The sequence below is a fragment of the Sphingomonas sp. P3_C6 genome (genome assembly GCF_056402595.1).
Map to the genome: position 1 here is coordinate 57,672 of NZ_JBFUHB010000013.1, position 56,433 is coordinate 114,104.

General features: G+C 64.5%; 54 protein-coding genes and 1 tRNA gene (2 of these 55 running past the window's edge). 22 read left to right on the forward strand and 33 right to left on the reverse strand.

The window, feature by feature from the left end:
* Positions 1 to 1,486, forward strand: partial view of an RNA repair transcriptional activator RtcR gene (gene rtcR / locus AC1DT7_RS13905; RefSeq protein WP_478036629.1) — the 3' portion only. 110 nt of this gene lie to the left of the window's left edge; the window shows 1,486 of its 1,596 coding nt (coding positions 111–1,596); the start codon falls outside the window, past its left edge; its stop codon occupies positions 1,484 to 1,486.
* A 115-nt stretch (positions 1,487 to 1,601) separates the two neighbouring features.
* Here the strand turns inward: rtcR and AC1DT7_RS13910 are convergent, their stop codons facing one another.
* Together AC1DT7_RS13910 and AC1DT7_RS13915 are read right to left on the reverse strand one after the other, a co-directional pair.
* Positions 1,602 to 2,204: a hypothetical protein gene (locus AC1DT7_RS13910; RefSeq protein ID WP_478036630.1), complete on the reverse strand. Its 603-nt coding sequence runs from the start codon at positions 2,202 to 2,204 to the stop codon at positions 1,602 to 1,604.
* A 136-nt stretch (positions 2,205 to 2,340) separates the two neighbouring features.
* Positions 2,341 to 2,655, reverse strand: a complete 315-nt coding sequence (locus AC1DT7_RS13915; RefSeq protein ID WP_478036632.1) for a hypothetical protein — start codon at positions 2,653 to 2,655, stop codon at positions 2,341 to 2,343.
* Between the two features lie 29 nt (positions 2,656 to 2,684).
* Here AC1DT7_RS13915 and AC1DT7_RS13920 point away from each other — a divergent pair, with 29 nt between their 5' ends.
* The 3 genes from AC1DT7_RS13920 (at position 2,685) to AC1DT7_RS13930 (ending at position 4,393) form a co-directional block, all read left to right on the forward strand.
* Positions 2,685 to 3,617: a DUF3363 domain-containing protein gene (locus tag AC1DT7_RS13920; RefSeq protein WP_478036633.1), complete on the forward strand. Its 933-nt coding sequence runs from the start codon at positions 2,685 to 2,687 to the stop codon at positions 3,615 to 3,617.
* A 146-nt stretch (positions 3,618 to 3,763) separates the two neighbouring features.
* Positions 3,764 to 4,108: a hypothetical protein gene (locus AC1DT7_RS13925; RefSeq protein WP_478036635.1), complete on the forward strand. Its 345-nt coding sequence runs from the start codon at positions 3,764 to 3,766 to the stop codon at positions 4,106 to 4,108.
* Positions 4,109 to 4,183: 75 nt separating this feature from the next.
* Entirely contained in the window at positions 4,184 to 4,393 is a 210-nt protein-coding gene (locus AC1DT7_RS13930) for a helix-turn-helix domain-containing protein (RefSeq protein ID WP_478036636.1), read from the forward strand.
* Positions 4,394 to 4,814: 421 nt separating this feature from the next.
* Here the strand turns inward: AC1DT7_RS13930 and AC1DT7_RS13935 are convergent, their stop codons facing one another.
* From AC1DT7_RS13935 to AC1DT7_RS13945, 3 genes are all read right to left on the reverse strand, one after another.
* Positions 4,815 to 6,083, reverse strand: coding sequence for a DUF2264 domain-containing protein (locus AC1DT7_RS13935; protein ID WP_478036638.1), 1,269 nt, complete (start codon positions 6,081 to 6,083; stop codon positions 4,815 to 4,817).
* Between the two features lie 26 nt (positions 6,084 to 6,109).
* The gene (locus tag AC1DT7_RS13940; protein ID WP_478036639.1) at positions 6,110 to 7,045 is read right to left on the reverse strand and encodes a DUF4861 family protein; all 936 of its coding nucleotides are present in this window, start codon (positions 7,043 to 7,045) and stop codon (positions 6,110 to 6,112) included.
* A gap of 82 nt (positions 7,046 to 7,127) precedes the next feature.
* Positions 7,128 to 7,328 carry a hypothetical protein gene (locus AC1DT7_RS13945; RefSeq protein WP_478036640.1) on the reverse strand — a complete coding sequence of 67 codons (201 nt, stop codon included), beginning with the start codon at positions 7,326 to 7,328 and terminating at the stop codon, positions 7,128 to 7,130.
* Between the two features lie 85 nt (positions 7,329 to 7,413).
* Here AC1DT7_RS13945 and AC1DT7_RS13950 point away from each other — a divergent pair, with 85 nt between their 5' ends.
* The 5 genes from AC1DT7_RS13950 (at position 7,414) to AC1DT7_RS13970 (ending at position 14,193) form a co-directional block, all read left to right on the forward strand.
* Positions 7,414 to 8,196, forward strand: a complete 783-nt coding sequence (locus AC1DT7_RS13950; RefSeq protein WP_478036641.1) for a FadR/GntR family transcriptional regulator — start codon at positions 7,414 to 7,416, stop codon at positions 8,194 to 8,196.
* A 159-nt stretch (positions 8,197 to 8,355) separates the two neighbouring features.
* Positions 8,356 to 9,675, forward strand: a complete 1,320-nt coding sequence (locus tag AC1DT7_RS13955) for an MFS transporter (protein WP_478036642.1) — start codon at positions 8,356 to 8,358, stop codon at positions 9,673 to 9,675.
* Positions 9,672 to 10,820 (forward strand): glycoside hydrolase family 88/105 protein, encoded by a 1,149-nt coding sequence (locus tag AC1DT7_RS13960; protein WP_478036643.1) that lies wholly within the window; start codon positions 9,672 to 9,674, stop codon positions 10,818 to 10,820. Before AC1DT7_RS13955 ends, AC1DT7_RS13960 begins: the two co-directional genes overlap by 4 nt.
* Before the next feature lie 17 nt (positions 10,821 to 10,837).
* Positions 10,838 to 11,674 carry a 5-dehydro-4-deoxy-D-glucuronate isomerase gene (kduI, locus tag AC1DT7_RS13965; RefSeq protein WP_478036644.1) on the forward strand — a complete coding sequence of 279 codons (837 nt, stop codon included), beginning with the start codon at positions 10,838 to 10,840 and terminating at the stop codon, positions 11,672 to 11,674.
* Between the two features lie 254 nt (positions 11,675 to 11,928).
* Positions 11,929 to 14,193, forward strand: a complete 2,265-nt coding sequence (locus AC1DT7_RS13970) for a TonB-dependent receptor (RefSeq protein WP_478036645.1) — start codon at positions 11,929 to 11,931, stop codon at positions 14,191 to 14,193.
* Positions 14,194 to 14,400: 207 nt separating this feature from the next.
* Here the strand turns inward: AC1DT7_RS13970 and AC1DT7_RS13975 are convergent, their stop codons facing one another.
* Together AC1DT7_RS13975 and AC1DT7_RS13980 are read right to left on the reverse strand one after the other, a co-directional pair.
* Positions 14,401 to 17,082 (reverse strand): TonB-dependent receptor, encoded by a 2,682-nt coding sequence (locus AC1DT7_RS13975; protein ID WP_478036646.1) that lies wholly within the window; start codon positions 17,080 to 17,082, stop codon positions 14,401 to 14,403.
* Between the two features lie 436 nt (positions 17,083 to 17,518).
* A complete protein-coding gene (locus AC1DT7_RS13980) occupies positions 17,519 to 18,958 on the reverse strand; it encodes an alkaline phosphatase family protein (protein ID WP_478036647.1) in 1,440 nt (479 codons plus the stop codon).
* 167 nt (positions 18,959 to 19,125) lie between these two features.
* Between AC1DT7_RS13980 and AC1DT7_RS13985 the strand changes: the two genes are divergently transcribed.
* From AC1DT7_RS13985 to AC1DT7_RS14005, 5 genes are all read left to right on the forward strand, one after another.
* On the forward strand, positions 19,126 to 20,298 hold the full coding sequence (locus AC1DT7_RS13985) for a hypothetical protein (protein ID WP_478036648.1): 1,173 nt from the start codon (positions 19,126 to 19,128) through the stop codon (positions 20,296 to 20,298).
* Positions 20,299 to 20,444: 146 nt separating this feature from the next.
* Positions 20,445 to 21,047, forward strand: a complete 603-nt coding sequence (locus AC1DT7_RS13990; protein ID WP_478036649.1) for an RNA polymerase sigma factor — start codon at positions 20,445 to 20,447, stop codon at positions 21,045 to 21,047.
* Positions 21,016 to 22,023, forward strand: a complete 1,008-nt coding sequence (locus tag AC1DT7_RS13995; protein WP_478036650.1) for a FecR family protein — start codon at positions 21,016 to 21,018, stop codon at positions 22,021 to 22,023. Before AC1DT7_RS13990 ends, AC1DT7_RS13995 begins: the two co-directional genes overlap by 32 nt.
* A gap of 85 nt (positions 22,024 to 22,108) precedes the next feature.
* Positions 22,109 to 25,306 carry a TonB-dependent receptor gene (locus AC1DT7_RS14000; RefSeq protein WP_478036651.1) on the forward strand — a complete coding sequence of 1,066 codons (3,198 nt, stop codon included), beginning with the start codon at positions 22,109 to 22,111 and terminating at the stop codon, positions 25,304 to 25,306.
* A gap of 33 nt (positions 25,307 to 25,339) precedes the next feature.
* Complete coding sequence (locus AC1DT7_RS14005; RefSeq protein ID WP_478036652.1) at positions 25,340 to 26,959, forward strand: alkaline phosphatase D family protein; 1,620 nt, start codon at positions 25,340 to 25,342, stop codon at positions 26,957 to 26,959.
* Between the two features lie 416 nt (positions 26,960 to 27,375).
* Here the strand turns inward: AC1DT7_RS14005 and AC1DT7_RS14010 are convergent, their stop codons facing one another.
* From AC1DT7_RS14010 to hisG, 15 genes are all read right to left on the reverse strand, one after another.
* The gene (locus tag AC1DT7_RS14010; RefSeq protein ID WP_478036653.1) at positions 27,376 to 28,566 is read right to left on the reverse strand and encodes an IS91 family transposase; all 1,191 of its coding nucleotides are present in this window, start codon (positions 28,564 to 28,566) and stop codon (positions 27,376 to 27,378) included.
* Complete coding sequence (locus tag AC1DT7_RS14015; protein WP_478036654.1) at positions 28,488 to 29,477, reverse strand: tyrosine-type recombinase/integrase; 990 nt, start codon at positions 29,475 to 29,477, stop codon at positions 28,488 to 28,490. Before AC1DT7_RS14015 ends, AC1DT7_RS14010 begins: the two co-directional genes overlap by 79 nt.
* A gap of 133 nt (positions 29,478 to 29,610) precedes the next feature.
* Positions 29,611 to 30,024, reverse strand: coding sequence for a phage integrase central domain-containing protein (locus tag AC1DT7_RS14020; protein ID WP_478036689.1), 414 nt, complete (start codon positions 30,022 to 30,024; stop codon positions 29,611 to 29,613).
* Complete coding sequence (locus tag AC1DT7_RS14025; RefSeq protein ID WP_478036655.1) at positions 30,000 to 30,380, reverse strand: Arm DNA-binding domain-containing protein; 381 nt, start codon at positions 30,378 to 30,380, stop codon at positions 30,000 to 30,002. Before AC1DT7_RS14025 ends, AC1DT7_RS14020 begins: the two co-directional genes overlap by 25 nt.
* 160 nt (positions 30,381 to 30,540) lie before the next feature.
* Positions 30,541 to 30,616, reverse strand: a tRNA-Phe gene (locus tag AC1DT7_RS14030).
* A gap of 40 nt (positions 30,617 to 30,656) precedes the next feature.
* Positions 30,657 to 30,854, reverse strand: a complete 198-nt coding sequence (locus tag AC1DT7_RS14035; RefSeq protein ID WP_478036656.1) for a DNA gyrase inhibitor YacG — start codon at positions 30,852 to 30,854, stop codon at positions 30,657 to 30,659.
* A 2-nt stretch (positions 30,855 to 30,856) separates the two neighbouring features.
* Positions 30,857 to 31,828, reverse strand: a complete 972-nt coding sequence (locus tag AC1DT7_RS14040) for a ribonuclease (protein WP_478036657.1) — start codon at positions 31,826 to 31,828, stop codon at positions 30,857 to 30,859.
* Positions 31,821 to 32,390 (reverse strand): Maf family protein, encoded by a 570-nt coding sequence (locus AC1DT7_RS14045; RefSeq protein ID WP_478036658.1) that lies wholly within the window; start codon positions 32,388 to 32,390, stop codon positions 31,821 to 31,823. Before AC1DT7_RS14045 ends, AC1DT7_RS14040 begins: the two co-directional genes overlap by 8 nt.
* A gap of 56 nt (positions 32,391 to 32,446) precedes the next feature.
* A complete protein-coding gene (infA, locus tag AC1DT7_RS14050; protein ID WP_010162480.1) occupies positions 32,447 to 32,665 on the reverse strand; it encodes a translation initiation factor IF-1 in 219 nt (72 codons plus the stop codon).
* 111 nt (positions 32,666 to 32,776) lie between these two features.
* A complete protein-coding gene (locus AC1DT7_RS14055; protein WP_478036659.1) occupies positions 32,777 to 34,735 on the reverse strand; it encodes an alpha/beta hydrolase family protein in 1,959 nt (652 codons plus the stop codon).
* A gap of 185 nt (positions 34,736 to 34,920) precedes the next feature.
* On the reverse strand, positions 34,921 to 37,089 hold the full coding sequence (locus AC1DT7_RS14060) for a sodium-translocating pyrophosphatase (RefSeq protein WP_478036660.1): 2,169 nt from the start codon (positions 37,087 to 37,089) through the stop codon (positions 34,921 to 34,923).
* Between the two features lie 101 nt (positions 37,090 to 37,190).
* Positions 37,191 to 38,090, reverse strand: a complete 900-nt coding sequence (gene thiL / locus AC1DT7_RS14065) for a thiamine-phosphate kinase (protein ID WP_478036661.1) — start codon at positions 38,088 to 38,090, stop codon at positions 37,191 to 37,193.
* A 195-nt stretch (positions 38,091 to 38,285) separates the two neighbouring features.
* Complete coding sequence (gene nusB, locus AC1DT7_RS14070) at positions 38,286 to 38,741, reverse strand: transcription antitermination factor NusB (RefSeq protein WP_478036662.1); 456 nt, start codon at positions 38,739 to 38,741, stop codon at positions 38,286 to 38,288.
* Positions 38,738 to 40,048: a histidinol dehydrogenase gene (gene hisD / locus AC1DT7_RS14075; RefSeq protein ID WP_478036663.1), complete on the reverse strand. Its 1,311-nt coding sequence runs from the start codon at positions 40,046 to 40,048 to the stop codon at positions 38,738 to 38,740. The genes nusB and hisD overlap by 4 nt, the downstream gene beginning before the upstream one ends.
* Positions 40,049 to 40,258: 210 nt before the next feature.
* Positions 40,259 to 40,921, reverse strand: a complete 663-nt coding sequence (gene hisG / locus AC1DT7_RS14080) for an ATP phosphoribosyltransferase (RefSeq protein WP_478036664.1) — start codon at positions 40,919 to 40,921, stop codon at positions 40,259 to 40,261.
* Between the two features lie 69 nt (positions 40,922 to 40,990).
* Between hisG and AC1DT7_RS14085 the strand changes: the two genes are divergently transcribed.
* On the forward strand, positions 40,991 to 42,091 hold the full coding sequence (locus AC1DT7_RS14085) for a DUF2332 domain-containing protein (protein ID WP_478036665.1): 1,101 nt from the start codon (positions 40,991 to 40,993) through the stop codon (positions 42,089 to 42,091).
* Between the two features lie 49 nt (positions 42,092 to 42,140).
* Complete coding sequence (locus AC1DT7_RS14090; RefSeq protein WP_478036666.1) at positions 42,141 to 42,710, forward strand: NUDIX hydrolase; 570 nt, start codon at positions 42,141 to 42,143, stop codon at positions 42,708 to 42,710.
* 84 nt (positions 42,711 to 42,794) lie between these two features.
* Here the strand turns inward: AC1DT7_RS14090 and AC1DT7_RS14095 are convergent, their stop codons facing one another.
* The 5 genes from AC1DT7_RS14095 to AC1DT7_RS14115 form a co-directional block, all read right to left on the reverse strand.
* Positions 42,795 to 43,676 carry an alpha/beta fold hydrolase gene (locus AC1DT7_RS14095; protein WP_478036667.1) on the reverse strand — a complete coding sequence of 294 codons (882 nt, stop codon included), beginning with the start codon at positions 43,674 to 43,676 and terminating at the stop codon, positions 42,795 to 42,797.
* 122 nt (positions 43,677 to 43,798) lie between these two features.
* Positions 43,799 to 44,698, reverse strand: coding sequence for a pirin family protein (locus AC1DT7_RS14100; RefSeq protein ID WP_478036668.1), 900 nt, complete (start codon positions 44,696 to 44,698; stop codon positions 43,799 to 43,801).
* 13 nt (positions 44,699 to 44,711) lie between these two features.
* A complete protein-coding gene (locus AC1DT7_RS14105; RefSeq protein WP_478036669.1) occupies positions 44,712 to 45,155 on the reverse strand; it encodes an NUDIX hydrolase in 444 nt (147 codons plus the stop codon).
* On the reverse strand, positions 45,152 to 45,853 hold the full coding sequence (locus AC1DT7_RS14110) for a glutathione S-transferase (protein WP_478036670.1): 702 nt from the start codon (positions 45,851 to 45,853) through the stop codon (positions 45,152 to 45,154). The genes AC1DT7_RS14105 and AC1DT7_RS14110 overlap by 4 nt, the downstream gene beginning before the upstream one ends.
* 2 nt (positions 45,854 to 45,855) lie before the next feature.
* The gene (locus AC1DT7_RS14115; RefSeq protein WP_478036671.1) at positions 45,856 to 46,140 is read right to left on the reverse strand and encodes a BolA family protein; all 285 of its coding nucleotides are present in this window, start codon (positions 46,138 to 46,140) and stop codon (positions 45,856 to 45,858) included.
* 40 nt (positions 46,141 to 46,180) lie between these two features.
* On the opposite strand from AC1DT7_RS14115, the gene AC1DT7_RS14120 reads away from it, so the two are divergent.
* A complete protein-coding gene (locus AC1DT7_RS14120) occupies positions 46,181 to 46,789 on the forward strand; it encodes a J domain-containing protein (protein ID WP_478036672.1) in 609 nt (202 codons plus the stop codon).
* A 27-nt stretch (positions 46,790 to 46,816) separates the two neighbouring features.
* Here AC1DT7_RS14120 and AC1DT7_RS14125 read toward each other — a convergent pair whose 3' ends face one another.
* Genes AC1DT7_RS14125 through AC1DT7_RS14145 form a run of 5 tightly spaced genes read right to left on the reverse strand, consistent with a single transcriptional unit; the run spans position 46,817 to position 49,824 of the window.
* The gene (locus AC1DT7_RS14125) at positions 46,817 to 47,284 is read right to left on the reverse strand and encodes an SRPBCC family protein (protein WP_478036673.1); all 468 of its coding nucleotides are present in this window, start codon (positions 47,282 to 47,284) and stop codon (positions 46,817 to 46,819) included.
* Entirely contained in the window at positions 47,281 to 47,781 is a 501-nt protein-coding gene (locus tag AC1DT7_RS14130) for a VOC family protein (RefSeq protein ID WP_478036674.1), read from the reverse strand. The genes AC1DT7_RS14125 and AC1DT7_RS14130 overlap by 4 nt, the downstream gene beginning before the upstream one ends.
* Positions 47,782 to 47,783: 2 nt before the next feature.
* Complete coding sequence (locus tag AC1DT7_RS14135; protein WP_478036675.1) at positions 47,784 to 48,572, reverse strand: VOC family protein; 789 nt, start codon at positions 48,570 to 48,572, stop codon at positions 47,784 to 47,786.
* Positions 48,573 to 48,607: 35 nt separating this feature from the next.
* Positions 48,608 to 49,327, reverse strand: coding sequence for a DUF1428 domain-containing protein (locus AC1DT7_RS14140; RefSeq protein ID WP_478036676.1), 720 nt, complete (start codon positions 49,325 to 49,327; stop codon positions 48,608 to 48,610).
* A gap of 53 nt (positions 49,328 to 49,380) precedes the next feature.
* Positions 49,381 to 49,824 (reverse strand): VOC family protein, encoded by a 444-nt coding sequence (locus AC1DT7_RS14145; RefSeq protein ID WP_478036677.1) that lies wholly within the window; start codon positions 49,822 to 49,824, stop codon positions 49,381 to 49,383.
* Between the two features lie 75 nt (positions 49,825 to 49,899).
* On the opposite strand from AC1DT7_RS14145, the gene AC1DT7_RS14150 reads away from it, so the two are divergent.
* The 4 genes from AC1DT7_RS14150 (at position 49,900) to AC1DT7_RS14165 (ending at position 53,959) form a co-directional block, all read left to right on the forward strand.
* Positions 49,900 to 50,598: a winged helix-turn-helix transcriptional regulator gene (locus tag AC1DT7_RS14150; protein WP_478036678.1), complete on the forward strand. Its 699-nt coding sequence runs from the start codon at positions 49,900 to 49,902 to the stop codon at positions 50,596 to 50,598.
* 102 nt (positions 50,599 to 50,700) lie between these two features.
* Entirely contained in the window at positions 50,701 to 51,705 is a 1,005-nt protein-coding gene (cobS, locus tag AC1DT7_RS14155) for a cobaltochelatase subunit CobS (protein ID WP_478036679.1), read from the forward strand.
* 178 nt (positions 51,706 to 51,883) lie between these two features.
* The gene (gene cobT / locus AC1DT7_RS14160; protein ID WP_478036680.1) at positions 51,884 to 53,713 is read left to right on the forward strand and encodes a cobaltochelatase subunit CobT; all 1,830 of its coding nucleotides are present in this window, start codon (positions 51,884 to 51,886) and stop codon (positions 53,711 to 53,713) included.
* A complete protein-coding gene (locus AC1DT7_RS14165) occupies positions 53,714 to 53,959 on the forward strand; it encodes a ribbon-helix-helix domain-containing protein (RefSeq protein WP_478036681.1) in 246 nt (81 codons plus the stop codon).
* A gap of 99 nt (positions 53,960 to 54,058) precedes the next feature.
* Here AC1DT7_RS14165 and AC1DT7_RS14170 read toward each other — a convergent pair whose 3' ends face one another.
* Positions 54,059 to 54,643 carry a manganese efflux pump MntP gene (locus AC1DT7_RS14170; protein ID WP_478036682.1) on the reverse strand — a complete coding sequence of 195 codons (585 nt, stop codon included), beginning with the start codon at positions 54,641 to 54,643 and terminating at the stop codon, positions 54,059 to 54,061.
* A gap of 334 nt (positions 54,644 to 54,977) precedes the next feature.
* Here AC1DT7_RS14170 and AC1DT7_RS14175 point away from each other — a divergent pair, with 334 nt between their 5' ends.
* A protein-coding gene (locus AC1DT7_RS14175) for a TonB-dependent receptor (RefSeq protein ID WP_478036683.1) crosses the window boundary here: on the forward strand, positions 54,978 to 56,433 show its 5' portion. 1,088 nt of this gene lie beyond the right edge of the window; only the first 1,456 of its 2,544 coding nucleotides appear in the window; the start codon lies at positions 54,978 to 54,980; its stop codon lies off the right edge, out of view.

Below are 56,433 nucleotides of genomic sequence, written 5' to 3' on the forward strand. Positions count from 1 at the left end.
GGATTTGCGCGTCGATCGGTTCGTGATGCTGCACGGCGATGCCCATGGGCGCTTGGCTGACTATATCGCGGAGGACATCGCCAGCGTGTCGCCCGAAACGACGGTCGATCGCCACGTCATCAACTTCGCCGATCCGTGGGATTTCGAGGAAGTGTACGGCAAGCTGCTCGATTTCACGCGCAGCTTCGCCTTCGACCCGGAGGCCCAGGACTATCTCGTCCACATCACCACCGGCACGCACGTCGCGCAGATCTGCCTGTTCCTCCTGACCGAGGCGCATTACATTCCGGGCCGACTGCTCCAGACCCAGCCCGTCCGCGGCATGCCGACCGGCGCGCCCGGGACCTGGAACATCATCGACCTAGATCTCTCGCGCTATGATAGCATCGCCACCCGCTTCGCCGCGGCGAGCGCCGAGAGCACGAGCTTCCTGAAATCCGGCATCGACACGAAGAACGCTGCCTTCAACCGCCTGATCGACGAGATCGAACAGGTCGCAGTGCGCAGCCGCGCGCCGGTGCTGCTGATGGGGCCGACGGGCGCAGGCAAGAGCCAGCTTGCCCGGCGCATCTATGAATTGAAGAAGCTCAAACACCAGGTGCAGGGGCCGTTCGTCGAGGTGAACTGCGCAACCCTAAAGGGTGATAGCGCGATGTCCGCCCTATTTGGGCACAAGAAGGGCGCCTTTACCGGCGCCGCTGCCGACCGGCCGGGGCTGCTGCGCACCGCCGATACCGGCATGCTGTTCCTCGACGAGATCGGCGAGCTCGGCCTGGACGAGCAGGCGATGATCCTGCGCGCGATCGAGGACAAGCGCTTCCTCCCCGTCGGTGCCGACAAGGAGGTTTCGTCCGACTTCCAGCTCATCGCCGGCACCAACCGCGACCTCGGCCGCGCGGTGGCCGAAGGGCGATTCCGCGACGATCTCTATGCCCGGCTCAACCTGTGGACCTTCGCACTGCCCGGCCTTGCCGAGCGCCGCGAGGATATCGAGCCCAATCTGGACTACGAACTCGACCGCTTCGCCGAACGCGAAGGCACCCGCGTCACCTTCAACAAGGAAGCGCGCGACCGCTATCTGACGTTCGCGACCGGCCCCGACGCGATCTGGGCAGGCAATTTCCGCGATCTCGCAGCGAGCGTCACACGCATGGCGACCTTCTCGCCCAAGGGGCGGATCGACAGCGACTGCGTGGAAAGCGAGATCGCGCGGCTGACCCGGCTATGGGCCGGGGAGAGCGCGGCTGACGATGACGGGCTCGACCGGCTGCTCGACGATGGCGCGCTGGCGGAACTCGACCCGTTCGACCGGGTGCAGCTCGTCCATGTCATCGCAACCTGCCGCCGCAGCCGTTCGTTGTCCGAGGCAGGCCGGGCGTTGTTCGCGGCCTCGCGGGCACGGCGAACCTCGTCCAACGATGCGGATCGGTTGCGCAAATATCTCGCGCGCTTTGGGCTCGACTGGGGGCAGGTGGGCTCCGGCTGAGCCGGTATTCAGTCGCCTGCGCACCGCGTCTTGCGACGGAACTCCGACGAACATGCGGCCTTCGCCGCTCGGCGGCCCGGCACTGGGGCGGCCGGCAACGCAGGCCGCCCTGGGATCAGATCGTCGGTCTGCTATGGACGGGCCTGGCCCCCGGCACATCGAGCCTGGCCGGCGTAACCTGCGGCGCGGCGGGAGCCGGGGTCTTTGCAGCCGGGACGATCTTGCCGCCATCGGCGCAGTTGCCGTCGCTTTGCGACACGGTCTTTGGCTGCTGACCCGGGCCGAAAGACGTCACCTGGATGCTTCGGCTGCACGTGCCATCGCTCGTGCTCGTCGAGACGAAGGAATAGTGCACGGTGCCGGCCGGCATCTTCGCGAAGGCGGCGGTATCGATCTTGCCGTCGACGGTCGCGGGCCGCGTTGCCATCGCCGCCGCCTGCTGCAGCATGGCGTCGGTCTGGCGGTCCATCTCCGCTGCGATCTGGTCGAACATCGCGATGGGCGCGGCATCGAACAGGGCAATCGGTGCCATCGGAACGGCGCGCGCGGGAAGGACCACGAAGCGGGGCGCAACATCGCCACTATAGCGGATCTGCTCGACCGAGCCGTCGGGTAGCGCCACCTTCAGCACATGCTCATGGGCATTCGCCGCGACGGCGGCCGAACCGATACCGGCAAGCGCCGCGGCGCCCGCCAGAAAGGCAGTGATTTTCCTCATGGAATCATCCTCCTTTGAGTTGAAGGGAGCGGGCAAAATATCGCCGCGAATCTGAACGCCGGATTACAGCGCCGGGGGTCGGGAGCGTCGCAGCCGCTGTGTCCCCGCTACCGCCGCCAGAATCTCAAGCGACGCATCATCCCGGATTGTCCTCGGGGCGCCGGCTCTTTCGCCTGTCCAAGGACGGCAGACGATCCGTGAACCTCCGGACCGCCTCACCGAGGGTTATTCCGTCAAAGCTCCTGTTCTCGAGGTCGATCTCGATGTCCCGGTCGATCCCTGCCTTCCGGGCAGCATCGGGCATGAGACGTACGACAAGGCCCGTATCGGTCTCGCGAATGTCGTGAACCAGGTCATAGCCTTCGACACGCGCCGCCCCGGCCTCGAGATGGACGCCGTCCAGTCCAAGCCGAATGTCTTGTTCGTCAGGCTCGTTCGCCAAGCCGAGCATGCCACGATCCGGCGCGCGATCGTCAGCCCGTGATCGGACAGGTCGTCGCCCGCGGCTCGGCCGGTGAGCATCATGACCGGTCCTGGCTTATCGTCGACGGCATCGATGGCCGGCCCTATTATGTTGAGATCGGCCAGGACGATCAGGCCACGCCGCGCGGCAGCATGGTTCGGCTCGATCCTCGCCCGGTCGAGCCCCGGCAGTCCGACCGGACGATCGATGAGATCGCCGGCAGGCACGGCGGGCATTACAGCATTGCTATCCACATGGCCGACGCCCCTGGCGCCAGCGAGGATTTCGCGCGTGCGCATGTCCGTCGCCTGGAGGCGATCCGGCGCGCGACCGGCGCGGTCGAGCGGGGCGCCGACGGTACCTGGACGATTGCGCCCGATCACCTCGATCGTGTGACCGACTATGAGCGCGGTCGGGCAGGGCGGTCGCCGATGGCGATCACGGTCATGTCGACGACATCGGTCGAGAAGCAGGCAAGCCTCGAAGCGCCAACCTGGCTCGACAAGGAACTGGCGGCGAAGGGCCCGCTCGACCTCGCCAACCACGGGTTCGGCAAGGACACGGCCCGTGCGCTATACCAGCGCCAGCAATGGCTTCTGGACCGCGAGCTCGCCGACATCGACAGCGGCCGGCTGACGATACGACCCGGCATGGCCGAGGCGCTGAGCCGGGGCTCGATCAACAATCTGGTCGGACAGCTCAGCCAGGACCTGGGAATGGAGGGTCGCGAAGCGCTGCAGTACGAGCGCGTCGACGGCGTCTACCGCCGCTCGGTCGAGGCCGGGTCGAAGCGGTTCGCGCTGATCGAGCAATCCCGCGAGTTTGTGCTGGTGCCCTGGAGACCAGAGATGGAGCGGTACATCGGCCCGCAGATCACTGGCATCGCGCATGGCGACTCGATGAGCTGGGAGCTCGGGCGCGGCCGTGACGGCCCATCGATCGGCATGTGATGGCCTCGAAATCGTAGAATGACAGGGCCCGGCGTAGCTTTGTCACCCTAGCCCAGTCGCGCCAGGTCGCGACAATGTCGGACAGGGGTCGCCACTGGCCCCTCCAGGCCCTTGAGGCCGGTCCGACACGCGAGCAGATCGATCAGATGAAAAAGTTCAAGACCCGCCATCAGCTGTTCCTGACAGAGGAGCTCAGCAAACGCCTGGCTCAACGCGCGAGGAATACCGGCAAGCCCAGGTCGGATATCCTGGTCGAGGCGCTCGACGCATTCTTCAACAAGCGCGACGGCGGGGAGAATCTGGAAGCGCTCTCGGTCCGGCTCACCGCGCTCGACCGGAAGAGCGAGGCGCTGCTCCGCAAACAGGGTATTTTCTGGGAAGCGTTCGCGCGTCTGTTGCGACATCACCTGCTGGTGTCTGCGGCGCTACCTGCGCCCGATGCGGCAGCGAAGGCGGCCGCATCGAAGAGCTTCCATAATTTTCATCGATGAGATGGCCGAGCGGCTTGCCGGTAAGGACGCCGGACCATCGGACGATCCGGTTATGGCCAAGCTGAGGAAACTGCATTGAGCAACGATCCAAAAGGGCCTGCGGTCGCACCGATTGCCATACGTATTCCCGAAGCGTGCCGGATGATCGGGATTGGCCGCTCGAAGCTCTATGAACTGATCACGTCTGGTGAAATCGAAACGATCAAGATCGGGGTTAGCCGGCTGGTGCTGGTCGCTAGCCTCTCGAGGTTTGTAGACGAGAAGCGGATTGGATCGAACGGGTAGGACCGCTTCCCCGTTCTCGGCCATCCGGTCGTCCCCAAGCTGATCCAGGAAGCCGAGGTTGTTACGTCGCGACGATAGGCACGATTGGTTTGTGGGCGGACCGGCTGCTTCTAGGGTGACTCTGGTGGACGGCGGAATGGCCGCTTTGGAGCGCCGACAGGTCTCTCGGGCCGTTCGTTCATCACCATCGTAGGGGCTACTGTGCGCCCTAACGCCGCAGTTTACCGCGCGGCTTGAACATCTCGAACGCAGTCGGCCGTTTCAGCGGAGGCTCATTTTAGTCCGGAGCAATCAAGGTTTGTGAAATGCCGTATCTTCTTGGGCCATGCCCGGAGTAATCATCGCTAAATAGCTTGGGCGATACGCTGGTATAGAAGCCTCTCGCCCGAGGAGTCAGACGGCTAAATGTCCGCTGTTCGTGTTAGAAGTCGACATAATAGTCTTTGGGGAAGTCCTGCCCGGCGAACGCTTTCCTGCTCGTCCAGCCTAACGCGGGGCTGCCCCAGTAGCTGTCGCCCGCCACCAGGCCGAGCGGAATCAGGCTTTCGGATGCGATGTACATGCTGCCGGCGTTCGAATACCAGTCGCCGAGCTTCGGCTGGTGGCCAGTGAAGCCGATCGTCAGATAGCCCTTGGCATCGAAGTTGGATGAGAACCCGAATACTGCCCGCTGCGCGGCCATGGTCGCGGCGCGTACTTGCCCTTCCGGGAGTGACGGGGGAAGCTCCTTGCGCCAGGCGAGCAAGCCAAGCGGCTGGAATACCGCGGTTCGATAGGTGAGCGAACGGCCGATCGGCGCGTAGCTGCCATCGGGCGCTATCAGGCGCTCCAGATGCTCGCCATACCGCCGCATGCGCTTGTACGCCTGATCCAGCAAGGCTTTGGCGTCGAGGCTGTTGAATTTGGCGCTGGTGGCGACGAGCACCTCCAATATCTCGACCAGCATCGGATGGATCACATAGGATCCGTAGTGGTCGAAATGGAAATGCGGCCCATCCGAATACCACCCGTCGCCGACATACCATTCGTTGATCTTGCGCACCGCAAGATCGATACGCACTGGATCCCAATCCTCGCCGATCGATAGCAGGAACGCTTCGTTCATCGCGGCGAAGAGCAACCAGTTGGTGTAGGGCGGGGAGAAACGGCGGACGCCCTTGATCTCCTCGATCACGCGCCTCTTCGTGGTCGCGTCGAGCGCTTTCCACAGCTGCGGTGCCCGCATGAAGGCGTTGGTGTAATAAGCGGAATCGACCAGCGCCTGGGGCGCCTCGCGCCACAATAGATAGTCCGGGCTCCCAGGATCGACCGAATGCGCATAGCTGGCCACCGCCTGCTCGCGCAGCGTCGCACGCAGCTTGCCCTCGGGCGACGCGTCGTCGGGTAGTGCGAGCCACGGGGCGATGCCGGCGATCAGGCGGCCAAAGCATTCGAGATAGGCGACCTTGGGGTTGCGACCGTCCCAGGTGGGGCTGAGCTCGGGCTTGAATACCGACTGGAGCTTACCCTGCGACATCGGCGCCAGTACAGGGCTGGCCATCCGGGTCAGCAGATCGAGCATGTAGCGGCGATCGGCGGCACCGTCTGTGGGCGCGGCGGACGATGGGCTCGCTGCCTCCGCGGGCTTCGCGGACACGGCAGCGAGCGTACCGGCGCCGAGGGCCGAGGCGAGGAAAGTGCGTCGTTCCATGATCCGGATTCCGTGTTTGAAGTGGTTCAGCGCGTCTTCGGCACGGCGAAATCGACCGGCTCGGCAGCGGCCGCCCGATCCCAGTCGGCGCGGTTCCGGAAGCCGTCCTGGCCCAGGCTCCATGCCGAGCCGGAATAATAGACGAACGGCTTGCCGGGCGTTGCCTTCAGCAAGACGAGGTAATTATCGGCGTCGTTCCTGATCTCTGCGATGGTCGCCGGATCGACACGCAGCGCGATCATCATCCGGCCGTGATGGGGGTCGTCCGGCCCCCACCACGACAGCAGGCCCCTGGCGCGGTCGACGGTGAGGTCACCGCCATCGCCGGTGGTGCGCTTGCCGATGCCGATGCCGACGACTAGCGCACCCGCTTTGTCCGAGCGCAGCGTTGAAACCATGCGCGTGAAGTGCGTGCCGAGCGGCAAGGTGAAGCGCCGAGTCTCCCAGACCTTCCGGGTGACATCGATCGGCCAGGGTGCATAATCGACCTCGAAATCGGCTACATCGGGACCGTTCTTGAGGATCCGGTAGCTGCGATAATTGCGCGACGTCCAGAGCTTGTTGTCCAGCCAGATGCCCAGCCCGCCGGCGCCGCGGCCGGTTCCGACATTGTAGAAGTCCAGGCCTTCGCCGTGATACTGGTGCTGGTCGCCCGAGCGGAGCTGGCGATCGGTAAAGGGCCAGGCAACGTTCTTGCCCCAGCTATCGATGCCCGATCCCGAGGGCGGCTCGGCAGCTTCCAGCGCATGGCCATAGATGCGATGCGCGGTCTTGTCGTTTTCCCAGAGCAGATCGTCATAGCGATAGTCCGCGAGCAACACCGTCGCGCGCCGCGTCTTGTCCGGCGCCGGCGGCAGCGGTTTCTCGGCCGGCGGCAATTGCGCCGTGCCGGGCACATCCTGTGCCATGGCGGACCCGGCAAGCAGGGCCGCGGCGGCGATCAGGGCGAGGTGATGGTTCATTGCAAGGCTCCGGCGTTGGCTGGTTTGGCGAGCACGGCGTAGGTTTCGTTTCCGGCAAAGGAGGTCAGGCGAAACCGATGGGTCATCGCCCTGATGCGGTCTCGAACGGAAAGGCGGTGGTGCGCGCCGGCTCCTTATCGCGCGCGAAGATCGACGGATTCTCCCAGTCGGGGTGCCCTGCGGAAATCTGAGGCTGGATTGGCGGCGCGGGAGCATTTTGGCCAGCCAGCCCAAACGCCGTGGTCGCGAGCAGGGAGGCGGCAAACAGCCGAAGCGGGCGCATTGTCTTTTTCCTCCCCCGGTTCGTTTCGCCGGATCGACTGGCTTGGCCATTGCTGATAGAGCTGGCTTACAATTTGGAGATTCGTATGACAAGTCGGGTCATCGGAGCCCGTTTAGTGGAGGGGGACGTCATCGGCGAAGATACGGCACGCACATCGTCGCTCACCGACGATGTATTCGCGAAACTCGAAGCGCAGATTCGCTCAGGTGGGCTCGCGCCGGGCTCGCGCCTGCCTACCCAGAAGGAAATCGCCCTTTCCGAGAATGTGAGCCGCACAGTGGTGCGTGAGGCCGTGGCCCGGCTCAGCGCGCAGGGTCTTACGGTGTCGCGCCAGGGTTCGGGCGTGTTCGTCGCCGATACCGCAGAATATCGTGCCTTCCAGATTACCAGGGACGAGCTCAACGAGCTGGCCGATGTGATCAAGCTGCTCGAGATGCGGCTTGCGGTGGAAACCGAAATGGCGGGCCTTGCCGCTGCCCGGCGCACGACCGCGGACATCGGCGCGATCCAGGAAGCGCTGCATCAGATGAACGAGCAGAGTGGCGACCCGATTGCTGCGGCCAAGGCCGATTCGGCATTCCATCTCGCCATCGCCCGCGCGACGCAGAATGATTATTATGTACGGCTGGTCGATTTCCTCGGTCTGCGGCTGGTACCGCCGCGCAATCTTTATCTGCGCGACCAACCCGACGAGGCGCATGAAGCCTATGTTGTAAAGGTGCGTGGCGAACATGACGCGATTGTCGATGCGATCGTGCGCATGGATCCGCAGCGGGCACGCGAAGCGGCGCGCCACCATATGCAAGAGAGCCTCAGCCGCCATTCGATGCTGAGTGCCAGTGCGCGGGTTCGCGACCGGTCGACCTGATCGATGCCGTTCGCGGGTCATGCGTTGACGGCAAACGTCATGGTTGTATGATAACTTCATAAGCGGACGGCAGGTTGGTAGCGGAGGGATTATGCAACGGGCAAAAGCCGTGCCGGGTCCGGCACGCGCATCCAGCTGCGGTTTCCCGCGGGGCGCGGCATGAACGGCGAGGGTGAGGCAATCGTTGCCGGCGCCGCGCGGCGGGCTCGTGGTTATCGTTGGGTGATTTGCGGCCTGCTCTTCGCGGCGACGGCGATCAACTACATCGATCGCCAGATGATCGGCGTGCTCAAGCCGCTGCTTCAGGCCGATCTCGGCTGGAGCGAAGGGCAATATGCCGACATCGTCTTCTGGTTCCAGGCGGCCTATGCGCTCGGCTATATCGGTATGGGCCGGTTCATGGACTTCGCCGGCGCACGCTTTGGCTATGCCGCCGCCTTCGCCTTCTGGACGCTGGCCCATGTCGCGCACGGGCTGGTCCATAGCGTTGCCCAGTTCGCCATGGTTCGCTTCGCGCTTGGCCTGGGCGAATCCGGCAATTTCCCAGCCGGGCTCAAGGCAGTGGCCGAATGGTTTCCCCAGCGCGAGCGCGCACTGGCGATCGGCATCTTCAACGCCGGCGCCAATGTCGGCGCGATCGTCACGCCGCTGCTTATCCCCGCTGTGGCGCTGGCGTATGGCTGGCGTTTCGCCTTCGTGGCGACGGGGCTGCTCAGCATTGCCTGGCTGATCGCCTGGATCGCGATCTACCGCGCACCGGAAAAACATGACCGGGTCAGCGCCGAGGAACTCGCGCTGATCCGTAGCGATCCCGAACCGTCTGTCGAACGCCTGCCGTGGCGCCGGCTGTTCGCAGTGCGCGAAACCTGGGCCTATGCAGTGCCGAAATTCCTGACCGACCCGATCTGGTGGATGTTCCTGTTCTGGCTGCCCGACTTTCTCGGCCGGCGCTACGGGCTCGATCTCAGGAGCTTCGGCCCGCCGCTGGTCGTGATCTATGTCCTGTCGGACGCGGGTAGCGTGATCGGAGGCTGGGCCTCGTCGCGGATGATCAAGGCCGGCCTGACGCCGAACCGCGCGCGCAAGTTCACCATGCTTGCCTGCGCGGTGGCGGTGTTGCCCATCGTCACCGTGCAATATGTCGATTCGCTCTGGATCGCGGTGTTGCTGATCGGGCTGGCGACGGCCGGGCACCAGGCTTTTTCCGCCAATTTGCTGACCTTGCCTTCCGATATCTTCCCGCGCGCGGCGGTCGGGTCGGTGGTGGGCATCGGCGGCACGGCAGGTGCGATCGGCGGCATGCTGATCGCCAAGTTCATCGGCTATGTGCTCGACGTCTCGGGTAGCTACGCGCTGGTCTTCGCCGTTGCGGGCGGCGCCTATTTCGTTGCGCTCGCCGCACTCCATCTGCTCAGCCCAAGGCTGCTTCCCGTCAACCCCGGCGCCATCCAGCACCCGGCAATCGAGGGCCATCCATGATCCTGCGTCCGCTCGCCGCGTTTGTGCTCACCCAACTCCTGGTCGCGCCTGCTTTTGGTCAAGCTTCTCCCTGGGCCGTTCAACCCGCGGCACGGGAGGCGATCGAAACCGCGACCAAACTCGCCAACTGGCAGCTCGCCCGAATGGCGGATGCGACGCACGTGTCGCGCATCACCACCGAGACGCGCAGTCCGCGCGCCTGGGAACAGGCGGTGTTCTGGATCGGCATGACGGCGCTGGCTGACGCCGGAAAGCGGCCCGAAATCCGTCAGGCGATCCTCGATATGGGCCGGGCCAATCAATGGCTGCCGGCACGCCGACCCTTCCACGCCGACGATCTGGTCATCACCCAATCCTATCTGTGGGCAGCGCAACACGGCGCGGGAGCGACGGCGCTCGCGCCTACGCGTAAGACCTTCGACTATATCGTCACACATAAACCCCGGGTGACTCTGGCGTTCTACCAGCCGCCCTCGGGCTATGACGACACCGAATGCCTGACGCGCTGGTGCTGGTGCGACGCGCTCTTCATGGCCCCGCCGGCGATGATCGAACTTTCCAGCCAGACCGGCGACCGCCGTTTCCGCGACTATGCGATGCAGGAATATTGGGCGACAACCGACTTCCTGTTCGATCCCGCCGAGCACCTCTTCTACCGCGACAGCCGCTTCTTCGGACGCCGCGACGACAAGAACCGCAAGCAGTTCTGGAGCCGCGGGAATGGCTGGGTATTCGCCAGCATGCCGCGCATCATCCCGATGCTGGCGCCGGGCAGCGCCGATCGTATCCGGATGGAGAAGCTTTTCCGCGAAATGGCGGCGAAGCTGAAAACGCTCCAGAAGGCCGATGGTTATTGGTCGCCCTCGCTGCTGGCGCCCGAGGATTCGCCGCCCGAATCCAGCGGTACCGGCTTCTACACCTACGGCATGGCATGGGGAATCAAGGCGGGGCTGCTCGACCGCCGCGAATATGAACCAGTGGTTCGTCGCGGCTGGACAGCGCTGACGCGCGCGATTCAACCGGACGGGCGTCTCGGCTGGGTTCAGCAGGTAAGCGACCAGCCAGAGCGCGTCGAAGCGAGCGACACCCAATATTACGGCGTCGGCGCCTTTCTGCTGGCGGCCACGGCCGTCGCCGCGCTCTGACATCGCTGGAGAATTCGGTGTTCCAAAAGACCTATTATGCCACCCATCCGGACATGATGGCGTGTGCCAGCAATGAAGATCTGCGTGACCGATATCTCGTAACCGACCTGTTCCGCCCGGGTGAAATCATTCTCAACTATTCGCACGGCGAGCGCTTCATCATCGGTGGCGCCGTGCCCGCGGGTGGTCCGCTTGGGCTGCCGGTACGGTCCGAGCCCCCAAGCGACGCCGGGCGCCCACTGCTCGAGCGGCGGGAGATGAGCGTGGTCAATATCGGCTCGAGCATGGGCACGGTGACCGTGGACGGGCAGGCGTTTGACCTGGCACGGCGCGAAGCGCTCTATATCCCGATGAACGCCGCCGATGTGACCTTTGCCGGTGATGGTGCACGCTTCTACTTGCTAAGCGTCCCCGCGCACCGCGCGCTCACGCTGCACAAGCTCGCGATTTCGGATGTGGTGCCGATGGAGCGCGGCAGCCTGGAGAGGGCGAACGAGCGCAGCATCTACCAGCTGATCTTGCCGCATACCTGCGCCAGCGCTTCGCTGTGCCTGGGCATGACGATCCTCAAGCCTGGCAGCGTTTGGAACACCATGCCGCCGCACGTCCATGAGCGGCGCTCGGAAATCTATCTCTATTTCGATTTGCCGGAGGACGACCGGGTCTTCCACTATATGGGAAAGCCTGACGCGCTGCGGCATATCGTCATGGCGAATGAGGAGGTCGTGATCTCGCCGCCCTGGTCGGTTCATATGGGCGCCGGGACCCGCGCTTACAGTTTCATCTGGGCGATGGCTGGAGAGAATCTCGATTATAACGACATGAACGTGGTGGACATCTGTCAGCTCAGCTGACGGACCGCAGATTACCATTTGTGCTATAACATTGAGCTTTTACGGTTCGTCAGTTAGCATCTTTCTCCCGAGTGGATGTCAGCCGCGAGCAGGGAAAGGTGTGTTCAGCGAGCGATATGCGACTAAAACGTCGCGATACCCGGATATCCAGGTTCTAAGTTATCATACAACTATTGCATCGCGCGGCCTTGCGAGCTACAGCGCTGGACGAAGTCAAAAGACTCGACATTCATCGCGGGAGGGGACGGGAACCCATGAGATTGCTGAACACCACGGCAGTGGCGCGCGTGCTGCTAGCGACCAGTCTCGTATTCACGGGCGGGGGCCAGGCTCTTGCGCAGGACGGGCCTTCCGGACAGGCTGGGGCTTCCACAGTCGGCCAAGGCCCGACCGCCAGCGACGATATCGTGGTCACCGCGCAGAAGCGCGAGGAGCGAGTCCAGGACATCCCCCTCGCAGTGCAGGTCATCAGCGGCCAGACGCTGGAGGCGCAGGGAATCCGGGAATTCTCGGAACTGACCCGCGCGGCGCCGTCGCTGCTCGTCCGTTCGGCCGAACATCCAGTGAATGCATCGGTGTCGATCCGTGGTATCGGCACCTTTGCCTTCTCGCCCAGCGTCGAACCGAGCGTTGCGGTACAGATCGACGACGTGCCGGTACAGTTTCTTGCGCGTGCATTCGCCGACCTTTCGGACATCGAACGAATCGAGGTTCTCCGCGGGCCGCAGAGCACGCTCTACGGCCGCGCCGCGTCGGCCGGGCTCCTCAACATCGTGACGCAGGGACCGACGTCCGAGCTTCACGGCCGGCTCAGCGGGTTGGTCACTACGGATAGCGAATACGGAATCAACGGTTCCTTGTCGGGACCCATTTCGCCGACGCTGGGCTTCCGCGTCAGCGCGAACTACGACAATTTCAAGGGCAATGTCCGCAACCTGTTCAACGGGGAGAAGGTCAACGGGCGCGAGATTCTCTCGTTACGTGGCAAGCTTGTGTGGGACCCGACCGATACGCTGAGCTTCACTGCGCAGGTCGGCTATATCGACGGCCACACCACGATCGGGCGCCCGTTCATTCGCGTCTCTCGGGCGGCCCGGCTGCGCGGCAACGCTGCCTATGGTCCTTCGGTATTCGCCCCCGGCGTGACGTTCGGTGAGGACAATACCGACGTGGTCAACAACGTCACGTCGGGCACCGACTATACCGACTTCAGCCAGTCGCTACGCGGATCCCTCGACCTCGGGTTCGCCTCGCTCGTGTCGATCACGGCCTGGGACCATTTCAAGCAGTACGATATTCTCGACCAGGATGAATCCGCGATCGCTGCTCTCGACAACACCCAGGCCGGCACCTTCAATGTGCATTCCTTCTCACAGGAGCTGCGACTGGTGTCGCCGGGCGCTCAGCCGTTCCGCTATACCTTCGGCCTGTTCTATTCCGACCTTGATGTGACGCGCGACTTCGTACGCGGTCCCTTCTTCTCGGTCGCGAACTGGTACGCCACCAACGGCAACAAGCAGTACGCCGCTTTCGGGCAGCTCGAGTACGACATCATCAACGGAACCACGCTCATCGGCGGCGCGCGCGTGGGCCGCAACAAAATCTATGTGACCTTCCAGGACCGAACCGGTGCTCGACCCTATTTCGAGGGCAACGACCCGGAAACCTATGAAACCTACAAGCTCGGCATCCAGCAGAAGCTCGCACCCGACATCATGGCCTTCTTCACCTATGCCACGGGTCACAAAGGCGAAGCCTATGATGTGGGGACCGGGTTCAACGCGACGCGCTTGGTTCCGGTCCGTCCCGAAACATCCAAGGACTGGCAACTCGGCATCAAGACGCAGTTCGCCGACCGCCGGGTGACGCTGAACGCGACGCTGTTCAACACGACCTTCAACGATTTTCAGGCACAAGGCATCGAGACGCTTTCGGACGGCACGAGCAATTTCCGTCTGGCGAACGTCGGCAAGCTGCGCACACGCGGCGTCGAGATCGAGGGCTCGGTACGCGTGCGCGACGATCTGAATTTCTCGGGCGGCGTCACCTATACCGATGCCAAAATCCTCTCCTTTCCCTTCGGGCAATGCTATCCGGGGCAGTCCCTCGCCCAGGGTTGTGTCGGCACCCCGGCTCGACAGAATCTCGCGGGTTTCCGCCCCGCACAAGCGCCGGAATGGAAGCTCTCGCTCAGCGGTGACTATACGCCGGCACTCACCTCCTCGCTGGACGGCGTCGTGCAGGCTGCCTTCAATTATCAGAGCAAGTTCAACTTCGGAATCAACAACGATCCCGAGACGATTCAGAAGGGCTATGGCATCCTGAATCTGTCGCTTGGCGTGCGCGACCATGACAAAAAATGGGAGGTCGTGGCTTTCCTGAACAATGCCTTCGACAAGCAGTACTTCTTCAATGTGAACAACTCGTATGGGAACCAGGGCAATGCCCAGGCCATCCAGAGTAATCTGCCACGCGATTTCCGGCGCTATGGCGGGGTTCGCGCATCGCTTAATTTCTGAGAATTCTCGCTGCTGGACGGTCGCGCCCGAGATGGCGCGACTGCTGGGCATCACCAACAAGCAAGTTCGGATCAGCGTGCGTGGGCCTGCAGTTGTGCCGCGCCGGTCGCTTTCGACGGATGTCGGAGTTTGGTGGCGAGGTGACATGTTCGCAGCTCGTCATGTCACGACGCGTATTGCATAGGGTTGATCAAATACCCCAACCGGTTAATTCGACAGCACGATATCCAGAAGGAACTTGCGATTGACACTCAGCGTGTAGCGTTCCGAAAAATATCCGTGCATCATGCTCTTGTTGTCACCCAGAATGTTGTCCGCCTCGAGTTTAACGAGCAGATTGCGGCTCAGCGGAAGCCTCAGCGATGCATTGAGCTGACCGCGCGCTTTCAAGACATAGTCCTGATACGGTTGCGCGTTCACCGTGTTGAGGCTCTGGTCAGCCCATTGATAGGCGATACGAGCCTCGCCACCTTTCGGCAGGGAGTAAAACATACTGGCGTTCGCCAGCCAGTTCGGCTGGTACAGGACATTGTCGCGCGACGTTGAAGCCCCCGCGACGATGAAGTCCATCTTTGCCCAGATTCGGCTGGCGTTGAGCGACACGCCAAGGTTGTGGCCGATGCCGCTGGCAAAAAGGTGGTTGTCGATGACCGTGGCCTCGACGCCTTTCAGATTGGAGTGTGACGCATTCAGCGGCTGCGTGACGGTGTAATCAACGCCATCGACCGACTCTGTCGAGGCAAGGGAGAAGATGTCGTTCTTGATCTGCTTGTAGAAGCCGGCAAGCGAGATGATACCGTCACCTCCGCGGAAATAGCGATCCAGCGATAGATCAACATTGGTCGATTTGCGCGGTTGCAGGTTCGGATTGCCGCGCGTGATGGTCAGCGACTGGTTGTTGCGAATTTCCGCCGTGGCAATGTCGCTGAAGGCTGGACGGCCCAGCGTCTGGCTAAAGGCGGCGCGAAGCTGCCAGGCACCGCCGGCAAAGGATTGCGTCGCCGTAACGTACGGTAACAGGTGAGAATAGCCGCCGTCATAGCGCTTGAGCGCGCCCGCATAGGTGCCGTTCACCTGCTGTGGTACCAGCGCATCGAAGCTGACCGTGTCGTACCGGATTCCGGCAATGCTGCGGAAACCGCCACGGGCGTACATGCCCGCTAGATAAGCGGCCATTACCGTCTCGTCATAGCGATAGTCGCTGGCGTTCGAGCTGCTCGCACTCGACGCGGCATTGACGGAAAGGGTTGGCTTCACCGTATTCGCAAAGCGCGCATAATCGAGGAAGATGGTCGGGTAGGGCCAGCCGAACGTGCCGGAACTGACCACCGTGCCGATCGCGCCGAGCGCGCTGTTATTGACCGAGTAGGTGGACTGACTGAAGTCGCGCGCGGCGTTGACGCCGCGCCCGTCGAAGCCGGCGGCGAAACCGAACCCAACGCTGTCCGCGCCGTAATTGTGCTTCAGGTCGACGCGGCCTTCATAGTTTTCAAACAGCGACGTGCTGAACGTGTCGGAGGCCGAATACAGCTTGAACTTGCTCGTATCGACCATGTCCGCAGCATTGGAAAAGGAGAAGGTCGGCGTCGGATTTGCCATGTTCCAGGTGACGGTGTCGTTGGTCGGCGAGGAAGCATAGGCGACGCCCAGATCCATGTCGTAGAAGCGGCTCAGGCCATAGCCGCCGCGGACTTCGATCGAGGTGTTGTTGTCCCAGCGTTGCGTAGCCTTGAAGATCGCGCCGCGCGATTCGGTCTTGAACAGGTCGTAATCATAGGCCGGCCGCACCCGACCGATCTTGAAGGTTGCGGTATGCGGGTCGGCATAGGAGACGCCGCTGAAGCTTTCCGCATAAAAGTCGTTGAGGCCCTGATATTCGATCTGCTTGTAGTCATAGGCCGACAGCGAAACGTTCAGTGTGTCGCTGGCGCGATACTCCAGCCCTACATACCCTCCGAACAGGCGGCGCGTCTTGGTGTAGTCCATCGGCCGGATCAGTGTCGGCATCGGATCGAAGCCATTCCAGTTGGACAGGTCCGCCTTCGCCGTCGCACCGGTCGCGGTGTAATAGGTGCGGCCATTGGCATTGGGCTTCGAGGCCTCCCAGCTTTCCTGATTATACACGCCCGACACCACCAGGCCGAACTGGTCGTGCGCGCCGAACTTGCGGACGTAGAGGCCCTTGATCCCACCGCCGAACGGCGTGTCGAGATGTCCGCCCATGGCGTTGGACGCCGGGAAGCTGCTGGTGCTCGGCTGATACTGGCCGCTGACGTCGATCACCCAATGGTCGCGCCCTGTGAAGGCGCTGTAGGGAACGATGTTGGTGACGCCGCCAATCGCGCCAGCGTCCAGATCGGGCGTGAAGCTCTTGGCGACCTCCGTCATCTGCGCGACCTGCGTCGGGATGAGCGCGAGATCGACGCGCCGCGTGCCGTCACCGTTATTGGAGGCGGAATACATCGCCAGGCCGTCGAAGGAAACGAAGTTGAGATCGGGCGAGATGCCGCGCACCGACACATATTTGGCCGACTGCTCGCCATAGAGCGTTTCCATCGTGCTGATACCGGGCAGTCGGACCAGCGCATCCGCAACGGTCTCGTCGGCGAGGTCGCCGGTATCGTCCTGCGAGATCGAATCCACCACGCCCAATGACCGCCGCTTGACAGCGATAGTCTGTTCGTTGCGTTGCGCGCTGCCCGTGACGACGATGTCCTGGTCCGAACCGTCCATCCCGGCTGGCGCCGCGTCGGGCGTGTTCGTGGCGACCGCGGCGCCGCCATCGCGGTCCGGTCGGGCTGCCGGGAGCGTTTCCGCCCAGGACGGTGCGGACAGAGCGAACGCGACAACGACGGCTGTGCTCGACAGCAGGAAACAGCGCTGAAACATGATGGAACCCCCAGATACGGGCTCACTTGCCGCCCGCTTGGCGGTTGAGAGCCTCGGCGCGACAGGTTCCGCCATTCGCCGGCCAGATTTTTCTTCGGGCCCTGCGTGTGACCGGTCATGTCGGGCAGTGTTCGCGCTCAGGATCATGTCGACGGGCGTCTGTGTCTTGGCCGCGCGGCCCGCCAAGGTCGTCATGCGGTATCTAACCCCGGATTTTTCGATCGCCGCCGCGAGTTGCGCTCACAATTCTTGTCGATATCCGAGCCGATGACGGAAGGTGCTTCTTCGCGGCCTGCCCGCGATGTTCCATGGCAACCCGTGCAACGCTCGGCGTAGAGCGCCCTGTCTGCCACAGGAGCCGCGCGCACCGCCGGCCCCAGATTGCGATGGCGGTGAGGATGGAGGTCACGCCCGCACGCGCGAGCCGCGCCACAATTCAAACTCGCTTGCGGCTACCCTTCTCCTGCGCCGGCCGCTGCTGATCGCCACCTGGCATCGCTGGCGCCTGCAGCGTCGCGACGTTGCGGTTGGCCAGCTGCAGCATCGCGCTTGTTTCCGGCAAGACCGGCGCGCGCGATGGTGCATGAGCAAAGCGAAACGCTGCGGTAAGGTCGCCGAACGCCGCGCGCCGCCACGGCGTTATGTTGGGTTCGATCACGCGCGTCACCTGCTCGAGGAATTGCAACACAGAAGTATGATCGAAAGGCTGGCTGCAGACCCAGCCGCCCACCGTCCAGGGCGAGATGATGATACAGGGCACGCGGAAGCCGCCACCGATTGGCAGGCCGTCGATGAATTCGCCGGCCGTTCCTTTCGGCGGAACCGGCGGCGGGACGTGGTCGAACAAGCCGTCATTCTCGTCATAGTTGAGGATGAAGGCGGTCTTGGCCCAGACCTCCGGATTGGCGGCAAGTTCGCTAAGGCGGCGGCTGATGAAATCCGCGCCCGCGGCGGGCAAATGGTCGGGATGCTCGTTCGCCGCGGCGCTCGGCATCATCCAGGAAACGGTCGGCAGGCGGTCGGCCAGGACGTCGGCAGCGAAGCGGCCTTCGTCTGCCTCGGGCATGCCGCGCTCCAGCAGCGGCGATCCGGGCGGCGCGTCGCGGAACTGCGCAAAGTATTTGAACATGTTGTGCGGCCGGCCGGGCTCGCCATATTGATAAATGCGCCAGTCGACGCCCGCTGCCTGCAGCCGCTCTGCATAGGTAGTCCAGCGGAAGCCGCCGGGCGGCATCTTGTTGACGGTGACCGGTCCGCCCGCTTCGCCAGCGGGATCGATGCTTGCTGACAGCCAGTAGAGGCGGTTGGGCCAGGTCGGGCCCATGACCGAACTGTGATAGGCGTCGCAAATCGTGAACGCCTCTGCCAGCGCGAAGTGGAAGGGCAGATCCGCGCGCTTGAAATAGCCCATCGTATACGGGCCATTTGCGCCATCGGCGGCACGGTGCGCTGGCAGCCACGCATCCATACTTCCGCCGTTCCAGGCGTGATGCTGCACCGACCAGGCGTGGCTGGTGGACGGCATCTTCTGCGCATTGGTGGCGAGGCTGTCGAGATGGAAGGGCAGGGTATAGCCGTCCGCATTTTCGCCATCGGGCTGATGAAACACGCTTTTCCCGTGTGCCAGTGTCATTGCGTGTGGATCGTCGAAGCCGCGCACGCCCGACAGCGTCCCGAAATAATGATCGAACGAGCGATTCTCCTGCATCAGCATCACGACATGCTTGACGTCCTTGATCGAACCAGCGCGGTTCGGCGTTTGAGCCATCAGTTTCTGGACATTGAGTGGCATCAGGCTGGTTGCGGCAGCGAGCGAGGCGAGCTGGGCCGCGCCGGTGAAAAGGCGCCGCCGGGTAGGATCGGGAGCATCGGACATGTGTGTCGCCTCGCTGGTCGCACGTGACGACGGGGGAGTCCCCTTGAGGTCCGACAAGGCGGTTTCCGCCACTCGCTTCAAAAAAATTTCGGCGCGGCATTTGTCACCATATGGTCATCCGGCCGACCTAACCGCCACGCTTTCGAAAGGTCGAAAGGATGGCGTTCGTGTTCGGTACTCACGGCAAAAGGGCTTTTTCGACCGCTCTGCTGCTGGCGGGGGTGCTGCAATGGCCTGCGGTGCCCGTCGCTGCCGCGCCGCCGCGCCGGTTGCCGCTCACCCAGAATGGCGGCAGCTGGGACGCTGGGCATGTCCAGGGCATCGCGATCGATCTGCGCGGCGGGTATATCTATTATTCCTTCACCACGCTGCTCGCGAAGTATGATTTCAGCGGCAGGCTGATCGGCACGTTGGTCGGCTGGACCGGCCATCTCGGCGATCTCGACTTCAATTCGGCCGACGGAAAAGTATACGGGTCGCTGGAGTATAAGAAGGACGGAGCGTTCTACGCGGCGATCATCGACGTTCGCCGCATCGACCGGGTCGGCATCGATGCCGCCAAGGGCGACCTGTTCCGCACCGTCTATTTGCCCGAAGTGGTCAAGGATTACAGTGCCGACATCAACGGCGACGGCGTGTTCGACGGCGATGACGGAAAGTATCGCGGCGATGTCGTCGCGTCGCCTGATCACCGCTACGATTGCTCGGGCATCGATGGCGTGGCGTTCGGTCCGGCGTTCGGCAAGAGCGACGGCAAATTCTATCTGACGATCGCGTACGGCATCTACGGCAACACCACACGCAACGACAACGACCATCAGGTCCTGCTGCAATATGATATTGCCGACTGGAGCCGCTACGCCGGCCCGCTCAGCGAAGCGGCACCGCATCATCATGGCCCGGTGGCCGTGCAGGGCAAATATTTCGTCCGGACCGGCAACACGTCCTACGGCGTTCAGAATTTGTCCTATGACGCGACCCTGCGCCGCTGGTTCCTCGGCGTCTATCAAGGCCAGAAGCCTTCCTTCCCCAATTTTCGGCTGTTTGCGATCGATGCGCGCGACACGCCTCGGGCGGGACCGCTCCTGGGCGTGCGTCTGCGCGACGGGGGATGGGAACAGGGGATGACGCTGACCCTGGCGGATGATGGGCTGCGCGATGCGGCGACGGGAATCCGCGGATGGAACGAGGAAGCCGATGTCGGCTTCCAGCCGGTCGGCGACGGACTCTTCTACATTTCCGCAAGAGCCGGCGGCAAAGGAAAACAGTCGTCGAACCTCACGCTGATGCGCTGGACGGGCAATCCGCAAGAGCCGTTCATGCCGGTGACGAAGCCGTGAATTCGCGGTGTAGGGTAACTGTAATGCGAAAGAACACTCGCCGTAACAATTAGCGCCTAGGCGCTCGGCGACTTGGTCGTGCCTCGCTCCCGCGAGAACGTGCCCGCGACCGAGCGGATTTTCATTGAAGGCGTCAGGGGCAGTCAATGCGCACGATCGACCCAAACCGGACGCGGTGGTTCCTCCGCAATGTCCTGCCGCACGAACCGGCGTTGCGCAGTTGGCTCGGCCGGGGCCAGCCCGTGGGGCTCGAGGTCGATGATATCATTCAGGAAGCTTATGCCGTGCTGGCCGATCTCGAATCGGTCGAGGATATCCGTTACCCGCGCGCCTACCTCTTCCAGGTCGCGCGATCGGTCATTACCAGGCACGTCCGGCGCGCGCGCGTCGTCCCGATCCATTCGGTCGAGGAGTTTCCGCATCTCGACCATCCCGACGACTGCCCGTCCCCTGAGCAGGTCGTGATCGACCGGGATCAGCTCGGCCGGCTCGCCAAGGCGATCGGCGCGATGCCGACCAAGATGCAGCAAGCGTTCGTGCTACGCCGCGTCGAGGGCCTGTCGCAGCGCGAAATCTCCACGCGCATGGCGATCTCGGAAAATACGGTGGAAAAACATATCTCGCGCGGCCTTCTTTTTTTGAGCGATTGGTTTGGCCATGGCGGAAAAGCTTTGGCAGAAACCTCTAAGGTCCAAGCGTTGGAGAATCCCCGTCTCGATGACCGAGCGAGAAACCAGTCGATCCATTGATGAACGCGCCGCCGATTGGATCGCGCGGCGCGATCGGTCGGCATTATCGACGGTGGAAGCGCAGGACCTGGAAGACTGGCTGAACGGTGATCCCCGCCGGCGCGGCGCGCTATTGCGCGCGGATGCCCTGGCGATGCTGAGCGAGTCTGCTCAGGCGCTGGGGCCGCACTTCGCGCCCGAGCATTTCGCGCCGGCCAAGGCGCCTTCGGTCCCGGTCCCGGCCCCCGCCCTGTCGCGCCGCAAGCTGCTTGCCTGGGCCGGAGGCGGGGCCGCGACTACCGCCCTTGTGGCATTGGGCCTTGGCGCCCCGGCGTTTGGGGCGATCACAACCCGCCGTGGCGAGGTTCGTCTGGTGACCCTCGATGACGGCTCGACCGTCATGCTCAATACCGACACGAGCGTGCGGGTGCGCTACAGCGAAAGCGAGCGCCGCATCACACTGCTCTATGGCGAGGCGTACTTCACGATCGTGCACGACCGCCGGGGACCGCTTCTCGTCGACGTGGCCGAAGTGCAGGTCCGCGCGCTGCCGGGTACAGTGCGGGTTAGGAGCCTCGACGGCAAGCCAATCGATATCCTCGTCAACCAAGGCGACGTCACCGTGCAGGCGGGCACATCTGCGCCGCGCTTGATGAGCGCCAATATGCGCGTCTTGCTGCCTGCAACAGGGGCCGGCGCTATCGAGCCGCAAACGATCCCGTCCGAGTTGATCAGCCGCGAACTCGCCTGGCGCGACGGTAAGGTCGCATTCGAAGGCGAACGTCTTGATCAAGCGGCCGCCGAGTTCGCGCGATACAGTCGCACCCGCATCGTCGTCACCGATCCGGCGCTCGCTGGCGAACCCGTCACCGGGCTGTTCTCGGCGGGAGATCCGATTGGCTTCAGCACGGCGATCGCCGGGATCTTCGATGCGCGGATCGATGTGACCGGCGACGTCGTGACGCTTGCGCCTAAACCGCCCCCAACCAAGAAATAACGACCGGGCGATTGGCGGAACACGCCGCCTGAAGACTCTCAGATCCTGAACGCGCGGCTGTCTTCGCGCGCACATGGGGGTCTATATGTTTGTGCGTCGCTCCGTGCTGTATAGTACAGCCATTGCCGCTGCCTGTCTCGTGTCCGCGCCGGTCCTGGCGCAGAGCCGGATTTTCAATGTCGCCGCGCAGCCTGCGGTGAAGGCGATCCCGGAGTTCGCGCGTCAGGCGCAGATCCAGATCGTCGCGTCGGCGCGTGACCTCGCCGGCGTTCGCACGCCGGCGATCAAAGGCAGTATGACGGCACGGGTCGCGCTCCGCCAGCTGATCGCCAGCACGCCGCTTCAGATCGTCAGCGACGATGGCCAGATCGTAACGCTGCGCTCGAGCCGGCCGACCGACAAGGGGCCGGTGCGCGGTGCCGCCAAGGGCGTCGTGCGCGGCCGCGTGCTCAACGCGACCACGAACCAGTATCTGCAAAATGCCGAGGTTCGGATTCTCGGCACCAGCATCGCTGTCTACACCGACGATGACGGGAGCTTTCGCCTCTCCGGCGTGCCGACCGGCGACGTAACGGTCGTCGTACGATATGCGGGTCTGAAGGATTACGAAGCGGTCGTGAGGGTGCCCTCTGACCGGCCCACCTCGCTGGGGATCAGCATGGTGGCGCAGGGCCCCGCATCCGACACCAGCGACATCACCGTCGTCGGTACGCGATCTGGCCAGGCCGCCGCGCTGATGAAGCGCCGCTCCGCGATGAACGCCGTCACCGCGGTCGATGCGGACAATTTCGGCGCGCTGACGATGGGCGACGTGGGCGAGTTCCTGAAGAGCATGCCTGGCCTGTCGCTCGATTATGTCGAAGTCGATACCAATGCAGTGCGCATCGGCGGACTCGATCCGAAATATTCGATCTTCACCACCGACGGCGCGCGCATGGCGACCGCGACCTCCAACAACAATGCAGGGCGCCAGAATTCGTTCGAGCAGATGTCGATCACCGGCATTTCGCGCATCGAACTCAATAACACGCTGTCCGCCAGCATGGACGCGGACGCGCCGGGCGGCTCGGTCAACCTCGTCAGCAAATATGCGTTCGAGCGAAAGAAGCGGCTGCTGCAGCTGCAGATCGGCGCGATCGGGACGTCGGATTCGCATTTCGACACCGTCTACATGCCGGACGACCGGAAGCATGCGACGATTTTTCCGTCGGCGCAGGCGAGCTATGCCGACGTGTTCTTCGGCGGGCGGCTCGGCGTCGCGATCAGCGGCAGCTATAATGCTAATTACGTCGAGCAGGACCGCGTCCAGACGGACTATTCCTATCTCGCCAACGGGACCGTCATCCCCTATCGGGTGATGTACCGCCCGGGTCCGAAATTCACGCACCGCGAAGCAATCAACGGGGCGATCGATTACAAGATTTCGGACAGGCTCACCGCATCGTTGCGCGGCACCTATTCGTTCTACGACGTCGAATATTACAACCAATATACCTATCTGACCTTCGGCACGACGACGAAGAGTTACGCCACCGCAGATTCGACGCCAACCCACATCGTCGTCGCACCGAGCGGCGCCAACACCAATCTCAGCACGCAATATTCGCATCGCTATGCCGGCACACCGGCGATGATCGTCACGCCAAAGCTCGAATATCAGGACGATCGCTGGGATGTCATATTGCGCGGCGCCTATTCGACGTCCGAATATAATTTTCGCGACGGCAGCCGCGGTTTCTTCCAGCGCGACGACACCAAGCTTTCGGGGATCGGGTTCACGCTAGATCGCACCTCACCGGAATCGACGGCATACACGCTCGCGCAGACTGCCGGCGCGACCTGGAGCAATGCCGCCAACTGGGCGAGCGTCGCAACCAGCGTGCGCAGCGCGGAATCGGATGCCATCGATCATCAGTACGGCGTCAACCTCGACATCAAGCGCAAGTTCGACCTCGGTCGCCTGCGCGCCACGGTGCTGGCCGGCGGGCAGATCCGCACCAATGACTGGCGGACTAATGAAGGCTCATACGACCTGTATAATTATGTTGGCCCGGCAGGATCGACCATTCCCGCGACGCAGAACTACCGGTTCCAGATCCTCGGATTCGATGCGGGCAATTTCAACGCGCAGAACTGGCGTGCCGACAACAATTACGCGACGTATTCGCTGTTTCAGCAGCACCCGGAATATTTCACGCCGGATACCATCGGTAACCTCACGCGCGACTATCAGAACGACCATCGCGTGCGCGAGACGATCAAAGCCGGCTATGTCGAACTTCGAGGACAGCTGGACAAATTCAAGGTCGACCTCGGCCTGCGCTACGAGGGTACGCACGAGGGCGCGCTTGTCGCGCAGATCCGCACCGCCGCGCAGGTCAAGGCCGCCGGCCTTTCCACAACCACCGTCGCCGGCATCAACTATCAATATTATAATGGCGAGCAGCTTTGGAAGACCGGCGATTACGGCGACTGGTTTCTTAGCGGTGGGCTGAAATATGATTTCAGCCGCCATGTCGTCGCGCAATTTGCCTTCAGCCAGGCGGTACTGCGCCCCGACTACGGCAATCTCGGCGGCGCAATTTCGGTCAACGACACCACCCAGATCGTCACCGTTCCCAATCCACTGCTCAAGCCCGAACATTCGACGAAGTATTTTGCCAGCCTGCAATATTATCTCGAACCCTCGGGTATCATCGCGGCGTCGATATATCGCCTCGATGTCAAGGACATGCAGGTTGCGGGCGTCACGATCGATCCAGCGGCGGCGGGCTATAGCGACAGCGATTACAGCGGCTACACTTATGTCAGCACGGTCAATCAGCCCGGGGTCAGCAGCACTACCGGTCTGACATTGGAATATGACCAGCAGCTGGTGTTCCTGCCACGGCCCCTCAAAGGGTTGGGCCTGCGTGGCTCCTTCACGTTGGTCGATCCCGACAGCGTTCGCGTGAATCTGCCGAAATATTCAGCGAACTGGGGCGTACGCTATGGGCTGGGGCCGATCGATTTTCAGTTGACCGGCAACTATCAGTCGTCGGCGCGTACCAGTGCGCTCAGCAACACCGAAACCACTGCCAACAACGGCATCCTCTACCACGCCGCCCGGACGCTGTGGAACGTGAGCGCGACCTACAATCTCTCGAAGGCGGTGTCCCTTCAGGTGGCGGGCCGAAACATCTTCAATGCCCCCGACATCGTCTATTCGAACATCCGTAGCCGCGTGCAACTGTACAGCATTTACGGCTCGATGTGGAACGTGGCGATCAAGGCCCGCTTCTGAATGACCGCAATCACCTCGGCATGAGGAAAATCGATGGTTTGGAAGCCTAATCGCCGCGATCTCCTTGGCAGGAGCGTTGGGCTCGGGGCGCTGTTGCTGGCTCCCGGTCGAGGCGTTGCGCAATCGCTCGATGCGAGCGGATTCACGCACAACGTGGCAAGCGGCGAGCCAGGGTCTGACTCGATGCTGCTCTGGACTCGCTACGTGGCCGCCCCTGGCATCGAGGTTGCTCGCGTCGACGCCGAGATCGCGCTCGATCCTTCGTTTCAGCGGATCGTGGCCGGTGGAAGCATCCGCACCGGCGCCTATCGCGATTGGACGGCGAAGATAACGCTCGATGGCCTCGCACCCGGCACCGCCTATTGGTTTCGCTTCATCGCACCCGACGGAAGCCGGTCGCCGGTGGGACGAACAAAGACGCTCCCCGCGGGCGATGCACCTCGGTTCGGGCTCGCGGTGTTTTCCTGTTCTAATCTGCCCTTAGGCTGGTTCAACGCTTACGGCCACGCAGCCGCGCGTCCCGACCTCGACCTATGGATGCATGTCGGCGACTATTTCTACGAATATGGTCCGATCTCGTATCACGATCCGGTGAGCGGACGGACGCTAGCGCCCGACCACGAGATCCTGTCGATTGCGGATTATCGGTTGCGCTATGCCTGCTATCGTGGCGATCCCGATCTCCAACGCCTGCACCAAGTCGCGCCGATGATAGCGATGTGGGATGATCATGAATCCGCGAACGACAGCTGGGAAGGCGGCGCGCAGAACCACCAGGCGGCGACGGAGGGCGACTGGAATCCGCGGCGCAGTGCCGCGATGCAGGTCTATCGCGAATGGATGCCGGTATCGGACGAGCCGTGGAAAGCCTATCCGCTCGGCACGCTTGCCACCCTCTATCGAACCGAATCACGTCTACTCGCCCGTACCCGGCAGGCAGATATCGCGTCGGCCTACCGCGCTCCGAACCCTGACGCCGCGCTCACCGCCTTTCGCGATGGTGCATGGCAAGATCCGTCCGCGACAATGCTCGGGTCGGCACAGGAAAGCTGGCTTGCGCACGCTTTCCGCGCGAATGCGCGTACCAGCGCCTGGCAGATCCTCGGCATGGGCACGATCGTCGGCCGCACTTTGATGCCGGCCGATGCCGTCAGTTGGCTCCGCCGCGATGCGACCGACAAGATGGTGCGCAATTTCGGCGACAATGTCCGCGCCGCCAGGATCGGCGTCCCGATGTGGATGGACCGGTGGGATGGCTATCCGGCTGCGCGCGCGCGCTTGCTCAAGTCGGCGCAGGACGCGGATGCCGATCTCGTGATCCTCTCTGGCGACAGCCACAATGCCTGGGCCTATTCGCTGGTCGAGGGCGGCAAAGCGGCCGGCGTCGAATTTGCCGGTCCTGGCGTCACGTCGGGCGGTCTGGAAGGCAGCTTCGGCGCGGACCCAAAGATGGTCGCACAAGCGTTTGTCGCCGCAAATCCGGAGCTGCAATGGGCCGATACGAGCCAGCGCGGCTATATGATGATCGACATCACCCCACGGCGCCTAATCGGTGATTGGCATTTCACCAGGACCATCACAGCGCGCGACGTGCTGCTTGCTGGCACGCACCGCATGCACGTCGATCACGGTCGTCGTGCTTTCACAGCGTAGCACCCGGCATACGGTAACATCTCGTCCATCCCGACTGGCGCGATAATCGTCGCCGAGTCGCTGATGAACGAATGTCCGAAGTTGAGGACCTGAAGTGGCGGTCCGAACGTCCGGTTCTGTGAAGGATATCGGGCGCCGGCAGGCGTACGATATCCTCCAAAGCAGGAAGTCGCGTGCCACGGGCGTGAGCTATGGGGTTTTCGGTTTTCGCCCAGGTTTTCGGCTGGCGCACCGTCTGGTGGGACGACGATCGGCGGTTTGAAACGTGGCCGTCGCGGGGGAGGTGCAGCGTAGATGTTGCCCGGGATCGTGGCTTGAGGTGGTCGCTGGAGCGATGGGCGAAGTCGCCAGCGCGAGCGGCATCGTGGCCGGAAGCACACGACTTTCGGAGCGCAATTTGGTCGAGCCATGCCGGGTCATGGCGCGGTAGTCCCGGTCGCTGGGGTGCCGCGTGGCGGCGCGCGCGGCTGTCGCCAGCGCTCGAAGGTCTCGATGATGACCATGTGCCCGCCGCAGCACGGGCATGGCGGGCGGACATCGGTCGGTTCGTCGGGCGCGTCATCGGGCGGCGGCTGCACGCCAAGCAACTGGCGGGCGTGTTCGAGATGGGCCTTGCGGGTGGTGCCGGCGAGCATGCCGTAATGGCGGATGCGGTGGAACCCGCGCGGCAGGACATGGAGCAGGAAGCGACGGATGAACTCGCCTGTCGCCAGCGTCATCACCTGCTGCCGGTCGGCGCCGGCGCGGCGGTAATCCTTATAGCGCATGGTGACGCCGGCCTCGTCGAAGGCGAGCAGGCGAGTGTTCGAGATCGCGACGCGGTGGGTGTAGCGCGAAAGATTGGCGAGCACGACCTGCGGTCCGGCGAACGGCGGCTTGGCGTAGACGACCCAGTTCTTTTTGCGGACCGGCGACAAGTGACGCAGGAACGCACGCCGATCGGTCAGGTGCGCGAGGCCGCCGAAGAACGCGAGCCGCCCCGCTGCGTGCAGCGCCATCAGCCGGGTCAGGAACAGACGGCGGAACAGCTTGCCCAGCACCTTGACCGGCAGCAGGAACGCTGGCCGTAAGGATATCCAGCGCGTGCCATCGCGGGCGATGCCGCCGCCGGGCACGATCATGTGAACATGCGGATGGTGGGTCATCACCGATCCCCATGTGTGCAGGACCGCAGTGATGCCGATGCGCGCGCCGAGATGCTTCGGGTCGGCGGCGATCGTCAGCATCGTCTCGGACGCCGCCTTGAACAGCAGATCATAGAGCGCCGCCTTGTTGTGGAACGCGATGTCGGCGACCTCGGCGGGCAGCGTGAACACGACATGGAAGTAGCCGACCGGCAACAGGTCGGCCTCGCGCTCGGCGAGCCAAGCGCGTGCGGCGGCACCCTGGCACCGGGGGCAATGCCGGTTGCGACAGCTGTTATAGGCCACCCGCCAATGCCCGCAGTCGGTACAGGCCTCAGTGTGACCGCCCATGACGGCGGTGCGGCAATGCTCGATCGCTGACATGACCTTGAGCTGATGCAGGCTCAGATGCCCGGTATGTGCGGCCCGGTAGGCCGGGCCGGCGGCGCGGAAGATGTCCGCGACCTCAAGGGAGGTGCGCACGTGGCGTCAACCGGCGGCGTCTTGCCCTCCATCAGCGCCATCAGCCAGTCGAGCGGACTGGTGACCGCGCGGATCGTGCGGGTCGCGACCTTGGTGTAAAGCGCGGTCGTCTCCAGCTTGCTGTGCCCGAGCAGCACCTGGATCACCCGGATATCGACGTCCTGCTCGAGCAGGTGGGTGGCGAAGCTGTGCCGCAGCGTGTGCGGGCTGACGCGCTTGCGGATTCCCGACGCCTCGGCCGCTTCGCAGACGGCACGGTGAAGCTGCCGGGTCGAGATCGGATCGGTGTAGCTGCGTCCTGGGAACAACCAGCCGTGCGGCAGCAGGACACTGCGCCGCTTGCCCTCACGCCACCACAGCCGCAGCAGCTCGAGCAGCTGGGGTGAGAGCATCGCATTGCGGTCCTTGCGTCCCTTGCCCTCCTCGATCCGGATCAGCATCCGCTTGCTGTCGATATCGTCGGCCTTGAGATGTGCGACCTCCGACACGCGCAGCCCGGCGCCATAGGCCACGCCCAGTGCCGCCCGGTACTTGATGCCCGGTGCCGCCTCGAGCAGCTTCGCCACCTCCTCGACGCTCAGCACGTCGGGCAGCTTCCTGGGGCGATGCGCCAGCACCAGGCGGCGCGACAGGTCCGGTCGCTCCAGCGTCACGTCGAACAGGAAACGCAGCGCTGACACCGAGCCGTTGATCGTTGACTCGCCAACACCGTGCTCGCGCTGGTGGGGCTGAAAGCGGCGCACATCCTCGGCGGTCGCGGTGTCGGGCGAGCGCCCGAGGAACGCCGCGAACGCGCGAACGTGGCGGACATAGTCATGCTGGGTGCGCGACCGCATCGTGCGCATCGCCATGTCGTCGAGCATGCGCTGACGCAGCGGGGTAAAGGGTCGGTCGATCGGTAAAGTCGCCATGATGAGTTCCTCTGGTTGAAGGAACTCCATCGTCCGCCACCGCCCCCGCAGGGCCAAACTTCAGAGTAGGCGCGCTACCCCACTGCAAACGCCACTGCCGCGCAGCGGCTTCGTGCTATGGGTCATTCGTGCCTCAGCCGTCAGCTGAATGAATTCCAGCTTCCCGCATTCTGCCGATCCAAAAAGAAGTCGCCCGCCTACCAGCCAAACCGGTCACTCGGCCCGTCTGGACAGCGCTGTCCGAGGCTGGCATTCTGCGCTCGCAGGCGATCATCCGCGATAGCAGAGATGATTGTGGGAAGAAGTGTGGGAATACCGGGACTGAGTTGCCGAAAAGCACGCTTTTCTGCGGCCTCCCGGGCCAGGGTTGGTGGAAGCGCCGAATCACGCTTCCGCAAGTGCTCCGAAGCCGCCGAGCGCTTTCGTAACGTCCGCGGACTTCGACCGTTCTCAACACCGTCAGGAGCTCCGGGGCAGTGATATTGCCGACCGGACGTCCCCCAATCAACGGTTCCGCAAACCCTAAAAGCCAGCGAAGCTTGTCGATCGTTGTCGGAGCTCGGCCCTCGGCTTCGACCTTCTGAAGCCATTCATCCGCACTGCCTTGAACGTATCTCCCGCAGAAATGGCGGCTACGCCCCGGGTCAATCTCTTGTAGCTTGAAGGGGTCACGCCCTTCTCAAGCAGCTTTCGAGCGTTTGCCCGCTTCTCGCGAGCTTCCTTCAGTGAAACATCCGGATAAACACCGAGAGCGACGGTCCCGCGCTTCTCTGCATGGCGGTAGTCCATGCGCCAATACCTCGCGCCGTTTGGCTGCACGAGCAGGTATAGGCCGTGGATGTCGGCGACCTTGAAAGGCTTATCATTGGGTTTGATTTTGCGGATCGCTGCATCGGTAAGCATGACGGTATCTTGCTCTCATTGGCGACTTTGATACCGTCAATATACCGTCAGGTTACGTGGCTTCCAAGGGACGGCCACGGTTTCGGATGGAATTCATACCGTTGAAAAGCGGGGAAAATCGCTGTTTTCTGGACGTGTACGGTGCGCTGCGGAAAGGTGGTGGTGCCCGGGGACGGGATCGAACCGCCGACACTGCGATTTTCAATCGCATGCTCTACCAACTGAGCTACCCGGGCATGCCGGCGCGCCTGATGGGCGCCGGAAAGAGCGGGCCTCTTAATCGGCGTCGTTGGCGCTGTCCAGCCCATGTGTTGAAGCAGATGATTCTTGCGTGTCGGCAGGGCCGGCGGGAATACGATAGCCCTCTCCGAGCCATTGCAGCAAATCGCGGTCGCGGCAGCCGCGGCTGCAGAACGGGGTGTGCTCAGCGGTCGCGGGCTTGCCGCAGATCGGGCAGGTGTCGTTCTTCGCCATAATCAGATCGCCTCGAAGTCGTGAGTCATGCCGGTACGACGTGCCAGCTCGTCGAGCAGCGCCGGGCGCGCCGTCAGCCAGGCCAGAACGCGCGCCGGCACCTTGTGGTGCCGCAGGCCCGGCGGCGGCGTGCGCTCGATCGTGCGCAGTAGCGCACGCGCCTCGGCCCCGGCACGGTCGGCGCGGAGCAGTTCGGGCAACGATACGCGCGCCCGGCGGCGGACGATCTGCAGAAAGCCGAATCCGTTCATCGCGGTGCGTTCGAAGGGCAGGGGCAGCGCCGCATCGATCGCCGTCGCCACCGCATGGCGCGCCGCCTTGCCCTCAAGGGTCGGAAAGTCGATGCCGATCGACCCACCGATATCGTGCCGCAGGATCGCCGCGCCCACGGCATGCGCCGCCTTGACCGCGAGCGCGTCGAGCGGCGGATAGCCGTCCACGTCGAACAGCGTCATCGCCGGCGTGGGCGACAGGCGCAGCGCGCCGCCGGGAAAGGCGATCTCGCCGGTCAGCGCTTCCTCCAGCACCTCCGACCAGCCAGCCGCCTCCAGCGCGTCGGGCTCGTGCGCGCGCGGGGTGCGGACGAGATGTCCGGATGCGGTAATCCGGGCGAGCAGGTCGGGGCCCTGGGTGAGGGCCGCATCCGGCTCGACCGGTGTTGCCTTGGCGAGCTTTGCACGGCCAGCTTCGGGAATCGCCTCGCGCACGATCTCGGTGGTCAGCGCTGTGCCCTGGGTGATGCCGGCGGGCAGGGGGGACAAGATCGCCTCATGGCCACTATCGAGCTTTACGCGACCCTCGCGGCCCTTGACCGTGACCTCGACCAGCCGCGCCTTCATTATGGCCCCGACGCGCAGCGCGTCGCTATCGGGCTCGATCCGCGCCTCGACGATCGTACCGTCCTCGACCAGCGCCGCGCGGGCCTCGCCGATGCCGGCTTCATACAACCATGTGATGGAGGGCCGCTCAGCCAAGGGGCATGCCCGCCGCAATCAGCAGCGCGCGGGTCTCGAACAGGGGCAGGCCGATCACGCCCGAATGGCTGCCGGAAAGGAAACGAACGAATGCCTCGGCCCGGCCCTGGATGGCATAGCCGCCCGCCTTGCCCAGCCCCTCACCGCACGCGACATAGGCGTCGATCTCGACCGTCGTCAGCGGCTTGAACGCGACGATCGTGTCGGACAGGCGGGTGCGCGCCTTGCCGGTGGTATCGATCACGCAGACCGCGGTCAGGCAATGATGGCGCCGGCCGGAAAGCAGGCCGAGCATGCGGCGCAGCTCGACCTCGTCGTCGGCCTTGCCCAGGATGCGGCGGCCGAGCGCGATCACCGTGTCGCCGGCCAGCACGATCTCGCCCTCGGCCCGCGCGACCGCGCGCGCCTTGGCCTCGGCCAGCCGCAGGGCATGGACGCGCGGCAGCTCGGCCGGCAGCGGACTTTCGTCGATGGCTGGGTCGGCGACAYGCGCCGGTTCGACACCGAGCCGCGCGAGAAGGTCACGCCGACGCGGAGAGGTTGAGGCTAGAACGAGCCGCACTGGCGGCACCTTTTAAGCTGGATCCCGGCCTACGCCGGGATGCCACGCTACGCGCGTCACTTGAAGCGGTAGGTGATGCGACCCTTGGTCAGGTCGTACGGGGTCAACTCCACAAGAACCTCGTCGCCCACCAGTACGCGGATGCGGTTCTTGCGCATCTTGCCGGCGGTGTGACCGAGAATTTCATGGTCGTTTTCGAGTTTTACGCGGAACATGGCGTTGGGCAGAAGCTCCACCACCTGGCCGCGCATTTCGAGCAATTCTTCCTTGGCCAAACAAACCTCTAGCGATGTTGGGGAAATCGTGAGCGCGCGCCTTAGCGCCAAAGCGGCCAAAAGGGAAGCGCCCGCCTGTTCCGTCCCCTTCTGCCCGCGCCGCGGCCCCGATCAGGCCGGGTTATATTGCTTCAGAAATGCTTCCATCTCCTTCAGGAACTGGATGCGGTCGGCCTCGCGCGAGAAGTGATGGTCGCCCTCGGGCTGCTCGATATAACGATAGGTCTTGCCCGCCGCCTTGAGCTTCTCGACCATCTCGCGCGATTGCTTGACCGGTACCCGGGCGTCGGCCTTGCCGTGCATGATCAGCACCGGAATCGAGAAGTCGGCGGCGAAATTCACCGGCGACGCACCCTTCAGGTCGGGCGACTGGCTGCGCCAATAATCCTTGCTGCGACTGCCGTTCAGGAAGCTGGCGTCGTGGCGCAGGATCGCCGCCATGTCCGACACACCGGCATAGGAGACGGCGCAGCGATAGATGCCATGGTCGCGCTGCGCCGCGCGGAGCGCCGCATAGCCGCCATAGGATCCGCCGACGATGCAGACCCGTTTCGGATCGGCGATGCCCTGCTTCGCTGCCCAGGTGATGCCGTCGATCAGGTCGTCCTGCATCGCCAGGCCCCATTGGCCGTCGCCCTTGTCCGAGAAGGCGGTGCCATAGCCGGACGAGCCCCGGTAATTGGGCTGGAGCACGACATAACCCCGGCTGGCCAGGAACTGCGCCCACCAGTCCCAGCTTTCCTCGTCGCGGGCGAACGGCCCGCCATGCGGCATTACGATCAGCGGCATGTTCTTGCCACCGCCCTTGGGCTGCGTCAGGATCGCCTCGATCTCCAGGCCGTCGCGGGCCTTGTAGCGGATCGTGCTTACCGGGCCGTAAGGCTTTTTGCCCAGCCCTTCGCTGATCGAGGCGAACAGATGCATCACACCCTCGTCGACCTGGAAGGTGTAATAGCCGCCCGGATTGTCGGGGCTGTCGACCAGCACGATCAGCGTGTTGAAATCGCGGCTCCATGACACGATCTGCGCGCGGCGCGTGCCGACCGCCTTGTCGATCAGCGCCTGTACCTCGGCCAGCTTCGGGTCGAACCAGTGGGTGCGTTCCCGCGTGTCGGTATAGCGCACGCCGATCACGCGCGTGCCGCCATCGCCGGTGATCAGATTGTCGATATCATATCCGGGAACGCCGAACAGCTTCTCGCCGGTCTTCAGCGTCGTCAGGTCGAGATTATAGACGGCGTTGAACCCGTCCGCATCGTCATACGCGATCGCCTTGCCCGCTTCCGGCAGGAACATCGCCGGCACGTTGCCGAGCGAGGTGCCCGGCCCCCGGACCTTGTTGACGGTCCGGAAAGCCTGGGTCTGCGCATCGCGGTAGAGCAGCTTGGAGGTGCGCGTCGCATCGTCATAGGACATGCCGAGCCTGACGGTGCCCGCGCCATCGGCATACCAGTCCATGACGTTGCTGGTCGGACTCAGGACTCGTTTGCCCCGGCCGGTCGACACGTCGAAATCGCGCACTTCTGGCCAGAAGCCCGGATTGTCCGAATAGATCGAGGTCTGCATGGCGAGCAGGATGTGTGGCGAACCGTCGCTGGCCGTCCACAATATATCGTCGGCGATCTGGCCGGCCGCCTCCTTGCCCAGGATCATCGTCTTCTTGCCGTCGGCACTGACCCCGATCGCGCGGCGGATATACCAGCTGTCGCCCTCGACCGGCACATTGGTCCCGACCCGTGCCACCAGCCAGTCGTTGTTGACCCAGTTCCAGCTGTTCAGATCCATTACGCCAGGGTCGATCTGCGCCAGCTTCGACGCGTCGTTGAGCGGGATGATCGCCAGCCGCTGGGCGCCCTTCACTGCGAGGCGCGCGGCGATCCTGGTGCCGTCGGGCGACAATTTGGGGCTCTCGATAAAAGGCAGGCGTCCGAATTGTTCGGCAGATCCCGGAACGTCCGCCTGTACCGGCACCGGCGTGGCGCTCTCGGTCTTGGCGGCCGCCTCCCGTGCCGAGGCCGTCGCCGATCCGAACAGAAACAGCCCGCCGACGGCGAACGCGATAAACCGCATGGACAATGCCCCCCAATATCCCTCGATCACCTGTTTAAGCGAACTCTGACGCCTAAGAAAGCGAACGCGGCCGGGCTTTTCGCGCCATAACGGAGGTTTTGCGGGAGCAGGCTGCGCAAATAAGAAAGGCCCCGCCCGGACGACACCGGACGGGGCCTGAAAGATGGGGGCACTGCCCCGCTTGATCAGCCCGCCGCGTGTGCCAGTGCTGCAAGCAGTAGGAGGGCGACGATGTTGGTGATCTTGATCATCGGGTTCACCGCCGGACCGGCCGTGTCCTTATAGGGATCGCCGACGGTGTCGCCGGTCACCGCTGCCTTATGGGCTTCGCTGCCCTTACCGCCGTGATTGCCGTCCTCGATATACTTCTTGGCATTGTCCCAGGCGCCGCCGCCCGAGGTCATCGAGATGGCGACGAACAGGCCGGACACGATCACGCCGAGCAGCAGCGCGCCGAGTGCCGCGAAGCCGCTCGCCTGGCCGGCCACCGCGGTGATGATGAAATACACCACGATCGGTGCCAGCACCGGCAGCAGCGACGGGATGATCATCTCCTTGATCGCTGCCTTGGTGACGAGGTCGACGGTGCGGGCATAATCGGGGCGGCTTGTGCCCGCCATGATGCCCGGATTGTCGCGGAACTGGGCGCGGACGTCCTCGACGACTGATCCCGCCGCACGGCCCACTGCGGTCATGCCGAACGCGCCGAAGCTGAACGGCAGCAGCGCGCCGAGCAGCAGGCCGACGATGACGTACGGATTGGAGAGCGAGAAGTTCACCGTCAGATCCKGGAAATAGATACTCAGATCGGTCGTGTAGGCCCCGAACAGTACCAGCGCGGCGAGCGCAGCGGAGCCGATCGCATAGCCCTTGGTCACTGCCTTGGTGGTGTTGCCCACGGCGTCGAGCGCGTCGGTGCGGTGGCGGACGTCCTCGGGCAGGCCGGCCATTTCGGCGATCCCGCCGGCATTGTCGGTCACCGGCCCATAGGCGTCGAGCGCAACGACCATGCCGGCCAGCGCCAGCATCGCAGTCGCACCGAACGCGATGCCGATGATGCCCGCCAGCTGATAGCAGGCGATCACCGCGACGGAGATGACCAGAGTCGGCAGGGCAGGGCTTTCGAGGCTGACTGCGAGGCCCTGGATGACATTGGTGCCGTGGCCGGTCTCGGACGCCTTGGCGATCGAGCGGACCGGGCGGTAATTGGTGCCGGTATAATATTCGGTGATCCATACCAGAGCGCCGGTGAGCGCGAGGCCGATCATCATGCACCAGAACAACGCCATGCCGGTGAAGGACAGGGCCGAGACGCCCGCCGCCGCCTCGGGCGTGAGTGCGCCGCCGACGTCGCCGAGCGCGCTCGATCCACCGATCACGGTGCTCATGTCGCCCAGGACGTACTGGGTGGCAAAATAGATCGCCGGGATCGAGAGGATCACCGTAGTCCAGAAACCCTTGTACAGCGCGCCCATGATGGATTCGCTGGCGCCGAGACGGACCATGTACGTGCCGATGATCGAGGTGATGACGCAGACGCCGCCGACGAGCAGCGGCAGGGTCATCAGCTGGAACAGATGGTCGGCGTTCGGGAGGAGCAGCGCGATCGAGGCCATGGTCACGCCGATGGTGACGACATAGGTCTCGAACAGGTCGGCCGCCATGCCGGCGCAGTCGCCGACATTGTCACCGACGTTATCGGCGATGGTTGCGGGGTTGCGGGGGTCGTCTTCCGGAATGCCGGCCTCGACCTTGCCCACCAGGTCGGCGCCGACGTCAGCGGCCTTGGTGAAGATGCCGCCGCCGAGACGCGCGAAGATCGAGATCAGCGAAGCACCAAAGGCAAGCGCGACGAGCGAGTCGACGACGATGCGGCGATCGGCCTGCACGGCCAGGTCCATATGGGCCTGCGCGATCAGGTACCAGAACAGTCCGGTGATGGAGAGCAGGCCAAGGCCCGCGACCAGCATGCCGGTGACCGCGCCGGAGCGGAACGCCATGGTCAGGCCGCCCTGCAGCGAGGTGCGCGCCGCTTCCGCCGTGCGGACATTGGCCTTCACCGACACGTTCATGCCGATAAAGCCGGTCACACCCGACAGGATCGCGCCGATCGCGAAGGCGACAGCCGAGGTGATGCCGAGGAAATAGCCGACCAGAACGGCGACGACGACGCCGACGATTGCGATGGTGCGGTATTGCCGGCCGAGATAAGCCTTGGCGCCTTCCGCAATGGCGGAGGCGATGTCCTGCATCTTCTCGTTGCCGGCACTCGCCGCAAGAATCTGTCGACTGGTAATAATGCCATAAAGTACGGCGATGAGGCCGCAGATCATGGCCGCATAGACAATCGTCATACGTATCCTTCCCCTGGTGTTCGCCGCGCCGGACCATTTTCGGTCCGTGTCCTCGGCAATTGGGCGAAGCGTATAGAGGCACCTTGCAGGGCGCAAGCCGCTCAACCGGCGTGTTCGAAGCCGAGTCGTGCGGGTAATGTCACCAATTCGGTGCGGTCGCGTAAGATGAGGCCAGTGCCGGGGTGAAAGCCGCCGATCCGGGTGGCGGGGACCGGCAGGGCGAAGCCGGCGGGCGCGGCGAACAGCAACTGATAGTCGTCGCCCGCGGTGGCCGCGGCGATGCGCGCCTCGCGGCCGTCGCCGGCGAACCCCCGATAGGTGGCGGACAGCGGCACGGCCGCCAGATCGATTTCAAGTGCGAGCCCGCTTGCCTCCGCCATTCGGGCCGCGTCGATCAGCAGCCCGTCGGACACATCCATCATCGCATGGACGTGGGGGGCGAGGGCACGTCCGTCCGCGATCCGTGGCATCGGGCGCCGATAGGCGGCAAGCAGATCGGCCGGGCCTTCGGCACCCTGCGCGATGGCGAGCCCCGCGCCGGCGTCGCCGATCGTCCCGGTGACATAGAGCGCATCGCCGGCCCGGGCGCCGCTACGCGGCGGGGCGGCCGCATCGATGCCGAAGGCGGTCAGCGTCAGCACGCGCGGCGCGCCCGAGGGCAGCGATACGGTGTCGCCGCCGATCAGCGCGCAGTCGAACTGCCTGAGGCCCTCGATGAAACCGGCATCCCAGGCCGAATCCCCGGCCAGGGTGTAGTTGAGCATCACGCCCAGCGGCAGCGCGCCTTTGGCGGCCAGATCGGACAGGTTCACCGCACCGAGTTTCCAGGCGACATCCTCGGCCGGATCGGTGGAGAGGAAGTGCACGCCCTCGACGATGGTGTCGCTGGTGAGGACGAGTGGCCCGCCCGCGTCGAGCAGGGCGGTATCGTCGCGCAGCCCTCGCGCCGACGGGTGCAGCGGCAAAGTGCGCAGGGCCGCAAGGAATTCGGCTTCGTTCATCATTCCTCCCCGGAACGGGGAGGGGGACCGCCGAAGGCGGTGGAGGGGCTTGGAGCGAGGCCACGTCGCCGCGCTCCAAGCCCCTCCACCGCGCGCTGAAGAAGCGCGCGGTCCCCAGTGTCGGGTCGATCGTGCCCCCGGCACGATCTTGGAATGCCGGGGGCATTCCAACCCGACACTCCTTGCAGGGGAGGATTAAGAGCGAACATCCTTCGCGATCGCATCGAGCAGGCCGTTCACGAACCCGGCCTCGCGCTTGTCGAAGAACGCATGCGCCACATCGACATATTCGGTGATCACGGTCGCCACCGGCACGTCCATCCGCGCCATCAGCTCATAGGTGCCTGCGCGCAGGATCGCGCGCATCGACTTGTCCAGCCGCTCCAGTGCCCAGCCCTTGGCCAGCTTGCCCTTGATCGCCTCGTCGATCTCGCTCTGCCGCGCGACCGCGCCCTTTACGATGTCGTCGAAGAAATCGACCTCGGCCTCGGCATATTCGGCGTCCTCGATCGTGGCGCCAAGCCGGTGCTGGTGGAATTCATGGAGCAGTGCCGCGATCGCGGTGCCCTCCATCTCGTGCTGGTACAATGCCTGGGTCGCGGCAAGCCGGGCGGCGGCGCGGGCCGTGGAACGGGCAGAAGTTCGGCTCATAGGTTCGATTCCGTCTGGTCGCCCGCGAGGCGGAGCGCCACTGATTTGGCATGGGCAGGAAGCCCTTCAGCCTCGGCCAGCGCCACGGCCGCAGGGCCGATGGCGCCAAGCGCTGCATGATCGAGCTGGAGGAAGCTGGTGCGCTTCATGAAGTCGAGCACCGACAGGCCGGAGGCGAAGCGCGCGCGCCGGCCGGTCGGGAGGACATGGTTTGGCCCGGCGACATAATCGCCGATCGCCTCGGGCGTGTGACGGCCCATGAACACGGATCCGGCATGGCGGACCAGGTCGAACAACGCCTGGGGATCGTCGCAGGCAAGCTCGAGATGTTCGGGTGCGAGCCGGTCGACCAGCGGGATCGCCTCGACCAAGTCGGCGGTGACGATGATCGCGCCGTTCGAATCCCAGCTCTCGCGGGTCACCTTCGCGGTGGAAAGCTGGCCGATCTGCACCTCCACCGCCTCGGCGACGGCATCGCCGAATGCGGCATCGTCGGTGAACAGGATCGACTGGCTGGTCGGATCATGCTCTGCTTGGCTGAGCAGATCGGCGGCGATCCAGTCCGGATCGTTCTTTCCGTCGGCGACGACGACGATCTCGCTCGGCCCTGCGACCATGTCGATGCCGACCACGCCGTACAGCTGACGCTTGGCCTCGGCGACCCAGGCATTGCCTGGCCCGGTGATCACGTCGACCGGCGCGATCCGCTCGGTGCCATAGGCAAGCGCCGCGATCGCTTGCGCGCCACCGACACGCCAGATTTCGTCCACGCCGGCGATATGCGCCGCCGCCAGTACCAGAGGGTTGATCTCGCCATCGGGCGTCGGCGTCACCATCACCAGCCGCTCGACACCCGCGACCTTGGCAGGGATCGCGTTCATCAGCACCGACGACGGATAGGCTGCCCGGCCGCCGGGGATATAGATGCCCGCCGCCTGAATCGCATTCCACCGCGCGCCGAGCCTGACGCCGGCCGCATCGGTCGTGTCGCTGTCCGCCGGCTTCTGCTTGAGGTGATAGGCGGCGATCCGCTCGGCCGCGAGCTCGATCGCGGCGCGCAGCTGGGGATCCAGGCCGTTCAGCGCGACGAGCCAGTCGGCCTTGTCGATCTGCCAGCCGGTCTCATTCAGGTCGTGCCGGTCGAACTTCAGCGTAAAGGCGTGGAGCGCGGCATCGCCCTCATCGCGCACGCTGGCGATGATCGCGCGAACGTCGCGGGCGACATCGGCGTCCGCCTCGCGGCGCGCGTTGACGAGGGCGGTGAAATCGCGGTCGAAGGCGGGGTCGGAAGTGGCGAGGCGAATCACTTCTCGCTCCCCTCCCGTTTACGGGAGGGGCTGGGGGTGGGCGCCCGGCCACAATAAGCGGAACGGTTGAGGTGAGGGCGAGCCCACCCCCAGCCCAGTGGTGCGACCGATAAGGGTCGGGATGGCCCCCGGCCATCCCTCAACCATGCCGGGGGCATGGTTGCCCCTGATCGGTCGCGCCACTCGCAAGCAGGAGGGGAGAAAGAAGCGTTACGCAGCATCGCGCATCTCCACCGCCCGCCGGAACGCATCCACCAGCGGCACCACCTCGGCCCGAGTCTTGAACGCCGCCCGGTTGACGATCAGTCGCGACGTGACCTCGGCGATCACCTCCACCTCGACCAGCCCGTTCTCCTTCAGCGTCTTGCCCGACGACACGAGATCAACGATCCGCGGTGCCAGCCCGAGCGTCGGGGCAAGTTCCATCGCGCCGTTCAGCTTCACGCACTCGGCCTGAACCCCGCGCGCCTCGAAATGCCGACGGGTGACATAGGGATATTTGGTGGCGATGCGCACATGGCTCCAGCCGCGCGGATCGTCGCCTTCTGCCATGTCGCGGGGCTCGGCAACCGACAGCCGGCAATGGCCGATGCCGAGGTCAACCGGCGCATAGAGCTCCGAATAATCGAACTCGGCCAGCACGTCGGACCCCACGATCCCAAGCTGCGCCGCTCCGTGTGCCACGAAGGTCGCGACGTCGAAGGCGCGTACCCGGATCAGGTCGATTCCGGGGTTGCTGGTGGAGAAGCGCAAGGCGCGGCTGTCCTCGTCGCCAAAGGCGGCTTCGGGGGTGATTCCGGCGCGTTCGAGCAGCGGAACGGCCTCGGTGAGGATGCGCCCTTTGGGGACGGCGATGATGATCGGATCGGCCATGAGTGAGCGGGGCTTTACTTGGGGGTGTTCGCGGGCGCAACAGACGCGGCGAGCAGGAGGTCAAGACGCATGTCCAGCGAACAGAACAACCGCGGCGCATTCCTGATCCAGGAACATTATTGCAAGGCCATGGCCGCGCCCGCTTATGGTCGCATCTGCGCCGCGCTGGCCAGGGGACTCAACCGCGACAGCAGGGTCGGCACGCGCGTGCTCGACTGGCCGGGCGAGCCGACCCGCGATGCCCTGCCGCTGCGACTGGTCGGCGGGCTTCATGCGCTGGTGCTTGCGGGTAAGGATGCCGGGCTGGCGGCGATCTTCGACGGTCGCGTCACCGATCCCGACGCGATCGAGGCGGAACTGGCCCGTGTGCTGATCGATCATGATGCCGATCTGCTCCCCTGGCTCGACGGTCCGCCCCAGACCAATGAGCCTGGCCGCTCGGCCGCGCTGATGGTCGGCCTGCTCGACATCGCCCGGCGGCACGGGCCGAAGATCGAGATCATCGAGATCGGCTCCAGCGCTGGCCTCAACCTGATGATCGACCGCTACCGGTTCGATCTCGGCGGCGTGATGGTCGGCCCCGCCGAGTCGCCGGTAACGATCGTGCCAGAGTGGAAAGGCCCGCCGCCACCTGCCGTGCCGATCGAGATCCTCGGTACCCGCGGCTGCGATGTCCAGCCGATCGACGCGACCGATCCGGCGGCCGAGGCACGGCTCGCCGCCTATGTCTGGGCCGAGAAGCCGGATCGTGCGGCGCGGCTGAAGACCGCCATCGCGATGCTGCGCGACCGCCCGGTCAGGCTCGACCACGCCGATGCCGCCGACTGGGTCGAGGCGCGGCTCGGCGAACCCCAAGCGGAAGGCGTGACGCGCGTGCTGATGCACTCCGTCGTCTGGCAATATTTGCCCGACCCGGTCGCCGAACGGATCAGGACCGCGATGAAGGCCGCCGGTGGCCGTGCCACGGCCGATCGTCCGCTCGGCTGGGTGATGATGGAGCCCGATCGCGCGCTCGCGCATCAGGTCATTCGCGTGCGGAGCTGGCCCGGCGACGGTGCGTGGCAGACGGTCGCGACGTCGCATGCCCATGCCGCGTGGATCGACGCCGGGCTGCCGGAACGCGATCGTACCGGCATCGACCTGCCAGAGGCGGCAAAAATCTCCGTCTGAGGCTGCGCGGCCGGTTTGTCTTCGGCATGCTCCCGACTATGGGACCGGCATGACCTCGCCCGACCACGAGACGTTGCAGCCCTGGAGCGTCACCGCGTCGCGGCACGTTCTCCGCGACCGCTGGATCAGCGTCCGCGCCGATGACTGCATCACGGCCGAGGGCGTGGAGATCGCGCCCTATTATGTGCTCGAATATCCCGACTGGGTCATCGTCGTCGCGATCGACGAGCAGGACCGCATCATCCTCGTCGAGCAATATCGCCATGGCTGGGGCATCATGTCGCTCGAACTGCCGACCGGCGGCGTCGAGCCCGGCGATGCGGATCTGGTCGCAGCCGCCGCCCGCGAACTGGCCGAGGAAACCGGCTATGTCTCGTCGGACTGGCAGTATCTGACCGCGCTCGCGCCCAATCCGTCCAACATGGCCAATAAATGCCATTTCCTCCTCGCCCGCTCGGCCACCCGGGCGGTGACGCCGGAGGATAATCCGACCGAACGCATCCGTGTCGCGCCGCGCGCCGTGGAAGAGGTGGTCGCGATGGCCAAGGCGGGGACCATTGTCCAGTCGATGCATGTGGCTGCGCTGGCGATGGTTTTGTCGTCGATCGGCCGCTGGTAGTTCATCCAGGCTAGTGCGCCTGCACTGGGGTGATCCACTATGGCGGGGTGGTTGGCTGTGATTCCGTTGCGACCAGACAGCCCGTCAGACCAGCCAGTCCCGTATCGCGGTCGTCACCGCCTCCGGCGCCTCCCACGGCACGAAATGCCCGGCATCCACCTTCACCAGCGTCATGTCCGGCACCAGCGTATCGAGCCCTTCGAGCTGGCTTGGCAGCAACGCCTTGTCGTCGATCCCCCAGATCACCAGAGTCGGCTGCCTGATCGGCGGAAAGGGGGCGCTCAGAAAGGCAGGGGGCTCGGCTTCCTCGCCGATCTCCGGTACGATGATCGCGCTCGCACGGTACCAGTTGAGCATCGCCGTCATCGCGCCCGGCTGGCCCCATTCGTCGAGATAGGCCGCTTTCTCGTCAGCGACCTTTTCGAAATCGGTGTGGCGCATGAAGCTGCCGTCGAAAAAGGCCGGCAGGCCGATCGAGGCGATATGTTTCTCGAAGTCCGGGTTGCGGAAGGCGCGGATATACTGGCTCGCCTCGCGCTGCGCAGGGTCGTCGAACATCGACTTCTGGAAAACGAACGGGTGCGGCGCATTGACGATGATCAGCTTCGCCACCCGGTCGGGCCGGGTCAGCGCCGCCATCCACGCGATCGCGCCGCCCCAGTCATGCCCGACCAGGGTGAACGTCCCCACGCCGAAATGGTCCGCCAGCGCGATCAGGTCGCCGACCATCTTGTCGGGCGTATAATCGCTGACGTTCGCGGGCTTGGACGACCGCGCAAAACCGCGCTGGTCGGGGGCGAGCACGAAATGGGTTCTGGCCAGTTCGGGAATCTGGTGGCGCCAGGTGCGGTGCGATTCCGGGAAGCCGTGCAGCAGGATGATCGCCGGGTTGGCCGGGTCGCCGGCCACGACGACGTCCAGGGTGACGCCCGTGGATAGGTCGGCTCGTTGAAGGTCAAACGCCATCTTCTTCTCCCCTCCCGCTTGCGGGAGGGGCCGGGGGTGGGCTCCCGACCTCAGCAAGCGGTACTTATCGTTGAGAGCACGAGCCCACCCCTAAACCCTCCCGCAAGCGGGAGGGGAATGAGTCACGGATAGCTCACGGTCTTCGGCACCTCGGGAATCGGAATCCATTCCTTCTCGTCGCCCGGTACCTTGGGAAACCGCCCGGCCTGCCAATCCTCTTTCGCCTGATTGATCCGGTCTCGCGACGACGAGACGAAGTTCCACCACACATGCCGCGGCGTCGAAAAGGCATCGCCGCCGCATAGCATCACCCGCCCGCCGTCCCGCGACCTGAGAGAGGTGGCGACGCCTGGCTTCAGCACATACAGCACCATCGGCTCGAGCGGCACCCCGTCCAGGCTCGCCTCGCCCATGGCGAGATAGACGGCGCGCTCGTCGGCATCGGCATCGACCGGCACCTCGCCGCCCGGATCGAGCACGATGTCGGCATAGATCGTCCCGGCATAGGTGGTGGTCGGCGCCGTCGCCCCCCACAGGCTGCCCATGATGATGCGGGCGCGGGCATTGGGCGTCTCGATCACCGGGAGGTCGGCCTTGGCGACATGCTCGAATGCCGGGTCCATCTCCTCCTGCACCTCGGGCAAAGCGAGCCAGGTCTGGATGCCCGACAGGTCCGGCCCCTGCGCACGCTCGCTGGCGGGAGAGCGCTCGGAATGGACGATGCCATGGCCCGCGGTCATCAGGTTCACCGCGCCTGGCTCGATCGTCGCGAAGGTGCCGATCGAGTCGCGATGGTCGATCGCCCCGCCGAACAGATAGGTCACCGTCGCCAGGTTGATGTGCGGATGCGGCCGCACGTCGATGCCCGTCCCGACTTCCAGATGGGCCGGCCCCATCTGGTCGAAGAACAGGAAGGGCCCCACCATGGTGCGCGGCCTGGAGGGGAGGGTGCGATGCACCTTGAACCCGCCCAGGTCGTGCGTCGTCGGCATGATGGTTTGCAGCACGAAATCGTCGATCATGAAGCGGCTCCGTTCAGTCCCCGGGGTTCAGGTTATCGAGGATCTCGGCGAGGTCCTCCGGATAGATGAGTTCATGGTGCGCGGCGATCGCCTCGCGGTCAAACCATTGCCAGTGCTGCATCACCCGCTGCTCGAGCTCGGTGTGCCGCGTCGTGTCGATCTCGGCCGTGTCGGTATGGATCAGGAAATAGCGTTCGTCGGCGGTGACCGGCACGCCCTCCAGCGTGACGAACTCGACGAGACGCTGGAAGATTTCGGGCCCCGGATCGGCATGAATGCCGGTCTCCTCGATCAGCTCGCGCCGCGCCGCCTCTTCGTAGCTTTCGCCCGGATCGACCGCACCGCCCGGCGTTGCCCAGAAAGGCGGGCGATCGGCCGCGACGAAACGGAACAGCAGCACCCGCCCGGCCGGATCCATCAGCAGGATTCGCGCCGCCGGGCGCTCGGCCAGGCTCATGCCGCGTCGAGCTCGGGATAATGGCGGAAGATGCCGTCGGTGTTGAACGGGATCCGCCGCTCGCTCTTCAGATAGGCGGCCACGCCGGGCAGGTCCGCGACGCGGTCGTGCAGCGCGATCAGCACCGGATAATCGCCCTCGATCGCGGCCATGCGCTTCGGGAACATGTAGCGAAGCCCTTCCACGATCTGGAACAGCGAGGTGTCGGCATAGCTCCAGGTGTCGCCCGTTACCCAGTCGCCCCGATTCGCCTTGGCCGCTTCCTCGAAATGCGCGAGGAATTTCGGCATGCGCTCCTCGCGCATCGTCTTGGCCGCGCGCGCAGCTTCGGCTTTCTGGTCGTGATAATAATCCGACACGCTCACCGGGTGATGCACGTTATGCACTTCGGCGACGAGGTCGGCGATGGTGAGCTGGAGCTGGTTGACCCAGAGCCGCTGCCCGGCCGGCACCAGGTCGTGCGCCTCGCCGAGATAGAGCAGGATATTGGCGACCTGGGCGATCGTCCGGTCTTCCAGTTCCAGATAGGGCGGCGCGAACGGGCCGCCCGCGCCGTGCCGCTCCATATCGGCCATCAGCGCGTCCTCGTCGGTCTCCCGCGCGCGATCCTGATAGGCGATGCCCGCTGCCTCGAGCGGCAGCCGCACGAATTCGCCACGCCCCTGGATCGAGGGCCAGTACCAGAGCCTGTACGTCATGCTTATTCTCCCGGCGCGCGCGCCCGGATGGCAAGCGCATGGATGCGCGAGGACAACAGATCGGCAAGCGCCTGGTTCACCAGCCGCTGGCGCTGGACTCGATTCAGGCCGGCAAAGGCCGGGCTCTCGACCACCACCGTGAAATGGGACTCGCCCGTGCCGTCATCGCCCATATGGCCGGCATGCTGGTGGCTGTCATTGATCACCTCAAGCTGCGTCGGGTCGAGCGCGGCGGTGAGGCGGGACGTGATTTCGGAAGCGACGGAGCCGGTGGCGAGATTTGTCATGGCACCTATATAGGCCGCTTTGTCGAATTCGGGGAGCCGCGTGGCGCGGGATAGTGAAAAGAAGGATCGGCCGAACGCTCGTTTCCACGGCCGCGTGGAAGGGACGGGGCGGATGTGCGCCCATCCGGGCTGCGAGGTGCCGGGCGAATTCCGCGCGCCGCCGGAAGAAGGGCCGGCCAATGGTTTCGAAGGGCCGCGGCCGTATCGCTGGTTCTGCCTCGACCATGTCCGAGAATTCAACGCGCGGTATAATTTCTTCCAGGGCATGAGCCCCGACGAAATCCACGACGCGCAGCGGCCCTTTTCCGGCTGGGAACGCGAGACCCGTGCCTTCGCCACCGCCGGTGCCGACCGCCCGCCGACCTGGGCCGATTTCACCGATCCGCTCGACGCGATCGGTGCCCGCTTCCAGCGCAAGATGGCCGAAGCGCGCAAGGACGGCCGCCCCCTGTCGGACAGCGACCGCCGCTCGTTGAAGGTGCTCGGCCTGCCCACCGATGTAGACCGCCGTGGCCTGCGCCAGCGCTATGCCGAACTGGTCCGACGCTATCACCCCGACCGCAACGGTGGCGACCGGAGCCATGAAAAGGCGCTGCAGGAGGTCATCGCGGCCTATACCCAGCTGAAAGGCGCGCCGGCGTTCGCGTAACGGCCATGGAAGAAACCGCCGAGGCCCTCAGGCCGCCGCCTTCTCCGACTCCGCCAGCACGGCGAGCTGCTCGGCAACCTTGCCCCAGCCGTCGGTGAAGCCCATCGCCTCGTGCTGCTTCAGGGCCTCGTCGGTCCAGTGGCGCGCGCCGGCGGTGTAGCGGGTCTTGCCGCCTTCCTCGGTGAACTCGAACCAGCCGACCATGAATGTAGCCTGCGGAATCCAGCCCACCGTGAACGCGTCGGTGAAGACGAAGCGCTTGCCCGGCACCACCTCCAGGAACACGCCCTCCATGGCATGTTCCTCGCCGCCCGGCCCGCGCATGATCACCGCGGACCGGCCGCCCGGGCGCCAGTCCTGCTCGAAGATCTCGGTCGTCCAGGGCTTGGGGCACCACCATTCCTCCAGCCGCTCGGTGGCGATCTGCCACACCAAAGCGACGGGCGCGTCGATCAGCCGCGTGACCGACAGTTCGTGCGGAGCTTCGGCGCTCATGCCACCGTCTCCCCGGCGACTGCCCGTTCGATCGCGGCGATATCGATCTTCTTCATGGTCATCATCGCTTCCATGGCGCGTTTCGCCGCGGCGGGGTCCGGATTGGTCATCGCCGCCATCAGCGCGCGCGGGGTGATCTGCCAGGACAGGCCCCATTTGTCGCGGCACCAGCCACAGGCACTCTCCGCGCCGCCAGTGTTGATGATCGCGTTCCAATAGCGGTCGGTCTCTTCCTGGTCCTCGGTGTAGACCTGGAAGGAAACCGCCTCGTCGAACTTGAACATCGGCCCGCCGTTGAGGCCGAGGAAGCGCATGCCGAGCACCGTGAACTCGACGGTCAGCACATCGCCCGCCCGGCCGTCCGGGAAATCGGCCGGGGAGCGATGCACTGCCTCGACCCGGGAATCGGGAAAGGTCGCGGCGTAGAAATTGGCAGCCTCTTCGGCGGTGCCGTCATACCAGAGGCAGGGGGAAATCTTTGTCGCAATCTTCGTCATCGTCATGCTCCCTGATTGCCGGGGCCGACCACCCCGAACATCACGCCGTGCGGGTCGCTGGCGACGATGATCCGGTCTCCGCCGGGTACTTCCATCGGGCCGGCATGCACCGTCCCGCCATTCTTCGAGACCTTCGCGGCAGCCTCCTCGATATCCGGCGCGCGGAAATAGAATTGCCACGCGGATGGCTGGCCCTGGGGCGGCGTCTGCATGGTCGCGCCGATCGTCTCGCCGCCGGCCTCGACGAAAACATAATCGCCCATCTCGCCCATCGGCATCTTGTCGGGATAGGTCCAGCCGAACACTGTTGCGTAGAAGGCATTGGCGCCGGCCTGGTCCGGCGTGGAAAGCTCGTTCCAGTTGCACTTGCCCATGCCCATCCGGTCCCAGGCGGTGCTGTTCTGGTCGCTTGCGCCGCGCATAACATAGAAGGGGATGCCCTGCGGGTCGGTTACCATCGCGACCCGGCCGACATCGGGAATGTCCCATGCGGGCATCATCACGTTGCCGCCGGCCGCCTTGATCTTCTCGACCGAGGCATCGACGTCGTTAACGCCGATATAGAAGAGCCAGGTCGGTTTCGCGCCGCTGGCGGTCATCTGCTCGGTCAGGCGCATCACGCCACCGACCAGCTCGCCATTATTACCGCTGTCGATCATGCGGTAATCCATCTCGCCGTCGGGCTTGTCCTGCACCGTCCAGCCGATCACGTCGTCGTAAAAGGCTTTGGATGCCTCCGGGTCGGTAGTCATCAGCTCGTACCAGATCGGCGTGCCTTCGGGATTGGTCATCGTCACTCTCCTAAAGAAATGGGGCGGGGCAGGCTTCAGGCGTCGAGGACGGGGGCGAAGCCGCCATAGACCATGCGCTTGCCGTCGAACGGCATCTCCTGGTCGGCGGACGGCTTCATGCGTTCGTCCTCCATCACCTTGGCCATGCCGGCGTCGCGGGTCGCCTTGTCGGGCCATTCGACCCAGGAGAAGACGATTTTCTCGTCACCCGTCGCCTGCACCGCGCCCTTGAAATCGGTGATCTTGCCGTCGGGCACATTGTCGCCCCAGGCTTCGACCACGCGGGTCGCGCCGTGATCGCGGAACACGGTGGAGGCTTTTTCCGCCATGCTGCGATAGGCATCTTTCCTGCCCGCCTCGACCGGCACGAGATAGCCGTCGACATAGCCGATCGGTCCGCCGTCCCCATGGTCGAGCAGCGGCTCGAAACCACCATAGATCATGCGCTTGCCGTCGAAAGGGATCTCGGTCATCTCGGCCATGCGCGGATCTTCGATCATCTTCTGCATGCCGGTGTCATGGGCTTCCCTGGAGGGCCATTCGACCCAGCTGAAGACCACGGTCTCTCCGTCCTCGGCCTTCACCGCGCGCCTGAAATCGGTGACCTTGCCATCGGGCACCTCGTCACCCCAATTCTCGACCATGCGGGTCATGCCGAAATCGCGGAACAGCGGCACGGCGCCGGTCGCATGGTCGATATAGGCCTGCTTCTTCGCTGTCGGCACGGCCAGCACGAAACCCTGGATATAGCTCATCGATCATCTCCTCGGTCGTTGCCGCGCTCCACGGCGCGGTGCGTTGGGATGCGTCAGGCCTCGACGGGCTCGCCACCGCCAGACATCGCGGCCATCGCCGCCTCGACGTCCATCCAGGCCAGCTCGATGATATGGCCGTCCGGATCCTCGAAGCTACGGCCGTACATGAAGCCATGGTCCTGCGCGGGAGTCGGGTCGGGCCGCGCCCCGGCGGCAACTGCCCGTGCAAGCGTCGCATCCACTGCATCGCGGCTATCCTCCGACAGGCAGATCAGCACTTCGCAGGTGGTACGCGCATCGGCGATCGTCTTTGACGTGAAATCGGCGAAGCGGGCATGACTCAGGACCATCAGGCTGATCGAGTCGGAGAAGGTCAGCATCGCGGTGCTGCCGGCCTGGCAGAAGCGCTCATCCCTGGTCCCCCCGATCGCTTCGTAAAAGGCGGCCGAGCGTTCGACATCGGCAACGGGCAGATTCACGAAGATCATCTTGGGCATGGCAAATCCTTTCCTTCGCGTTTCTGGCGCATCGCTGTTTGACGATGATGACGACGAAGGTTATCAAAAGCAACCATGGAGTTAGAAAAAATAACTGTTTCGGTAAAAAAGACGGACAAGCGCTGGTATGATGACGCCTGCGGGACCGCGCTCGCGATGGAGCTGGTCGGGGAACGTTGGTCGCTGCTGATCGTGCGCGAGCTGATGTTTGGCCCGCGCCGTTTCGGCGAGCTGAAAAAGGCGCTTGGCGGGATCAGCGCGAACGTGCTGACCCAGCGGCTGGAGGGCATGGAGGAGGTGGGCATCCTCACCCGCCAGAAGCTGCCGCCGCCGGCGTCGGTGCAGGTCTATGGCCTCACGCCCTGGGGCTATGCCAGCGAGCGCGCGATCCAGGAGCTCGGCCGCTGGGCGGTCCAGTCGCACCGCCACGATACGACACTGCCGCTCAGCGCCGCGTCGATCATGCTGTCCTTCCGCACGATGATCGATCGTACCCGTTCTGGCGATATCGACCGCATGATCGGTTTCCGTTTCGGCGAGGATGAATTCGTCGCGACGGTCGATGCAGCGGGCATCGCGATTCGCCGCGCCGATCCGCGCGAGGCTGACGTGATGTTCGATACCGACCCGGTGACGCTCGCCTCGGTGGTCTATGGTGGCCGCCCGATCGGGGATGCGGAATCGGCCGGATCGTTCAAATTATCGGGCGATCGCACCCTTGCGGAGCAGTTCGCGACGCTGTTTCCGTTGCCGCCCAAAACGGGTTCGGCTTGACGAACTCTGTTTCCGTTCGCACTGAGCTTGTCGAAGTGCCGTTCTTCTCGATCGTTGAAGAGGAGCAGGGCTTCTGCAGATCAGCCCGAACGGTACGAGATCATGACGGACATACCCAACACCCAGCCCGATAGCCGCGAGACGACGATCATGGACGCCCCCGACAAGGTGGTGAAGGTCCGTGAGATGTTCGGCATCGACTCGGACATGGAGGTTCCGGCCTTCAGCGAAGCCGATGAACGCGTGCCCGATCTCGATCCCGCCTATGTGTTCGACGGCGACACCACCCTCGCGATCTGCGCCGGCTTTGCGCATAACCGCCGCGTGATGGTCCAGGGCTATCACGGCACCGGCAAATCGACTCATATCGAACAGGTCGCCGCGCGCCTCAAATGGCCCTGCATCCGCATCAACCTCGACGCGCATATCAGCCGAATCGACCTGGTCGGCCGCGACGCGATCGTGCTGAAGGACGGCCAGCAGGTCACCGAATTCCGCGAAGGCCTGCTGCCCTGGGCGCTTCAGACGCCGACGGCTCTGGTGTTCGACGAATATGATGCCGGCCGTCCGGACGTGATGTTCGTCATTCAGCGCGTGCTGGAGACGGAGGGCAAGCTGACCCTGCTCGACCAGAACCGCGTGATCCGCCCGAACCCCTGGTTCCGCCTGTTCGCCACCGCCAACACGGTCGGCCTGGGCGACACCAGCGGCCTGTATCACGGCACGCAGCAGATCAACCAGGGCCAGATGGACCGCTGGAACATCGTCGTCACGCTCAACTATCTGCCCGCGGCGGTCGAGGCGCAGATCGTGCTCGCCAAGTCGGGCGAGTATGACAAGCCAGAGGGCAAGCAGGTCGTCGACAACATGGTCCGCGTGGCCGACCTGACGCGCCGCGGCTTCATCAACGGCGACATCTCGACCGTGATGAGTCCGCGCACCGTCATCACCTGGGCGCAGAACGCGCTGATCTTCGGTGATGTCGGCTTCGCGTTCCGCCTGTCCTTCCTCAACAAGTGCGACGAGGCGGAACGGGCGCTGGTGGCCGAATATTATCAGCGCGTGTTCGGCAAGGACCTGCCGGAGAGCGTGGTCGGTAAGGGTTGAGCCGGACGGCCACTATGTCTCCTTTTCCGGCGAAGGCCGGGGCTCAGTTGGGGAACGATTGGTAACGGGCAGTCCGTCCGATCAACGGAATTCTCCCGACTGGACCCCGGCCTTCGCCGGGGGGAGCAGGCTTCGGCAGGGAGGCGATCTTGGGTTACGGGGTGCCAGAGCAGAAACCATGACGACGGAAACGCCCCTCGATCGCTTCAAGGCAGTGCTCGGCGGCACCGCGCGTGCGATCGCGCATGAGCCGGAGATCGAGCTCGCCTTCACCGCCGACGCCCCGACCCAGTCGGGCAAGCACATCAAGGTGCCGATGCCGGCGCGCACGCTCCCGGCCGATCAGGTGGCGCAGGCGCGCGGTTTCGCTGACGGCTTCGCGCTTCGCCTGCGGCATCACAATGCGACGCTCCATGCGCGTCAGGCGCCAGCCGAGGCGGTCGCCCGCTCGGTGTTCGATGCGATCGAAGGTGCACGGGTCGAGGCCCTTGGCGCGCGCGGCTATGCCGGCATCGCCGCCAATCTGGCGACGGCGCTCGACCTGAAGCTCCGCGCCGATCCGATCACCCGCGCCCGCAATCGCGACGAGGTGCCGCTGTCGACCGCGCTTGGTCTGATGGTCCGCGAGCGGCTGACCGGCGCCGAGGCGCCCGCGGTCACCGCGCCGGGTCTCGCTCTGGTGCGCGACTGGATCGAGCAGAAGGCAGGCAAGGATCTCGACGCGCTGGCGCTGGCGATCGACGATCAGCGCGCCTTTGCCAGCCTCGTCACCCGGCTGCTCGAGGATCTCGATTTGGTCGAGGGCGACATGCTCCCCGACGAGGCCGATGAAGGTGGCTCGGAGGACGAGGGCACCGACGAGCAGAATTCCGAAGAAGGCGAGGACGGCGAGGGCGAAGGCGAGCAGGGCCAGGGCGAGATCGAAGCACGCGGCTCGGACCGCGATGCCGAATCGCAGGACGGCGAGGGCGCCGAGACCGCCGACGACGAATTCCAGGACATGGATGGCGAGGCCGGCGATGAGGGCGAGGAGGGCATGTTGCCCGTCCGCCCGAACCGGCCTTTCTCCGATTTCGCGCCGCAGTTCGAATATAAGGCGTGGACGACCAGCTTCGACGAAGTGATCTCCGCGACCGACCTGTGCGACGCCGACGAACTGGCACGGCTTCGCTCCTATCTCGACCAGCAGCTCGTCCACCTCCAGGGCGCGGTGACCAAGCTCGCCAACCGGCTCCAGCGGCGCCTGATGGCGCAGCAGAACCGCAGCTGGGATTTCGATCAGGAGGAAGGCCTGCTGGATGCGGCGCGTCTCGCCCGGGTCGTGGTCAACCCGACTCAGTCGCTCAGCTACAAGATCGAGCGCGAGACCGATTTCCGCGACACCGTCGTCACCCTGCTGATCGACAATTCGGGTTCGATGCGCGGCCGGCCGATCTCGATCGCGGCAATCAGCGCGGACATCCTTGCCCGCACGCTCGAACGCTGCGGCGTGAAGACCGAGATCCTCGGCTTCACCACCCGCGCCTGGAAGGGCGGGCAGGCGCGCGAGACCTGGCTTGCCGCCGGGCGTCCGCCCCAGCCCGGCCGACTCAACGACATCCGCCACATCGTCTATAAAAAGGCCGACGAGCCGTGGCGCCGAGCCCGCAATTCGCTTGGGCTGATGATGCGCGAGGGGCTGCTCAAGGAGAATATCGACGGCGAGGCGCTGCTCTGGGCGCATAGCCGGCTGATCGCCCGGCCCGAGGAACGCAAGATCCTGATGGTCATCTCGGACGGCGCCCCGGTCGATGATTCGACCTTGAGCGTGAATTCGGGGAGCTATCTCGAACGGCATCTGCGCCAGGTGATCAACTGGATCGAGACCCGCTCGCCGGTTGAGCTGGCCGCGATCGGCATCGGCCACGATGTGACCCGCTATTATTCCCGCGCGGTGACGATCATGGATGCCGAACAGCTTGGCGGCACCATCATCGAACAGCTTGCCGCGCTGTTCGACACCGACTGAATGATCGCCGCGCCGCCGGGCGGATTCGTAGGGCCGGTGAAGCGGTCCGTGACGATCGCCGGCCACGCGACCTCGATCAGCCTCGAACCCCTGTTCTGGGAAGTGCTGGAGGCAGCCGCCGAAGCCCGAACCCTGCCGCTCAACGCCCTGATCGCCGAGATCGACGCCCTGCGCATCACGGCAGACGACCCGCCCAACCTTGCCAGCGCCCTGCGGACCTGGCTGTTGGCGCAACCCTCAGCCTGATACCCAAACGTCATGCCGGACTTGTTCCGGCATCCATCGTGCCGCGCATGCATCGGCCTTTGGCTTCCGGAACGGCGAACCCTCGGACGACCCAAACCCTCACGCCGTCAGATGCGTGTACAGTATCAAACTCCCGATCCCGATCAGCGTCAGCCCGCCGAGCACCTCGGCATAGCGGCCCAGGAAAGCACCGACATGCTTGCCGATCAGCACGCCGATGGTGGCCACCACCGTCGTGACGCCGCCGATCACCAGACAGGCAGTGACGATATTGATGTCCAGAAAGGCAAGGCTCACGCCCACCGCCGTCGCATCGATGCTGGTCGCGATCGCCGTCGCGGCCAGGCTGAGCAGGCCATGGGGCTTGTTCGGCTGATCCGCTTCGGTCTCCTCGGCGGGCCTGCTCGCCTGCCAGAGCATGTGAAGGCCGACGCCGCCCAGCAGGGCGAAGGCCACCCAGTGATCCACTTCGGCGATCCAGGCGCTGAGCACCAGGCCGACCGCCCAGCCGATCGCCGGCGTGATCGCCTCGAAGAAGCCGAAGATGACGCCGATGCGCAGGGCGTCGCGCCACCGCGTAGAACGTTCGCCGGCGCCGCTCTCCGCACCTTTGCCGATTGCTGCGGCGAACGCATCGACCGACAGGCTGAGGCCAAGGCCGCCCAGCGTAAGGATACCAGTCATCATATCTTCCCGAGGCCGTCGACGAACGATGTGGAGTCACCTCTGGCCCGAGAAAGGTGTCACATCGTTGGTCTTGCCGGGCTGGCGCATGCGCCGCTGCCGTCGCCACGATCCGGGCAACAGCCGGGTTCGAGTATGTTGACGAAGGCCCTGCTCGAAGCAGGTAGCTACTCCCCAAGGAAGTCTGTCGGATAGAGGTCATGGGGCACTGGGTCAACCGCGGCAGCGTGCGCGGCGCGCCAATATGCGCAATGACCATGAGAACTACTCTCAATAGCGTTGACAATGATAGTTACTCGCAATAGCCGGGCGCCAACACCAAAGGGGATCGAAATTGCGCACTACCAGCACCGCTCGACGCACGCCCATTGCAAAGCCGGCCTTCCTGGCTCTCTCCTGCGTCGGCGCCTTTGCCGCCAGCCCTGCGATTGCCGTCGATGGTCCCAACCCCGGTACCGCCGGCGACACCGACGATCAGGATCGTGAAGACGTGCTCGTCACCGGCGCGCGCGAGCGGGCGCCGAAGCAGGTCGCGGCGCCGGTCAACACCCCAAAGTCGATCGTTATCCTGCCCAAGGAAGTAATCGAGCAGACCGGCTCGGCCAGCCTGCAGGACGCGCTGCGTACCGTGCCCGGCATCACTTTCGGCGCCGCAGAGGGCGGCAACCCAATCGGCGATCGTCCCTTCATCCGCGGCTTCGACAGCCAGGGCTCGACCTATGTCGACGGTGTTCGCGACCTTGCCGCACAGACCCGCGAAGTGTTCTCGGTCGAGGAGATCCAGGTCGTGCGCGGCTCGGACTCGACACTCGGCGGCCGCAGCAGCGCGGGCGGAGCGATCAACATCGTCTCGAAGCTGCCGGTCGACCGGAACTTCGTCACGGCAAGCGCGAGCTATGGCACGGCCGACTACAAGCGTGCGACGATCGATGCGAATTACAAGCTCAACGACACGATCGCCTTCCGCATCGAAGGCATGTGGCACGATCAGGATGTCGCCGGACGCGACGCGATCTGGCAGCGCCGCTGGGGCGTGGCGCCGTCGGTCACTATTGGTCTCGGCACGCCGACCCGGATGACCGTTTCCTATTACCACCTGACCAGCCATGAGCTGCCGGACAGCGGCATTCCGTTCCTGTATACGATCGGTAACGCACCCGGCACCGGCAACATCTACACCACGCCTGCGATCGGCCGTATTACGACGATCGGCGGTGCGACCGGTGTGGTCGATCGCTCGACCTATTACGGTCTCGTCGATCGCGATTTCCGCGATGCGACGACTGACCAGGCGACGATCCGCGTCGAGCATGATTTCGGCGGCCTGACACTGCGCAACACCTCGCGCTTCACCCACAATGATCAGGCCTATATCTTCCTGCTGCCGGACGACAGCACCGGTAACGTCTATGGTACCTCGGCCACGCCGCCCGCAGCTGGCAGCCCGGCCGCGCTTCGCGGCGATCTGGTGACGGGCGGCTATGTGTGGCGCCGGTCCAATACGCGCTACGGCTATTCGCAGAGCATGGTGAACCAGACGGATCTGTACGGCACGTTCAATACCGGCAGCATCAAGCACAGCATTTCGGTCGGCGCGGAACTGTCCTGGGAGAAGGCGCGGCGCGGGACGTTCGTCACGCGTGGCTATCTCAACGCGAACGGCACCGAGATCCTGTCGAACGGCTCGACCATTTCGCCCCGCTGCAATACGGCGTCGGTCTCGCGCTATTATTGTACCAGCATCTTCAATCCGAACCCGAACGATCCCTGGGTCAACTATGCCAGCGACA

What these genes read in the sequence shown, in the direction of transcription:
- AC1DT7_RS13915 (WP_478036632.1), bottom strand. Translation starts at nt 2,655, where the DNA reads ATGCTCGGCTTGGCGAACGAGCCTGACGAACAAGACATTCGGCTTGGA.
- AC1DT7_RS14150 (WP_478036678.1), top strand. Translation starts at nt 49,900, where the DNA reads ATGGAGTTAGAAAAAATAACTGTTTCGGTAAAAAAGACGGACAAGCGC.
- AC1DT7_RS14025 (WP_478036655.1), bottom strand. Translation starts at nt 30,380, where the DNA reads ATGCTTACCGATGCAGCGATCCGCAAAATCAAACCCAATGATAAGCCT.
- thiL (WP_478036661.1), bottom strand. Translation starts at nt 38,090, where the DNA reads ATGAACGAAGCCGAATTCCTTGCGGCCCTGCGCACTTTGCCGCTGCAC.
- AC1DT7_RS14115 (WP_478036671.1), bottom strand. Translation starts at nt 46,140, where the DNA reads ATGACAAATCTCGCCACCGGCTCCGTCGCTTCCGAAATCACGTCCCGC.
- AC1DT7_RS13950 (WP_478036641.1), top strand. Translation starts at nt 7,414, where the DNA reads ATGACAAGTCGGGTCATCGGAGCCCGTTTAGTGGAGGGGGACGTCATC.
- AC1DT7_RS13975 (WP_478036646.1), bottom strand. Translation starts at nt 17,082, where the DNA reads ATGTTTCAGCGCTGTTTCCTGCTGTCGAGCACAGCCGTCGTTGTCGCG.
- AC1DT7_RS13935 (WP_478036638.1), bottom strand. Translation starts at nt 6,083, where the DNA reads ATGGAACGACGCACTTTCCTCGCCTCGGCCCTCGGCGCCGGTACGCTC.
- AC1DT7_RS14170 (WP_478036682.1), bottom strand. Translation starts at nt 54,643, where the DNA reads ATGACTGGTATCCTTACGCTGGGCGGCCTTGGCCTCAGCCTGTCGGTC.
- AC1DT7_RS13955 (WP_478036642.1), top strand. Translation starts at nt 8,356, where the DNA reads ATGAACGGCGAGGGTGAGGCAATCGTTGCCGGCGCCGCGCGGCGGGCT.
- cobT (WP_478036680.1), top strand. Translation starts at nt 51,884, where the DNA reads ATGACGACGGAAACGCCCCTCGATCGCTTCAAGGCAGTGCTCGGCGGC.
- AC1DT7_RS14015 (WP_478036654.1), bottom strand. Translation starts at nt 29,477, where the DNA reads ATGGCGACTTTACCGATCGACCGACCCTTTACCCCGCTGCGTCAGCGC.
- AC1DT7_RS13960 (WP_478036643.1), top strand. Translation starts at nt 9,672, where the DNA reads ATGATCCTGCGTCCGCTCGCCGCGTTTGTGCTCACCCAACTCCTGGTC.
- AC1DT7_RS14005 (WP_478036652.1), top strand. Translation starts at nt 25,340, where the DNA reads ATGGTTTGGAAGCCTAATCGCCGCGATCTCCTTGGCAGGAGCGTTGGG.
- AC1DT7_RS13910 (WP_478036630.1), bottom strand. Translation starts at nt 2,204, where the DNA reads ATGAGGAAAATCACTGCCTTTCTGGCGGGCGCCGCGGCGCTTGCCGGT.
- AC1DT7_RS14125 (WP_478036673.1), bottom strand. Translation starts at nt 47,284, where the DNA reads ATGAGCGCCGAAGCTCCGCACGAACTGTCGGTCACGCGGCTGATCGAC.
- AC1DT7_RS14165 (WP_478036681.1), top strand. Translation starts at nt 53,714, where the DNA reads ATGATCGCCGCGCCGCCGGGCGGATTCGTAGGGCCGGTGAAGCGGTCC.
- hisG (WP_478036664.1), bottom strand. Translation starts at nt 40,921, where the DNA reads ATGGCCGATCCGATCATCATCGCCGTCCCCAAAGGGCGCATCCTCACC.
- AC1DT7_RS14035 (WP_478036656.1), bottom strand. Translation starts at nt 30,854, where the DNA reads ATGGCGAAGAACGACACCTGCCCGATCTGCGGCAAGCCCGCGACCGCT.
- AC1DT7_RS14095 (WP_478036667.1), bottom strand. Translation starts at nt 43,676, where the DNA reads ATGGCGTTTGACCTTCAACGAGCCGACCTATCCACGGGCGTCACCCTG.
- AC1DT7_RS14145 (WP_478036677.1), bottom strand. Translation starts at nt 49,824, where the DNA reads ATGCCCAAGATGATCTTCGTGAATCTGCCCGTTGCCGATGTCGAACGC.
- AC1DT7_RS13940 (WP_478036639.1), bottom strand. Translation starts at nt 7,045, where the DNA reads ATGAACCATCACCTCGCCCTGATCGCCGCCGCGGCCCTGCTTGCCGGG.
- AC1DT7_RS14105 (WP_478036669.1), bottom strand. Translation starts at nt 45,155, where the DNA reads ATGAGCCTGGCCGAGCGCCCGGCGGCGCGAATCCTGCTGATGGATCCG.
- AC1DT7_RS13925 (WP_478036635.1), top strand. Translation starts at nt 3,764, where the DNA reads ATGAAAAAGTTCAAGACCCGCCATCAGCTGTTCCTGACAGAGGAGCTC.
- AC1DT7_RS14090 (WP_478036666.1), top strand. Translation starts at nt 42,141, where the DNA reads ATGACCTCGCCCGACCACGAGACGTTGCAGCCCTGGAGCGTCACCGCG.
- AC1DT7_RS13990 (WP_478036649.1), top strand. Translation starts at nt 20,445, where the DNA reads ATGCGCACGATCGACCCAAACCGGACGCGGTGGTTCCTCCGCAATGTC.
- nusB (WP_478036662.1), bottom strand. Translation starts at nt 38,741, where the DNA reads ATGAGCCGAACTTCTGCCCGTTCCACGGCCCGCGCCGCCGCCCGGCTT.
- AC1DT7_RS13995 (WP_478036650.1), top strand. Translation starts at nt 21,016, where the DNA reads ATGACCGAGCGAGAAACCAGTCGATCCATTGATGAACGCGCCGCCGAT.
- AC1DT7_RS13945 (WP_478036640.1), bottom strand. Translation starts at nt 7,328, where the DNA reads ATGCGCCCGCTTCGGCTGTTTGCCGCCTCCCTGCTCGCGACCACGGCG.
- AC1DT7_RS14135 (WP_478036675.1), bottom strand. Translation starts at nt 48,572, where the DNA reads ATGACCAATCCCGAAGGCACGCCGATCTGGTACGAGCTGATGACTACC.
- AC1DT7_RS14130 (WP_478036674.1), bottom strand. Translation starts at nt 47,781, where the DNA reads ATGACGAAGATTGCGACAAAGATTTCCCCCTGCCTCTGGTATGACGGC.
- AC1DT7_RS14140 (WP_478036676.1), bottom strand. Translation starts at nt 49,327, where the DNA reads ATGAGCTATATCCAGGGTTTCGTGCTGGCCGTGCCGACAGCGAAGAAG.
- AC1DT7_RS14110 (WP_478036670.1), bottom strand. Translation starts at nt 45,853, where the DNA reads ATGACGTACAGGCTCTGGTACTGGCCCTCGATCCAGGGGCGTGGCGAA.
- AC1DT7_RS14055 (WP_478036659.1), bottom strand. Translation starts at nt 34,735, where the DNA reads ATGCGGTTTATCGCGTTCGCCGTCGGCGGGCTGTTTCTGTTCGGATCG.
- AC1DT7_RS13970 (WP_478036645.1), top strand. Translation starts at nt 11,929, where the DNA reads ATGAGATTGCTGAACACCACGGCAGTGGCGCGCGTGCTGCTAGCGACC.
- AC1DT7_RS14100 (WP_478036668.1), bottom strand. Translation starts at nt 44,698, where the DNA reads ATGATCGACGATTTCGTGCTGCAAACCATCATGCCGACGACGCACGAC.
- AC1DT7_RS13980 (WP_478036647.1), bottom strand. Translation starts at nt 18,958, where the DNA reads ATGTCCGATGCTCCCGATCCTACCCGGCGGCGCCTTTTCACCGGCGCG.
- cobS (WP_478036679.1), top strand. Translation starts at nt 50,701, where the DNA reads ATGACGGACATACCCAACACCCAGCCCGATAGCCGCGAGACGACGATC.
- AC1DT7_RS14000 (WP_478036651.1), top strand. Translation starts at nt 22,109, where the DNA reads ATGTTTGTGCGTCGCTCCGTGCTGTATAGTACAGCCATTGCCGCTGCC.
- AC1DT7_RS14085 (WP_478036665.1), top strand. Translation starts at nt 40,991, where the DNA reads ATGTCCAGCGAACAGAACAACCGCGGCGCATTCCTGATCCAGGAACAT.